General features: G+C 73.2%; 51 protein-coding genes (1 of these 51 running past the window's edge). 31 read left to right on the plus strand and 20 right to left on the minus strand.

All coding sequences use genetic code 11. The features are described 5' to 3' along the window. The 5 genes from ACWERV_RS00975 to ACWERV_RS00995 form a co-directional block, all read left to right on the plus strand. Window positions 1-173, plus strand: the end of a protein-coding gene (locus tag ACWERV_RS00975; RefSeq protein WP_452927069.1) for a cytochrome P450. 7,795 nt of this gene lie to the left of the window's left edge; only the last 173 of its 7,968 coding nucleotides appear in the window; its start codon lies beyond the left edge, outside the window; its stop codon occupies window positions 171-173. Continuing rightward, window positions 170-2,620, plus strand: coding sequence for a KR domain-containing protein (locus ACWERV_RS00980; protein ID WP_452927072.1), 2,451 nt, complete (start codon window positions 170-172; stop codon window positions 2,618-2,620). The genes ACWERV_RS00975 and ACWERV_RS00980 overlap by 4 nt, the downstream gene beginning before the upstream one ends. A gap of 32 nt (window positions 2,621-2,652) precedes the next feature. Further along, window positions 2,653-4,083, plus strand: coding sequence for a flavin-containing monooxygenase (locus ACWERV_RS00985; protein ID WP_452927075.1), 1,431 nt, complete (start codon window positions 2,653-2,655; stop codon window positions 4,081-4,083). After that, window positions 4,083-6,254, plus strand: a complete 2,172-nt coding sequence (locus tag ACWERV_RS00990) for an MMPL family transporter (protein ID WP_452927078.1) — start codon at window positions 4,083-4,085, stop codon at window positions 6,252-6,254. Before ACWERV_RS00985 ends, ACWERV_RS00990 begins: the two co-directional genes overlap by 1 nt. A 114-nt stretch (window positions 6,255-6,368) precedes the next feature. Further along, complete coding sequence (locus ACWERV_RS00995) at window positions 6,369-6,866, plus strand: nuclear transport factor 2 family protein (protein WP_452927080.1); 498 nt, start codon at window positions 6,369-6,371, stop codon at window positions 6,864-6,866. Window positions 6,867-6,935: 69 nt separating this feature from the next. Here ACWERV_RS00995 and ACWERV_RS01000 read toward each other — a convergent pair whose 3' ends face one another. From ACWERV_RS01000 to ACWERV_RS01025, 6 genes are all read right to left on the minus strand, one after another. Then, entirely contained in the window at window positions 6,936-8,102 is a 1,167-nt protein-coding gene (locus tag ACWERV_RS01000) for a DUF3103 family protein (RefSeq protein WP_452927083.1), read from the minus strand. A gap of 208 nt (window positions 8,103-8,310) precedes the next feature. After that, a complete protein-coding gene (locus tag ACWERV_RS01005) occupies window positions 8,311-8,634 on the minus strand; it encodes a helix-turn-helix domain-containing protein (RefSeq protein ID WP_452927086.1) in 324 nt (107 codons plus the stop codon). Next, window positions 8,631-8,978 carry a type II toxin-antitoxin system RelE/ParE family toxin gene (locus tag ACWERV_RS01010; protein WP_452927089.1) on the minus strand — a complete coding sequence of 116 codons (348 nt, stop codon included), beginning with the start codon at window positions 8,976-8,978 and terminating at the stop codon, window positions 8,631-8,633. Before ACWERV_RS01010 ends, ACWERV_RS01005 begins: the two co-directional genes overlap by 4 nt. Before the next feature lie 38 nt (window positions 8,979-9,016). Continuing rightward, window positions 9,017-10,093 carry a rod shape-determining protein gene (locus tag ACWERV_RS01015; RefSeq protein WP_452927091.1) on the minus strand — a complete coding sequence of 359 codons (1,077 nt, stop codon included), beginning with the start codon at window positions 10,091-10,093 and terminating at the stop codon, window positions 9,017-9,019. Beyond that, window positions 10,090-10,557, minus strand: coding sequence for a DUF7144 family membrane protein (locus ACWERV_RS01020; protein ID WP_452927094.1), 468 nt, complete (start codon window positions 10,555-10,557; stop codon window positions 10,090-10,092). Before ACWERV_RS01020 ends, ACWERV_RS01015 begins: the two co-directional genes overlap by 4 nt. A gap of 212 nt (window positions 10,558-10,769) precedes the next feature. Continuing rightward, window positions 10,770-10,985, minus strand: a complete 216-nt coding sequence (locus tag ACWERV_RS01025; protein ID WP_031525150.1) for a dodecin — start codon at window positions 10,983-10,985, stop codon at window positions 10,770-10,772. 109 nt (window positions 10,986-11,094) lie between these two features. Between ACWERV_RS01025 and ACWERV_RS01030 the strand changes: the two genes are divergently transcribed. After that, entirely contained in the window at window positions 11,095-12,186 is a 1,092-nt protein-coding gene (locus ACWERV_RS01030) for a PP2C family protein-serine/threonine phosphatase (protein ID WP_452927098.1), read from the plus strand. Here the strand turns inward: ACWERV_RS01030 and ACWERV_RS01035 are convergent. The 5 genes from ACWERV_RS01035 to ACWERV_RS01055 form a co-directional block, all read right to left on the minus strand. Next, window positions 12,183-12,890, minus strand: coding sequence for a hypothetical protein (locus ACWERV_RS01035; protein ID WP_452927101.1), 708 nt, complete (start codon window positions 12,888-12,890; stop codon window positions 12,183-12,185). The two genes, ACWERV_RS01030 and ACWERV_RS01035, sit on opposite strands and share 4 nt — an antisense overlap. A gap of 83 nt (window positions 12,891-12,973) precedes the next feature. Then, the gene (locus tag ACWERV_RS01040) at window positions 12,974-14,377 is read right to left on the minus strand and encodes a glutamate decarboxylase (protein ID WP_452927103.1); all 1,404 of its coding nucleotides are present in this window, start codon (window positions 14,375-14,377) and stop codon (window positions 12,974-12,976) included. A gap of 114 nt (window positions 14,378-14,491) precedes the next feature. Next, window positions 14,492-16,738 carry a polysaccharide pyruvyl transferase family protein gene (locus tag ACWERV_RS01045; protein WP_452927106.1) on the minus strand — a complete coding sequence of 749 codons (2,247 nt, stop codon included), beginning with the start codon at window positions 16,736-16,738 and terminating at the stop codon, window positions 14,492-14,494. Beyond that, on the minus strand, window positions 16,735-18,015 hold the full coding sequence (locus ACWERV_RS01050; RefSeq protein WP_452927108.1) for a hypothetical protein: 1,281 nt from the start codon (window positions 18,013-18,015) through the stop codon (window positions 16,735-16,737). The genes ACWERV_RS01045 and ACWERV_RS01050 overlap by 4 nt, the downstream gene beginning before the upstream one ends. A 195-nt stretch (window positions 18,016-18,210) precedes the next feature. Beyond that, entirely contained in the window at window positions 18,211-18,810 is a 600-nt protein-coding gene (locus tag ACWERV_RS01055; RefSeq protein WP_452927110.1) for a TetR/AcrR family transcriptional regulator, read from the minus strand. A gap of 105 nt (window positions 18,811-18,915) precedes the next feature. On the opposite strand from ACWERV_RS01055, the gene ACWERV_RS01060 reads away from it, so the two are divergent. Beyond that, window positions 18,916-19,926, plus strand: coding sequence for an NADP-dependent oxidoreductase (locus ACWERV_RS01060; RefSeq protein WP_452927112.1), 1,011 nt, complete (start codon window positions 18,916-18,918; stop codon window positions 19,924-19,926). Here ACWERV_RS01060 and wrbA read toward each other — a convergent pair. The 3 genes from wrbA to ACWERV_RS01075 all read right to left on the minus strand — a co-directional run bounded on the left by wrbA (window position 19,903) and on the right by ACWERV_RS01075 (window position 21,728). Beyond that, window positions 19,903-20,523 carry an NAD(P)H:quinone oxidoreductase gene (gene wrbA / locus ACWERV_RS01065; RefSeq protein WP_452927114.1) on the minus strand — a complete coding sequence of 207 codons (621 nt, stop codon included), beginning with the start codon at window positions 20,521-20,523 and terminating at the stop codon, window positions 19,903-19,905. The genes ACWERV_RS01060 and wrbA overlap by 24 nt on opposite strands. 114 nt (window positions 20,524-20,637) lie before the next feature. Continuing rightward, complete coding sequence (locus ACWERV_RS01070; RefSeq protein ID WP_452927116.1) at window positions 20,638-20,895, minus strand: DUF397 domain-containing protein; 258 nt, start codon at window positions 20,893-20,895, stop codon at window positions 20,638-20,640. Then, window positions 20,895-21,728 carry a Scr1 family TA system antitoxin-like transcriptional regulator gene (locus ACWERV_RS01075; RefSeq protein WP_452927119.1) on the minus strand — a complete coding sequence of 278 codons (834 nt, stop codon included), beginning with the start codon at window positions 21,726-21,728 and terminating at the stop codon, window positions 20,895-20,897. The genes ACWERV_RS01070 and ACWERV_RS01075 overlap by 1 nt, the downstream gene beginning before the upstream one ends. A 113-nt stretch (window positions 21,729-21,841) precedes the next feature. Between ACWERV_RS01075 and ACWERV_RS01080 the strand changes: the two genes are divergently transcribed. After that, window positions 21,842-22,279, plus strand: a complete 438-nt coding sequence (locus ACWERV_RS01080) for an ATP-binding protein (protein ID WP_452927120.1) — start codon at window positions 21,842-21,844, stop codon at window positions 22,277-22,279. Between the two features lie 28 nt (window positions 22,280-22,307). Next, window positions 22,308-22,829 carry a DinB family protein gene (locus ACWERV_RS01085; RefSeq protein WP_452927123.1) on the plus strand — a complete coding sequence of 174 codons (522 nt, stop codon included), beginning with the start codon at window positions 22,308-22,310 and terminating at the stop codon, window positions 22,827-22,829. 57 nt (window positions 22,830-22,886) lie between these two features. On the opposite strand, the gene ACWERV_RS01090 is transcribed toward ACWERV_RS01085, so the two are convergent. Continuing rightward, the gene (locus ACWERV_RS01090; protein WP_452927126.1) at window positions 22,887-24,257 is read right to left on the minus strand and encodes an ABC transporter ATP-binding protein; all 1,371 of its coding nucleotides are present in this window, start codon (window positions 24,255-24,257) and stop codon (window positions 22,887-22,889) included. Window positions 24,258-24,575: 318 nt separating this feature from the next. Between ACWERV_RS01090 and ACWERV_RS01095 the strand changes: the two genes are divergently transcribed. After that, window positions 24,576-25,292: a DedA family protein gene (locus tag ACWERV_RS01095; protein WP_452927129.1), complete on the plus strand. Its 717-nt coding sequence runs from the start codon at window positions 24,576-24,578 to the stop codon at window positions 25,290-25,292. Window positions 25,293-25,299: 7 nt separating this feature from the next. Continuing rightward, the gene (locus ACWERV_RS01100) at window positions 25,300-26,811 is read left to right on the plus strand and encodes a threonine/serine exporter family protein (protein ID WP_398176618.1); all 1,512 of its coding nucleotides are present in this window, start codon (window positions 25,300-25,302) and stop codon (window positions 26,809-26,811) included. A gap of 278 nt (window positions 26,812-27,089) precedes the next feature. On the opposite strand, the gene dacB is transcribed toward ACWERV_RS01100, so the two are convergent. Continuing rightward, the gene (dacB, locus tag ACWERV_RS01105) at window positions 27,090-28,505 is read right to left on the minus strand and encodes a D-alanyl-D-alanine carboxypeptidase/D-alanyl-D-alanine endopeptidase (protein WP_452927131.1); all 1,416 of its coding nucleotides are present in this window, start codon (window positions 28,503-28,505) and stop codon (window positions 27,090-27,092) included. An 87-nt stretch (window positions 28,506-28,592) separates the two neighbouring features. Here dacB and ACWERV_RS01110 point away from each other — a divergent pair, with 87 nt between their 5' ends. From ACWERV_RS01110 to folE, 6 genes are all read left to right on the plus strand, one after another. After that, window positions 28,593-29,087 (plus strand): inorganic diphosphatase, encoded by a 495-nt coding sequence (locus ACWERV_RS01110; RefSeq protein WP_398176622.1) that lies wholly within the window; start codon window positions 28,593-28,595, stop codon window positions 29,085-29,087. Between the two features lie 178 nt (window positions 29,088-29,265). Then, the gene (locus tag ACWERV_RS01115; protein ID WP_452927134.1) at window positions 29,266-30,450 is read left to right on the plus strand and encodes a zinc-dependent metalloprotease; all 1,185 of its coding nucleotides are present in this window, start codon (window positions 29,266-29,268) and stop codon (window positions 30,448-30,450) included. Window positions 30,451-30,687: 237 nt separating this feature from the next. After that, the gene (gene tilS / locus ACWERV_RS01120) at window positions 30,688-31,683 is read left to right on the plus strand and encodes a tRNA lysidine(34) synthetase TilS (protein ID WP_452927137.1); all 996 of its coding nucleotides are present in this window, start codon (window positions 30,688-30,690) and stop codon (window positions 31,681-31,683) included. A 59-nt stretch (window positions 31,684-31,742) separates the two neighbouring features. Beyond that, window positions 31,743-32,297 carry a hypoxanthine phosphoribosyltransferase gene (gene hpt / locus ACWERV_RS01125; RefSeq protein ID WP_398176628.1) on the plus strand — a complete coding sequence of 185 codons (555 nt, stop codon included), beginning with the start codon at window positions 31,743-31,745 and terminating at the stop codon, window positions 32,295-32,297. 247 nt (window positions 32,298-32,544) lie between these two features. Then, window positions 32,545-34,611, plus strand: a complete 2,067-nt coding sequence (gene ftsH / locus ACWERV_RS01130) for an ATP-dependent zinc metalloprotease FtsH (protein WP_452927140.1) — start codon at window positions 32,545-32,547, stop codon at window positions 34,609-34,611. Window positions 34,612-34,785: 174 nt separating this feature from the next. Next, window positions 34,786-35,394: a GTP cyclohydrolase I FolE gene (folE, locus tag ACWERV_RS01135; RefSeq protein ID WP_398176632.1), complete on the plus strand. Its 609-nt coding sequence runs from the start codon at window positions 34,786-34,788 to the stop codon at window positions 35,392-35,394. 20 nt (window positions 35,395-35,414) lie between these two features. On the opposite strand, the gene ACWERV_RS01140 is transcribed toward folE, so the two are convergent. Beyond that, window positions 35,415-36,536: an alpha/beta hydrolase gene (locus ACWERV_RS01140; protein WP_452927143.1), complete on the minus strand. Its 1,122-nt coding sequence runs from the start codon at window positions 36,534-36,536 to the stop codon at window positions 35,415-35,417. A 210-nt stretch (window positions 36,537-36,746) separates the two neighbouring features. Here ACWERV_RS01140 and ACWERV_RS01145 point away from each other — a divergent pair, with 210 nt between their 5' ends. The 9 genes from ACWERV_RS01145 to ACWERV_RS01185 all read left to right on the plus strand — a co-directional run bounded on the left by ACWERV_RS01145 (window position 36,747) and on the right by ACWERV_RS01185 (window position 43,018). Beyond that, window positions 36,747-38,663: a phosphatidylglycerol lysyltransferase domain-containing protein gene (locus ACWERV_RS01145; protein ID WP_452927145.1), complete on the plus strand. Its 1,917-nt coding sequence runs from the start codon at window positions 36,747-36,749 to the stop codon at window positions 38,661-38,663. A 24-nt stretch (window positions 38,664-38,687) separates the two neighbouring features. Then, on the plus strand, window positions 38,688-39,632 hold the full coding sequence (gene folP / locus ACWERV_RS01150) for a dihydropteroate synthase (RefSeq protein ID WP_452927147.1): 945 nt from the start codon (window positions 38,688-38,690) through the stop codon (window positions 39,630-39,632). After that, complete coding sequence (locus ACWERV_RS01155) at window positions 39,629-40,099, plus strand: nuclear transport factor 2 family protein (RefSeq protein WP_398176640.1); 471 nt, start codon at window positions 39,629-39,631, stop codon at window positions 40,097-40,099. Before folP ends, ACWERV_RS01155 begins: the two co-directional genes overlap by 4 nt. A gap of 84 nt (window positions 40,100-40,183) precedes the next feature. After that, the gene (gene folB, locus ACWERV_RS01160) at window positions 40,184-40,543 is read left to right on the plus strand and encodes a dihydroneopterin aldolase (RefSeq protein ID WP_398177594.1); all 360 of its coding nucleotides are present in this window, start codon (window positions 40,184-40,186) and stop codon (window positions 40,541-40,543) included. Continuing rightward, complete coding sequence (gene folK / locus ACWERV_RS01165) at window positions 40,540-41,151, plus strand: 2-amino-4-hydroxy-6-hydroxymethyldihydropteridine diphosphokinase (protein ID WP_452927151.1); 612 nt, start codon at window positions 40,540-40,542, stop codon at window positions 41,149-41,151. The genes folB and folK overlap by 4 nt, the downstream gene beginning before the upstream one ends. A 69-nt stretch (window positions 41,152-41,220) precedes the next feature. Next, window positions 41,221-41,712, plus strand: a complete 492-nt coding sequence (locus tag ACWERV_RS01170) for a DUF3180 domain-containing protein (RefSeq protein ID WP_398176644.1) — start codon at window positions 41,221-41,223, stop codon at window positions 41,710-41,712. A gap of 206 nt (window positions 41,713-41,918) precedes the next feature. After that, on the plus strand, window positions 41,919-42,005 hold the full coding sequence (locus ACWERV_RS01175; RefSeq protein ID WP_398177597.1) for a putative leader peptide: 87 nt from the start codon (window positions 41,919-41,921) through the stop codon (window positions 42,003-42,005). A gap of 66 nt (window positions 42,006-42,071) precedes the next feature. Then, window positions 42,072-42,587, plus strand: coding sequence for a cupin domain-containing protein (locus ACWERV_RS01180; RefSeq protein WP_398176646.1), 516 nt, complete (start codon window positions 42,072-42,074; stop codon window positions 42,585-42,587). Beyond that, entirely contained in the window at window positions 42,587-43,018 is a 432-nt protein-coding gene (locus ACWERV_RS01185; RefSeq protein WP_452927155.1) for a rhodanese-like domain-containing protein, read from the plus strand. The genes ACWERV_RS01180 and ACWERV_RS01185 overlap by 1 nt, the downstream gene beginning before the upstream one ends. A gap of 217 nt (window positions 43,019-43,235) precedes the next feature. Here the strand turns inward: ACWERV_RS01185 and ACWERV_RS01190 are convergent, their stop codons facing one another. Continuing rightward, window positions 43,236-44,360, minus strand: coding sequence for an ABC transporter ATP-binding protein (locus ACWERV_RS01190; RefSeq protein ID WP_452927158.1), 1,125 nt, complete (start codon window positions 44,358-44,360; stop codon window positions 43,236-43,238). Window positions 44,361-44,467: 107 nt separating this feature from the next. On the opposite strand from ACWERV_RS01190, the gene ACWERV_RS01195 reads away from it, so the two are divergent. From ACWERV_RS01195 to ACWERV_RS01210, 4 genes are all read left to right on the plus strand, one after another. Further along, a complete protein-coding gene (locus tag ACWERV_RS01195; RefSeq protein ID WP_452927192.1) occupies window positions 44,468-45,229 on the plus strand; it encodes an ABC transporter permease in 762 nt (253 codons plus the stop codon). Beyond that, on the plus strand, window positions 45,226-45,948 hold the full coding sequence (locus ACWERV_RS01200; protein WP_452927161.1) for an ABC transporter permease: 723 nt from the start codon (window positions 45,226-45,228) through the stop codon (window positions 45,946-45,948). Before ACWERV_RS01195 ends, ACWERV_RS01200 begins: the two co-directional genes overlap by 4 nt. Beyond that, window positions 45,945-46,907: an ABC transporter substrate-binding protein gene (locus ACWERV_RS01205; RefSeq protein ID WP_452927164.1), complete on the plus strand. Its 963-nt coding sequence runs from the start codon at window positions 45,945-45,947 to the stop codon at window positions 46,905-46,907. Before ACWERV_RS01200 ends, ACWERV_RS01205 begins: the two co-directional genes overlap by 4 nt. Window positions 46,908-47,081: 174 nt before the next feature. Beyond that, window positions 47,082-48,026, plus strand: coding sequence for a hypothetical protein (locus ACWERV_RS01210; protein ID WP_398176656.1), 945 nt, complete (start codon window positions 47,082-47,084; stop codon window positions 48,024-48,026). Window positions 48,027-48,044: 18 nt separating this feature from the next. On the opposite strand, the gene ACWERV_RS01215 is transcribed toward ACWERV_RS01210, so the two are convergent. After that, window positions 48,045-48,884 carry a sigma-70 family RNA polymerase sigma factor gene (locus ACWERV_RS01215; protein WP_452927167.1) on the minus strand — a complete coding sequence of 280 codons (840 nt, stop codon included), beginning with the start codon at window positions 48,882-48,884 and terminating at the stop codon, window positions 48,045-48,047. Window positions 48,885-48,953: 69 nt separating this feature from the next. Next, window positions 48,954-50,096 carry an NADH-quinone oxidoreductase subunit D gene (locus ACWERV_RS01220; RefSeq protein ID WP_452927170.1) on the minus strand — a complete coding sequence of 381 codons (1,143 nt, stop codon included), beginning with the start codon at window positions 50,094-50,096 and terminating at the stop codon, window positions 48,954-48,956. 436 nt (window positions 50,097-50,532) lie between these two features. Between ACWERV_RS01220 and ACWERV_RS01225 the strand changes: the two genes are divergently transcribed. Continuing rightward, entirely contained in the window at window positions 50,533-51,510 is a 978-nt protein-coding gene (locus ACWERV_RS01225) for an NAD-dependent epimerase/dehydratase family protein (RefSeq protein ID WP_452927173.1), read from the plus strand. The last annotated feature ends 202 nt before the right edge of the window (window positions 51,511-51,712 follow it).

Raw genomic sequence — 51,712 nt, forward strand, 5'->3', positions numbered from 1 at the left:
GCAAGTGCATCGGCAACCAGATGGCCGTCGTCCAGACGCATCTGACCCTCGCGATGGTCGCCCAGCGCTTCCGCCTGCATCTCGTCCCCGACCACCCCCTCACCCTCGCGACCACCGTGTCCTTCCGCCCGATGGAGGGCATCCGCCTCGCGATCACCCCGAGGCCCCGATGACCCTGCTCACCCCCGCCGCTCCGCCGCCGCCCGCCGTCGCCTATCCGCCGGACGGCTCCGTGCGCCCGGTCGGCCGCTACGTGTGGGAGCCGGTCGAGACCGCGCCGCTGCCCGCCGCCCCGGATCCCGGTCTGCGCGACCGGGTGATCGCGGTGGTCGGCGGGCGGGAGACGGAGGCGTACGCGATCGGCACCCGGCTGAGCGCGGCGGGCGCCCATGTGCACCGCCTCGCCCCGCCCCGCGCGGGCGAGGCGGTGGACGACGACGGTGTGCCGGCCTTCCTCGCCGCGGCGGGCGGCCGCCTCGACGGCATCGTGGACCTCGGCGTGCCCGTCCCCTCCGCGCCCTTCACCGCCGCCGATCCCGGCGCCTGGGAGGGGGCCTTCCGGCAGACCTTCCGGCTGCTCCAGGCCGTCCACGCCGACTGGTCGGCGGAGACGGACGCGACCCGGCTGTTCTACCTCCCGGTGACCCGGCTGGGCGGCCTCATGGGCTTCGGGCCCGCCGACGGGCCGCCGCCCGGCATCGCCCAGCCGCTGGGCGGCCTGTGGGCGGGGCTGGCCAAGGGCCTGCCCCGGGAGATCCCCGCCTGCAACATCCGCGTCCTCGACCTGGGCCCCGAGCAGGCGGCGGAGACGGCGGAGTCGGTGTGCCGCGAGCTGTACCGCTGGGGCCCGTTCGAGATCGGCCACCACCGTGGGCGCCGCTACACCCTGCGGGCCCGTGCCGCGCAGCCCGGACCGCCCCGCGCGTCCCTCTCGCCCGCCGATACGGTCGTCCTGTCCGGCGGCGGACGCGGCATCGGCTTCGCGCTCGCCCGCGCGCTCGCCGCGGACTTCGGCGTCCGCGTGATCGTCAGCGGCCGCAGCCTGCTCCCCGACGAGCGGCGCAGCCCCGAAGTGGCCCTGTCCGACGCGGGCTTCCGCACGTACCGGGACGACCGGCTGCGCGCCGCCGCGGCCGAACGCGGCATCCCCGCCGCCCGCGCCGCCCTCGCCCGGCTCGCCGACGCCCGCGAGCTGTGGCGCAACCTCGCCACGGCCCGCGCCGACGGCCTGCGCATCGAATACGTCCCCTGCGACATCACCGACCCCGAGCAGACCCGCCGGCTCCTCGCCCGCGCGGGCGACCACCTCGCGGGCGTCGTCCACAACGCGGGCGTGGACATCCCGACCCGGCTCCCGCACAAGACCCCGGAGACGCTCGCCACGGTGACCGGCGTCAAGATCCGCGGCCTCCTCAACCTCCTGCAAGCCCTCCCGCCCGGCACGTCCGCCTTCTTCTGCAACGTCGGCTCGCTGACCGGCCGTTGGGGCGGCATGGTCGGCCAGCTCGACTACGGCGCGGCCAACGAGGCACTCAGCCGCCTCGGCCTGTGGGCGGCCGCGGCGCACGGCCTCCCGGTCAGCACGGTCTGCTGGCCGACGTGGGAGCGCCTCGGCATGATCACCAACTACGAGGCGACGCTGCGCTACATGTCCGCCGTGGACGTGGACGAGGCCCTGCACCACTGGCGGCGCGACCTCCTCGCCCGGTCCACCGGCGAGGTCACCTTCATCGGCGACGTGGGCCCGGCCATGCTGCCGTCCGTCCTGCGCGGCTACCAGCAGGATTCCGGCCTGCCCGGCATCGAACGCCTCGCCGCCGCCCGCTCCCTGCTCGGCGAGCCCGTCCGCTACGCCCCCTTCGCCGCGCTCACCACCCACCACGCCCTGCGCCCGGCCGAGTTGCCCGTCTGCGACGACTTCCGCATCGGCGGCGACCCCGCCCTCCCGCTCTCCCTGACCCTCGAACTCCTGCACGCGGCAGGCCCCTGGGTGCAGCCCGAGGGCACCCCGGACCTCCCCCTGCGCGAGGTGCGCGCCCTCACGATCGACCTGCCCGCGCTCCGCCTCCCGCACCCGGAGAGCCGCCTGACGCGTACGGCGACGGGCGCGTGGGCCGCCGACGGCACGTGGCGGGTGACGGTGGAGCTGACGGCGGAGGGCACCCATGTGGCGTCGGCGCAGCTCGCCTACGGGGACGCGCCCCGGCACCCCGAGGCCGCCCGCACGGACACCCCGCCGCTCGTCCCTGGCGCGGGCGCTCCGAGCTGGACCGGCCATGTCGTCCGGCTCGCGCGGTGGCGCTACGCCCCCGACGGCACCCGGCACGCCCTCGCGGAGCCGCACCGCCCGGCGGACTGGCTGCTCAGCTCACCCGCCCCGGCGCCCACCCTCCCGCTCGGCGCGCTGGAGAACGTCTTCCGCGAGGCCTGGTCCGCCCAGCGGGCCCCCGAGGCGCGCAGGCTCACCGTCGCCTCCCTCACGGCGCGGCCCCCGGCGGCCGCGCCCCTCCGCCTGACCGGCACCCCGGACGCCGCCCACTGGACCGCGACCCCGCCCGACACCCCGGACGCCCCCGACCCCGGCCCCGCCCTCCGCATCACAGCCCTGCGCTTTTCCTGAGCCCCCCATCCCCCCACCCCCAGGAGAACCCCGTGAGAACCCTCGACCGGTCGGACGCCTACTGCGTCGTGGGCGCAGGGGCGGGCGGCCTGGCCGCCGCGAAGAACCTCAAGAGCTTCGGCTTCGACGTGGACGTGATCGAGCGCGCCGACGACGTCGGCGGCAACTGGAACGGCGGCAACCCGTTCAGCGCCGCCTACGACTCGATCCACCTGATCACGTCGAAGCCGTACATCCAGTACGACGACTTCCCGATCCCCGCGGACTACCCGACCTACCTCGGCCGCACCCACGCGCACGCGTATCTGCGGGCGTACGCGGCCCACTTCGGCGTCACCGAGCACGTGGAGTGCCACCGCACGGTGGAGTGGATCGACCGCCGTGACGGCTCGCCCGACTGGTACGTGACGCTCGACGGCGGCGAAGTGCGCCGCTACGGCGGTGTCGTGATCGCCCACGGCCACAACTGGGCCCCGCGCTCCCCCGATTACCCCGGCCGCTTCGACGGCACGGTGCTGCACTCGTGCGAATACCGTGACCCGGCCCCCCTGCGCGGCAAGCGGGTGCTGGTCGTCGGCGGCGGCACATCGGGCTGCGACATCGCGGTGGAGTCGGCGCAGAACGCCGCCGCGACCTTCCTCAGCATCCGGCGCGGCTGCTACTACTGGCCGAAGTACCTGTTCGGGGTGCCCACCGACGTCCTCTACGAGAACGTCCTGAGGTGGCGGCTGCCCCGCCCCGTCGTCCGCGCCTTCGGCGGCCTGTTCCTGCGCCTGAACAGCGCGGGCGACCCGGCCGGTTACGGGCTGCCGCAGCCCGCGCACAAGCTGCTCGAAGAGCACTTCGTGATCAACTCCACGCTGCTGTACGCGCTGGGCCACGGCGATGTGGCGGCCCGCCCCGACATCGCCGAACTGCGCGGCGACCGGGTGCTGTTCACCGACGGCCGCGAGGAGCGGATCGACGTCATCGTGAACGCGACGGGCTACCGCATGACGGAGTTCCCGTTCATCGACCGCAAGCACCTCAACTGGACCGGCCGCACGCCCGCGCTGCACCTGAGCGCCTTCCACCCGGCGTACGACAACCTGTTCGTCATCGGCTACTTCCAGACGTCCACCGGCAACTGGCCGATCATGGACTACCAGGCGCAGATCATGGCCCGCTACCTGCACCTGCTGCGGACCGACCCGGGCCGGGCGGTGTGGTTCCGCAAGGCGAAGGCGGAGCCCGTCACGACCGACCGGCTCGGCGGCGGCATCACGTACTACGACTCCGAGCGGCACTGGCTCCAGGTCGATCACTTCTCCTACCGTGCGCGCCTGCGCAAGCTGGTCCGCCGCTTCGGCGTCGAACCCCCGCCCCCTGCGCAGCCACCGGCACCGGCACCGGATCCGGCACCGCCCGTCGCGGCCGCCGTCGCCCTCCCGCAGCAGCCGGAGCACCAGGAGCGCGCCGCGTGATGACCCTGCTCACGCGGCTCGCCACCCGGCACGCCCGCGTCATGCTGCTCGCCGCCCTCGCGGCCGCCGTCCTCGCCGCGGTGATCGGCGCCCCCGTCGCGTCCCGGCTGACCGGCGGGAACCCGGACTTCGTCACGCCCGGCTCCGGCAGTGTCCGCGCGGACGACCGGATCGAGAAGGCGACCGGCATCCACAGCGACGGCGGGGTGATCGCCCTGATCGACACCGGCGCCCCGGTCACCGACCCGCGCACCCGGCGGGAGGCCGCGAAGGTGGCCGCGCTCATGGACGCGGACCGGACCTTCGCCGTCGTCCGCTCCTACGACCGCACGCAGGACCCCGCCCTGGTGTCGAAGGACGGCCGGCAGACCCTCGTCGTCGGCGACTTCAGCGCCCGGCCGGGCGCGGCCGCGCACTACCAGGCGTCGGTCAAGCGGCTGCTGCACGCGACCGCCGGTGACCGTTACGTGAAGCTCGGCGGCAGCGAGGTCGTCGGCAACCAGGTCGTCAAGACCGTCCAGCACGATCTGGAGATCGCCGAACTCGCCGCCTTCCCGGTGCTGTTCGTGCTGTCGCTGTGGATCTTCCGCAGCCTCGTCGCGTCCGCGCTGCCGCTGCTCATCGGCGGGCTCAACGTCGTGCTGACGCTGCTGGGGATGCGGATCGTGGACAGCTTCACCCCGCTGTCGATCTTCTCCCTCAACCTTGTGACGGCGCTGGGCCTCGGCCTCGCGATCGACTACAGCCTGCTCATCGTCTCGCGCTTCCGCACCGAGCTGACCGTCGATCCGGACGTGCCGCGCGCGATCGGGGTGACGCTGCGCACCGCGGGCCGCACGATCGTCTTCAGCTCGCTGACGGTGAGCGCGGCGATGGCGGCGCTGTTCGTCTTCCGGCAGCGCTTCCTGTACTCGATGGCGGTCGGCGGGCTGCTCGTCGCGCTGTCCGCGGTGCTGGTCGCGCTGCTGGTGCTGCCCGCGCTGCTGCGGGTGCTGGGGCGGCACCTGGACTTCCTGGCCCCCGCGCGCTGGCACCGGGCGCTGGAGAAGCCGGAGAGCACCGAGGGCGGGTGGTTCGCGCTCGCGCGTGGGGTGATGCGGCACGCGGGGCTCGTCGCGGTCGGCGCGAGCGCCTTCCTGGTCGTGCTGGCGCTGCCCTTCGCCCGGGTGGCGTTCACCACCGTCGGGCCCGGCTCGCTGCCGTCCACCGCGAGCAGCAGGACCGTGGACGACACGCTGCGGGCCCGCTTTCCGGCCGACCCGCTGGAGGCCGTCACCGTCGTGGTGAGCGCCGGGCCCTCCGCCGGGCCCCAACTGGCCGTACTGCGCGACCGGGTGGCTGCCCTGCCGGGCGCCGCGGCCGTCTCCGCGCCCCAGCGGCTCGACAACGGCACCTGGCTGATCCGGGCCGCCCCGCGCGAGCCGGGCCTGAGCGGCGGATCGCGCCAACTGGTGCAGGACATCCGGGCGTTGCCCGCCCCCGGGGACACGGCGGTCGGCGGCCAGAGCGCGACCTTCGTCGATCTGCGGACGAGCCTGGTCGCCCGTTTGCCCGTGGCCGCCGCGATCGTCCTCCTCACCAGCATGCTCGTGCTGCTGCTCATGACGGGCTCGGTCGTGCTGCCGCTCAAGGCGGTGCTGATGAACCTGCTGACGCTCGGCGCGACCTTCGGCGTCCTCACCGTGATCTTCCAGCACGGCCACGGGGCGGGCCTGTTCGGCACGAGCGGGCAGGGCGCGCTGGACGCGACCCAGCCGGTGCTGCTCTTCGCGATGGTCTTCGGGCTGTCCACGGACTACGGCGTCTTCCTGCTCGCCCGCATCAAAGAGGCGCGGGACGCGGGCGCGGGGGAGCGGGAGGCCGTCGCGCTGGGCCTCGGCCGCACCGGGCGGGTGGTGACGGCGGCGGCGCTGCTGTTCTGCGTCGCGCTCGGGGCGCTCGCGACCTCCCGCATCGTCTTCATCAAGGAGCTGGGCTTCGGTACGGCGCTGGGCGTGCTGCTGGACGCCACGATCGTGCGGGCCCTGCTCGTCCCGTCCCTGATGGCCCTGCTGGGCCGGTGGAACTGGTGGGCCCCGGCACCGCTGCGGTGGATGTACGAGCGGTTCGGGCTGAGCGAGGGCGACATCGCGGCCGAATCGGCACGGTCGGAATACGCGCGCACGGGCTGACGAAGCGTCACCATGGTGGTGCGGAGCGCAAGCGTCGGCCGCCGCCGGAGCCCGTACGGGGGGCGGCGGCCCCCACCACCCCACCCGCCAGCCGACCGACCAGCAGAGGTGACCGTGTACCACGCCATCGTCCGACGCAATCTGCGCAAGTCCTTCGCCGAGGTCAACCGCGGCAACTACCCGGCGATCGTCCGCCAGTTCACGCCCGCGGCCGAGCACTGGTTCTCCGGCTCGCACGCCCTGGGCGGCGGCCGCCACGACAACCGGCGCATCCAGCAGTGGTACGACCGGCTCGCCGCGCTGCTGCCCGACCTGCGGTTCGAGCTGACGAAGGTCTCGGCGAAGGGCTGGCCCTGGGACACCGTGGCCTTCGTCGAGTGGGTCGACCACCTCACCGACCGCGAGGGCAACCACTACTCCAACCAGGGCGTGCACGTCATCCGGATCGCCTGGGGCAAGATCACCGAGCTGCACATCTACTGCGACACCGCGCTGCTCGCGTCCGTCCTGGACACCCTCGCCGCCCAGGGCGTCAGCGAGGCGTCCGCCCCGCCCGTCGGCGACCCGGGCCCCTTCCGCGCGGCAGCGGCCCCGGTGGCCCCCGCGGCCTGACGCCGCCGAGGAAGCCGGGCGGGCCCGCGTGGCGCATCGCGGGCCCGCCCTCCACCGTCGTGCGGGGTGCTACAGCGCGGCGACCCAGTACGGCTCGACGGTCATCCGCCCGTTGCCGCGGGCGCCGTTCAGCACGCCCGACGACGTCGTGCCGAGGGTGTACCAGGAGTCCACGTAGTCGTCGTCGTTGGTGTACCAGGACGACGGCAGCGCGTCGAGGATCGCGTCGACCAGCGGGATGTAGGCGCCCTGGTCGGTGATCGTCAGCAGCGCGTCGGCGAGCGCCTTGGCGAGCGCGGCGTAGTTGGTGTCGCTGTCGGCCTCCATCATCACGACGTCGGCCAGGTTGTACTTGTAGGCGTTCCAGCTGACCAGGATCTGGTTGGGGTAGTACGTGGTGCCGTCGTCGTCGAGGTAGGGCATGTCGACGGTGTCGACGCGCACCTTCCCGTCGAGGCCGAAGCCGGTGACGATCGAGTAGATCTCGGCGTCGCCGAGGGGCCAGGGCTCCTCGTCGTCGTTGAGGTGGACGGAGTCGATCTTCGTTGTCCAGTAGCCGCCCGTGGCCGCCGGAGCGGCGGTGGACGCGGCGGGTGCGGTGGCCGGGGCGGGTGCGGCGGGCGCCGCCGACCGCAGGCCCGCCTTGCCCAGGGCCTTGTCCACCTGGGCGAGCCCGGCGGCGGTCGCCCGGTCCACGTCGAGATCGACGACGTAGACGGCCTGCCGCGGGATCCGGGTGGCGCTGAGGGTGTGGGCGCGGCCCGCGCTGTCGTACGCGGTGACCGTGGCGGCGTGGTCGTCGTCGGCGGCCACGGCGACCAGCGGCACGGCGTCCGGGGTCAGCGCGGCCCGCATCGCGTCGGCGCCCAGCCGCAGCCGCAGCAGCGGCCCGGCGTCCGCGCCCAGCCCCTTGGCGGCGGCGATGCGCTGCTCGGCGCCCGCCACGGCCCCCGCGAGGGCGGCGGGCGCCGCCCGGCCCGCGGTGAGCGAGGCGAGGCCGACGGGTGCGGAGCCGAGCGCGGCGTCCCGCACGCGGGCCCGCCAGTCCGCCGTGCCGAGGGAGGCGGCGAGCGACCGAGCCACGGTGTCCTCGGCGGCCCCGACCTGCGAGCCCTGCCGCGCGGCGGCGGGCGCGTCGGCGTGAGCGGCGGGCAGGCCGAGCCCCTGCGACGCGAGCGCGCAGCCCGCGCCGAGCGCGAGCCCGAGCGCGGCGCGCTTGTAGACGGTGAGGTGCACGGAGGTTCCTCCTGGAGACGTTCCCGCGCCCGCCGCTCCGGGCGGCCGCGGTCGGGGGTGGTTCGAGGCGGAGCCGATCGCTTCGCGCGCGGCGCTCTACGCGAAGAGACCCCGGCCCGACCATCGTGACCGTTGCATGTCAACAAGGACAAGCCGTCTCCCGGCCAACCGGTGAACACCTGGTGCCGCCCGGGGCCGGACCCGCTCCTCAGGCCGCGGCGTCCCCGTGCGGGGCGAGGCCGATCGTGAGTTCGGCGTCGAGGGCCTTGGCCAGGCGCCGCAGCAGCGGGATCGTGGGCACCGTGCCGCCGCCCTCGATCCGCGAGATCTGCGGCTGCTGCATGCCGCACCGCGACGCCAGCTCCGCCTGGGACAGCCCGAGCGCGGTCCGCCGGTCGTAGACCATCTGCCCCAGGTCATGGGCGAGTTCGGCCTCCTCGTAGAGGCGGTCGTACGTCGCGGCGCCCGCGGAGTCGATGTCTTCGCCGAGGAGCGCGCGGTGGCGGCGGGTCTTCCACTCGGCGTGGTTCATCGCAGTTCCTCCTTGATGTCGCGGCTGTAGACGGCGTGCTCGCCGGCCGGTTCGTGCCAGGCCTCACAGGTGGCCTGTGCGACCCGGGCACGCTCCACTTCCGCGGTCTCGCGCATCCGTGTCTTGCGGAAGGTCGTCAGGAGCACGATATGGCGTTCCGGGGCGAGCCAGTAGGTGATGCGCCACGCATGCCCGTCGAGGTCGAAGCGCAGCTCGCGAAGCTTGCCGCCGAGATGGCGGCTGTACGGCTCGCCCAGCGTGGCGGCGTGCTCGGCCAGCCGGTCGACTTTCTGCTCCTGTCCCGGTGTGCGGCGCCCTCGGCCGTGCGGCGGCGGCCACCGCAACCCCGGTGGCCGCCGCCGCGCGTCGCGTCGCGCCCCGCTCAGACCGTCAGCGGGTCCAGGTGCAGGGGCCGGACGCGGCCCTCGATCATCGCGCCGAGGCCCTCCACCGCGACCGTCGCGGGGGAGTCGGCGACCAGCACCGGCATGCCGGTGGCCTGGCGCAGCATCAGGTCGAGGCCGGGCATCAGCGCGCTGCCGCCCGCGAGCATGATGCCGCGGTCGCCGAGGTCGGCGACCAGGTCGGGCGGGCAGTGCCGCAGGACCCCGGTGATCGCGTCGAGGACCGCGGTGAGCGGGGTGCGCATCGCGTGCCGTACGCCCTCGGTCTCGATCGTGACGGTGCGGACCATGCCGCTGACGACGTCCCGGCCGTGCACCTCGGTGGTGAGGGAGCCGCCCTCGCCGGGGGCGCCCAGCATGCGGTGCAGGGGGCGGACGGACTGGCTGGGCAGCATCAGTTCGTGCGCGTTGCGCAGGTGCTGGACGACGGCCCGGTCGATGGCGTCACCGCCGATCGGTACGGTCTCGGCCGCCACGATCGAGCCGAGCGACAGCACCGCGACCTGCGTGGTTCCCGCCCCGCACACCACGATCATGGTGGCCTCGGGGTGTTCGACGGGCAGCCCGCAGCCGACGGCGGCCGCGATGAGGGTGTCCACCAGTTCCACGCGGCGCGCGCCGAGCCCGTACATCGTCTCGACGGCGGCGCGGCGGGCGATGGGCTCGCTGCCGTGCGGGGTGCAGACCGCCGCCCGCAGCATGGGGGCGCGCAGCCGCTTGCGGCCGAGCTTGTCGCCGAGGATGTGCCGCAGCATGCGCTGGGCCATGGCGATGTCGACGACGGCGCCGCCCGCCACGGGCCGGGAGACCCGGATGTGGGCGGGGGTCCGCCCGGCCATCCGTTCGGCGTGGCCGCCGACGGCGATGAGCGCCCCGGTGCGCACGTCGACCGCCGCGACGCTCGGCTCGTCGGCGACCAGGCCGCTGCCGCGCAGGTAGACGCGGGTGCGGGAGGCGCCGAGATCGACGGCGACGTTGCAGCGGCGCAGCTGGTCGAGGGTCGGGTTCTGGGTGATGAGGCTGTTGACGCCGGTCACTCCGGCCAGGCCGATCACCGGTGGTCCCCGGGCCAGCTCGGCGCGGAACGGTAGGTCGCCAGCGACCAGATGACGAAGATGTCGACCGCGATCATGATGATGGACCACACCGGCTGGTAGGGCAGGAACATGAAGTTCGCGATCATGTTGAGCGCGGCGATCCCGATGCCGAGGTACTTCGCCCAGGTCGCGCCGCGCAGGATCAGCAGGGCGACGAACACCGCGACGATCCCGAGGATCAGGTGGATCCAGCCCCACGCGCGCACGCTGAACTTGTAGACGTAGTCACCGCGCGTGACGATGTAGACGGAGTCGTGGCCGATGCCGACGACGCCCTCCAGGATCGCCAGCACACCGCCGACCAGCAGCAGGATGCCCGCGAAGACCGTCCCGGCGGCTGCCCAGGAGTTGCGGTCGTCGTCGTGCCGCCGCCCCGATGGGCCCGGGGGCGGCGGCTGCGGTGCGGGGGTGGCTTGGCTCATGGCGGCTCCCGGGTCCGTGGGCGGACGGCGGGATCGTGCGATCATGCGATATCCGGCCAGAACCGTACAAAACCCGCCTTGATGACCTCATGATCTGACGATCAGTCCGACAATGCGAGGAAGGCTGGGCCGTACGGGGCTGCGCCATGCGGGCGTTTCGCCGCCACGACGGCCCCGGCGGGGGCCGAACGGGGTGGGGGGCCGGTCCGGGGTCAGTCCGCGTCCTCCAGGCGGAAGCCGACCTTCAGGCCCACCTGGTAGTGCTCGATCTCGCCGTTCTCGATGTGCCCGCGGATCTGCGTCACCTCGAACCAGTCGAGGTCGCGCAGCGTCTGCGCGGCGCGCGCGATGCCGTTGCGCACGGCGGCGTCGACGCCGTCCTTCGAGGTGCCGACGATCTCCGTGACGCGGTACGTGTGCTCGGCCATGGCGGAACTGCCCTTCGCTGGGGTTCGCGGTGCCCTTCCACCGTGCCGCACGCCCGTCGGGACCGCACGGCGGCGGAGACCGGGCGGGACAGCGGTGAATCCACATAAAATGGGCATCGTGACGTCGTCGTGGTCGGCCCCCGTCGTGCGCTGGCTCCCCGGAGCGCTGCTGCTCGGCGGGGTGGCCTTCGACGAGGCGACGCCCCCGCAGTACACCGGCGACCCGTTCTTCGCCGCGGCCTGCGTCCTCGTCGGGGCCACCCAGACCCTCCGCGCGACGATCGTCACATGCCTGCTCGCCCTCGCCGCGATCGTCCTGCTGACGATCGGCGAGAGCGAGATCGGCACCCACCGCGGCATCGCGAACATCGCCACCGTCGTCGTCTCCGCCGCCGTCGCCATCGGCGTCAACCGCGCCCTGGAGCGCTACGGCCGCCGGCTGGCCACCGTCCGCGGTGTCTCCGAGGCCGCCCAGCGCGCCCTGCTGCCCGCCCCGCCCACCCGCATCGGCCCGCTCGGCATCGCCGCCCGCTACGACGCCGCCGCCTCCGAGGCGCGCATCGGCGGCGACATCTACGCCGCTCAGGAGACCCCGTACGGCATCCGGCTGCTCATCGGCGACGTCCGCGGCAAGGGCATGGGCGCGGTCGGCGCGGTCGCCGTGCTGCTCGGCGCCTTCCGGGAGGCCGCCGACGACGAGCCCGACCTGCTGCGGCTGGCCGGACGGCTCGACCGCGCGCTCGACCGGCACAAGGCGCTGGCCGGTGACGAGGCCCTGTTCGAGGGCTTCACCACCGGGGTGATCGCCGAGTACGAGACCCCCGGCTGCGGCACCCTGCGCCTGGTCAACCGCGGCCACCCGCCGCCCTACCTCGTCACCGCGGACGGCGCGGTCCGCACCCTGGCGCCCACCACCCCCGACCTGCCCTTCGGCATGCACCACCTGAGCGGCACCCGCTCTGCCCCCGACGAGCTGACCGTCCCGCCCGGCGCGACCCTGCTGCTGGTCACCGACGGCGTGACCGAATCCCGCGACCGCCACGGCACCTTCTACGACCCCGAGACCCGCCTCCCCACCCTCGCCCCCCTCCCCACCCCGCAAGCCCTCGTCGACGCCCTGCGCGAGGACCTGGCCACCTGGACCGCACACAGCCCCAACGACACCGACGACCGCGCGATGCTCGCGGTGCGCCGGGACTAGTCGAGGCGGTCCAGGACCGTCAGCCACTGCACCAGGTGCACCAGCAGGCCGACCAGTACGACCAGGTCGATCAGCACCGCGGTGACGAGGATCCCGCCGCGGCCGCCCACCCGGAGGAGGCGGGTGCCGAGCCGGAGGCCGTATCCGGCCATGGCGATCGAACCGAGCAGGAGCAGGGAGTAGAGCAGCTCCCAGTCGGAGTCGTCCGCGTGCACGAGGACGCTGAAGGCGGTGTAGCACGCGAACGCCTGGGGGAGGCCCAGCAGCAGCACCTTGCGCGTCCCGGCCGGGTTCAGGACGGGCACCGACGCGACGGTCGCCGTGGCGTGCGGGGTGCGCGAGGCGGAAGCCGCGGGACGCGGGGGAGCGGCGGGCCTCGGCGGGGGAACGGCGGGCTTGTGCGCGGGCGGCGGCGGAGGTGCAGGCGGTGCGGGGGCGGATGCCGGGTCGGGGCGGAGGGCCGCGGTCAGCCGGGCTGCGAACGCCGGGTCCGTGCGCAGCTCGTCGGCCAGGACGGACTCCACGATGCCCGCCGCCCCCTCACCCGGCTGCTGGTGGAAGCGGGCCAGCGCCGACGCCCCGAGGGCGCTGCCGCCCAGCCGCGCCCAGACCAGCTCCTGCACGGACGTCCGCTGCTCTTCCGGGACCGGCGAGGCGCCGGTCACCACCCGCAGTGCCGCTGCGGCTAACGACGAGGGCTCCATGCCCTGTTCCTCCCCCTGGCGCGGACCGTTTCGCGCAGGGTAGGACCTGGCGCGGGCCGGTGAACAGTGCGCGGGGCGCCGGGTCAGTGGTGGAAGGCGGTCGCCACCGAGTTGGGGCCGTGCAGGGGGTGCGGCTGCTTGTGGAGGGACGGCATCAGCTGGCGCAGGTCGTCCATCAGCAGGTCGGCGAGGTCCTCGGAGAAGCCGTTGCGGCACACGATCCGCAGCACCGCCAGATCCTCCCGGTCCGCCGGGAAGGTGTACGCGGGCACGAGCCAGCCGTGCTGGCGCAGCCGCCGGGAGATGTCGAAGACGTCGAAGGACGTGACGTCCGGGGCGGTTGTGAACGCGAAGACCGGCAGCTGGTCGCCCCGCGTCACCAGCCGGAACTCCTCCAGCTCGGCGATCCGCGCGGACAGCGAGCCCGCGACGTCCCGGCTGGTCTGCTGCACCGCCCGGTAGCCGTCCCGGCCCAGCCGCAGGAAGGAGTAGTACTGCGCGACCACCTGCGCGCCGGGCCGGGAGAAGTTCAGCGCGAAGGTCGGCATGTCGCCGCCCAGGTAGTTGACGCGGAAGACCAGCTCCTCCGGCAGCGCGTCCGCGTCCCGCCACAGCGCCCAGCCCACCCCCGGGTAGACCAGCCCGTACTTGTGCCCCGAGGTGTTGATCGAGGCGACCCGCGGCAGTCGGAAGTCCCACACCAGGTCCTCGTCGAGGAAGGGCGCGATCATCGCGCCCGAGGCCCCGTCCACGTGCACCGGGATGTGCACGCCGGTCCGCTCCTCGTACGCGTCCAGCGCCGCGCAGATCTCGGCGACCGGCTCGTACGACCCGTCGAACGTCGAGCCCAGGACGGCGACCACGCCGATCGTGTTCTCGTCGCACAGCGCGAGCGCGGAGTCCGCGTCCAGGTGCAGCCGGTCGCCGCTCATGGGCGCCAGGCGCGCCTCCACCTCCCAGAAGTTGCAGAACTTCTCCCAGCACACCTGCACGTTCGCGCCCATCACCAGATTCGGCCGCACCGACCCCGGATAGCCCTTGGTGCGCTTCGTCCACCGCCGCTTCAGCGCCATCCCGGCGAGCATGCACGCCTCCGACGACCCGGTCGTCGAGCACCCCACGGCCTTCCCCGGGTCGGGCGCGTTCCACAGGTCGGCGAGCATCGACACGCAGCGCCGCTCCAGCTCGGCGGTGCGCGGGTACTCGTCCTTGTCGATCATGTTCTTGTCGAAGCATTCGGCCATCAGGACGTCGGCCTGCGGCTCCATCCACGTCGTGACGAACGTCGCGAGGTTCAGCCGCGAGTTGCCGTCGAGCATCAGCTCGTCGTGCACGAGCTGGTAGGCGGCGTGCGGTGACATCGCCCCGTCCGCGAGCCGGTGCTTGGGCGGCGCCGCCGCCATGCTGCCGACGGGGTCGGCGTCCCCGAGGAAGAAGGGGTTCACGGAGACGGGGCGCTCGGAGCCCGAGCCCTTGTGCAGTGACATGTTTGTCACGATACGTGCGACTTTGCGCCTGCGCCGCCGGGCCCTCGTTTGTTCCTTTAGGGCCGCGCAGTTCCCCGCGCCCCTAAAAACGGGTGCCGCCCCCCGGGCGGTGGGTCAGCCCACCAAGGTGTGCAGCTCCTGCGCGTTGGAGCGGGTGGCTTCCCAGAGTGCGAGCTGACGCTCGCGGACGTCCGTCACTGCCGCGTCGTGCGCGGAGAGGACCGCGAGGGACTTCTCCGTGAGCACCGCGCCCAGGCGCGGATGGTGGACGGAGACGCCCCACTCGGGCCGCTCGATGTCCGCCAGGAAGTACGCCATCTTCGGGTGGGAGATGAGGCTGAGGATCGGCGTGCCGCAGCCGAAGGGGATCATCCCGGCGTGCCCGCGCATGCCGATGACCAGCCGGGTACGGGCGTACGCGTCCGTGATCTGCGGGTTGTCGTAGTCGTACATGGGGACGACGGGCAGTGAGATGCCGTGCTCGCGCCGCAGGTCGAAGACGAACCGTTCGTCGGCCTGCGCGTGCGCCACGCACCGCACCTCGGCGTGCTCGCCGATGGCCCGTACGGCGGCGGCCATCTCGGCGAGGAAGTGGCCGTAGTCGTGGCCGAAGCGCAGGCCGGCCCGGTCGTAGGCGGCGTTCAGCAGGACGGTGTCCTCGCGTTCGGCCGGGTCGGTCCAGCCGGGGACGAGGTGTCGGGTCACGGTCGTGGGGCAGGGCTGGAAGCGGACCCGGTCGTGCAGGTGCGCGGGGAGCATGGCCCGTACCTTCTCGATGGAGCCGTGGTTGCGCAGCCCGAAGAACGCCGACTTCTCCACCAGCGTGCGCAGCGCTTCCGCGAAGCGCCGGGCGCGGTAGGACTGGCCGTCGAAGGCGTTGAAGCCGACCGCGTAGACGATGACGGGCACGTCGAGGCGGCGCAGCACGTCGTCGGGGACGTTCCACTGCCAGGCGCTGTTGCCGTTCGGCGCGGTGTCCGGGATGAAGAGCCCGCCGCCGCCGACGATCAGTGCCCGCCGGGAGTTGGCCTCCTTGAGCGCGGCCTCGTCGAAGAGGCGGTGCGCGTGGACGGCGTTCCAGCGGCGCGGCCCGGTGTCGGGCCCGAAGGCGAGCCGTACGGATTCGGGCAGCAGCTTGTCCCCGGCGTTGCCCTGGTGGGGCATGTAGAAGGCGACGTGCGTGAGCTGCCCGCCCGGTTCGGCGGCGCTCTCCGCCGCGGTCGGTACGGTCCGCTGCCGCATCTCCTCGCTGGGCCCGTGCGTGGGGTCCGCGTCGAGACCGGCGAGGGCGTGCCGGTGGGCGGCCGTGTCGTCGCCGAGTACCCAGTCGAGCTGGGCGAGCCGGGCGAAGGCCGGTGCCGCGTGGTCGGGGGCGGCGGTGGCGGCGAGCAGGTGGGTGCGGGCCTCGGCGTAGCGGGACACGCTCATGAGGGCGTGCCCGTACACCTCGTGCGGCCAGGCGTCGCCGAGGCCGAGCCGGACGGAGGCCATCGTGTCGACGGCCTCCTGGTAGTGCCCGGCCCCGATGTGCGCGGCGGCGACCCGCCGCGCGGCCCCCACGTCCCCGGTCCGCCGCACGTACGGCTCCCCGAAGTGCACGAGCAGCTCGGGGTGGGTGACCCCGGGCGCCTTGAGGTACGCCTCCTGCACCTCCTCCACGGAGGGCGCGCTCTCCACCTCACCGACCCGCGCGAGGTTTCCCCCGTCGATCTCCGCGAAGCCCAGCTCCTTGCGCAGGAGGCCCAGCGCCTCCGCGTCGGGGTGCGCGCTGCCCCGCGGGCCGCCGCCTCCGGCGGGCTCACCGCCGTGGTGCACGTCGTCACCGACCGGAAGAGGCAGTTCGGTTCGCTCCGGACCACCGGCCGGTGGGTGGGCGCTCGCGCCGCCGGTGGTTGCCCCCCTGCCGAGCGCCCGAGCTCTCAGCGCCGTCAGGTCCTCCCGTTGGAGGACCACCGCACCGGGCGCGGCGGTCGCCGCCGAGGCGGAGCGCAGGGTGAGCAGCGGGGCCACCGGCCCTGTCACCACGGTGTCCGCGCAGAAGGCCACGACGGTGTCGTAGCCGTCCACCTCAAGGAGGGAGAGCAGCGGATGCGCCCTCGGCGCGGCGGCCCGCGGGTCCACCCGCGGGTGGAGGGCGTGTGCCTCGTCCAGCGCGGCATCCGGCAGTGCCGCGTCCGCGTCGTGGAGGAGGACGAAGTCCTCGCAGACTCCCGGGTTGGTGAGGGCCAGGCTGCGCAGGAGCGCGAGGACCCCGGGCAGCCGCCCGGCGTCGGCGTACGCGGCGAAGGCGATACGCCGTTTGCCGGTGATCGCCGTGGCGGAGTGGACGTCCGCGCGGTCGGCGGAGGAAGGAACGCTCATCGGAGGGAGATCACCGGGCCCCGGACGTGCTGGGCGCGGGCGAGGACCCACTCCCGTTCGCGTGTGTAGTCGGTCGGCGTGGCGGTGGCCGACGCCTCGGTGAGCCGGAAGGGCTCGGTGGTGAAGAAGTCGAAGCCGTAGAGGTCGAGCCGTGGGCTGACGTCGAGGAAGTCGAGCAGCCACACCGCTTCGAAGCCGCAGGTGAGCGCGGCCGGCCAGGCGTCCGCGCCGAGCCCGCCGACGCCCCGCAGCGGCCTGCGCAGCGAGTCGTCGCCGGTGAAGTGCTGCGCTCCGGGCACCATCCGTTCGCGCAGGGCGTGCCGCCAGTCGGCGGGTTTGTCGGCGAGGACGAGCCGGGTGGTGACGGGGACGCGCCAGTTGTGCGGGCTGCGGTGGTCGGTGACGTGGATGTCGGTGCGTTCGCCGGTGGCCTCGGGGTCGAGGCGGAAGGAGGTGAAGCGGACGACCAGGTCGTAGGTGTCGATCTCGGCGCCGAGCGTGGTTTCCGCGAGGGACTGCGAGTTGGCGACGAGGGCGACGGAGCGTCCGGCGACGAGGTTGCGGAATTCGCCGATCCGCAGGCGGGCGGTGCCGCCGAAGAGCGGGTCGGGCAGCGGGGGCCGCAGGTGGGTGCGGCGGCGGTCGGCGTAGAGGGCGACGGCGGGGGCGAGCCGTGCGGTCTCCTCGGGTCCGGCGAGCGGCAGCCGGGTGTCGAGGTGGGCGGTGACGGCGGCTTCGAAGGCGTCGAAGGGGCCGTCCGCGAGGGCGGTGACGTCGCCGGCGCCGGTGCCGTCGAGGGCGCCGAGCATGGCGGAGCGCCAGCGCGCGGCCGACCGGAGGGCGCTGATGCGGGCGGTGGCGTCGGCGGCGCCGGGGGAGTCCGCGGGGGTGTGTTCCAGGTAGCCCTCGAACGCGGTGACGGCGGCGCCGAGGTCACCGGCGGCCTCCAGCGCGCGGCCCCGCAGCTGCCAGGCGCCGCGCGATCCCTTGCGGCGGGCGAGGACCGCGTCGGCGGCGGCGAGGGCGAGGGCGGGCTGTGCGGCGCGGAGGGCGGCGGAGCCGAGGGCGAGCAGGGCGTCGGTGAGGTCGCCGCCCGCGGCCTGCCGGTCCCGTACGGCGGTGACGGCGGCCGCGAGTTCGCCGCCTGCCGCGCCCGTCTCCTCGTAGAGCCGCAGGCACTCGGCCGCGGTGGCGGTGCCGGTGGCGGTGCGCGGACCGGTGCCGCGTCCCGGCAGGGCGAGGCCGAGCAGGCGGCGCCCGAGGGTGGTCTTCGTCATGCTGCTCCAAGCGTCCACAGCCCCGGACGGGCCCGCGGGGTGGCCTGAAACACTAGGAGAGGGGGCGGTAAGGGCCCATGGTCTGGACGTGAACACGTGGTGTCAGGCGGCGGAACATCGTCTTCTGACTACCCGTCGAACGGGCGACGTGTGACGTGCGGGGCGTGCGGTGTCCGCGGCGAGCCGTCGGGGGTGTCACATGCGGCCGGGTGAGGGCAGCGGCAGCGCGTGGGCGCCTTCGGGACGCAGGCCGTCGAAGATGATCGCGAGGTAGCGCCGCCACAGGTCGGGCGGGGCGTCCGGGACGTATCCGGCCACGTAGTTGGGCGCGCACATCAGCAGGATGACGTCGGTGCCGGTGACGTCGGGGCGGACGGCGCCGTGCTCGCGCGCCCGCTCGACGAGGGCGTGGATCGTCGCGAACATGCCGGTGCGGGCGGTGGCGAGTCCGGGGCGGTCGTCGGCGGCTTCCTGGAGGAAGGACAGGTCGAGCTGCTGGCGCTGGTGTGCGGCGGCGGTGAGGAACTCCAGCAGCGCGGCGCCGGGGTCGTCGGCGGTGAGCAGGCGTTCGCCGGTCGTCCGCAGGGACGTGACGCGGTCCAGGACGATGGCGGCGATCAGGTCGTCCTTGGTCGGGAAGTGGCGGAAGACGGTGCCCTTCGCGATGCCCGCGCGGCGGGCGATGGCGGCGACCGAGGCGTCCAGCCCGTGTTCGGCGAACTCGTCGGCGGCCGCGGCCAGCAGGAGCGCGTGGTTGCGGGCGGCGTCGGCGCGCAGGGGACGGGATTCGGTCACGTCCGCAGCCTAACAAGTTGACCGCGCGGTCATCTTCCCGTTAGCGTCGGCCCTGAGCGGAAAATGACCGCTCGGTCAGCTTTCCCCGACCGTCTGGGAGGAACCGTGCACGACCAGCCGACGATGAGGGCCGTCGTCGCCACCGGCTACGGGCCGCCGGAGCACTTCACGGTGGCCGAGGTGCCCGTGCCGCGCCCCGGCCCCGGGCAGATCCAGGTACGGATCGCGGCCGCCGCCGTCAACCCGGGCGATGTGCGGCTGCCCGCCGGGGAGTTCGGCGACGCCGTCTCGCTGGAGTTCCCGCACGTCCCGGGCAACGACTTCGCGGGCACGGTCACCGAGGTGGGCGCGGGCGTCACCGCCTACCGGGTCGGCGACGAGGTCTTCGGCCTGGCGGTGCCCCGGGCGCTGCGCGCGATCGCCGGCAAGCGCCCCTCACTGGGCACCGGCTCGCTCGCCGAGTACGCGGTCGTGGAGGCGGACACCCCGCTCGTCGCCCACCGCCCCGCCGGGCTCCCCGCCGACCGCGCGGCGGCGCTGGCCACCGCCGGGGTGACCGCGCGGGCGGTCACCGCGACCGCCGCCGTGCGGCCGGGCGAGCGGGTGCTCGTCGTCGGGGCGACCGGCGGGGTCGGCACCGCGCTGCTCCCGCTGCTCGCCGCCGCGGGAGCGCACGTGACGGCCACGGCGACCGCGGCCGACGCCGACCTGGTGCACGAGCTGGGCGCCCGCGAGGTCATCGGCTACGGGGAGGCGGAATACCCCGCGGGCGTGGACGTCGCGGTCAACGCGGTGCTGCCCGGCGACCGCCTGTCCGCCCTCGCCGCCGCGCTGCGGCCGGGCGGCCGCCTCGTCACGATCACCTACCCGGTGCCGACGCCCGAGTCCCTCGGCCGCGACGACGTCGAATCGCACTTCGTCCTCGACATGGACGGGGAGCTGGGCGGCATGCGCGAGGTCGGCGAGGCGGCCGTGGACGGCCCGCTGCGGGCCGTGATCGGCCGCCGCTACCCCCTCGACGAGGGCGCGCGGGCCTGCGCCGACTTCCTGCGCCTGCACACCACCGGCAAGGTCGTCGTCCTGGTGCCGGACTCAGGAGCCTTCGGCCAGGCCTGACTTCAGCGCACGCGTGAAGCGGACGACCCGCTCGGCCTGGACGCGCGCGGCGGTGAGCGTCTGCTCGCCGACCGGGAGGTCGCCCTGTCCGGCGACGTGCGACGTCCCGTACGGGTTGCCGTCCACGAACTTCGACGGGTCGGTGTAGCCGGGGGCGACCAGGATCCCGCCGAAGTGGTGGATCGTGTTGTACAGGGCCAGCAGCGTCGACTCCTGGCCCCCGTGCGTGGTCGCGCTGGACGTGAAGCCGCTGTAGACCTTGTCCGCGAGCTTGCCCGCCTGCCACTGCGGCCCGAGCATGTCGAGGAACTGCTTGAGCTGGCTGGTGACGTTGCCGAAGCGGGTCGGGGTCCCGAAGATCACCGCGTCCGCCCACTCCATGTCCGAGGGCTCCGCGACCGGGATCCCCGCGGTGGCCTCGACGTTCGCCCGCCAGGCCGGGTTGGAGTCGATCGCGGCGTCCGGCGCCAGCTCCGTCACGCGGCGCAGCCGCACATCGGCGCCGGACTTCTTCGCGGTCTCCGCGATGGCCTCGGCGATACGCGCGATGGTGCCGGTGGCGGAGTAGTAGATGACGGCGACGTTGACGTCGGTCATGACGGTGCCTCCTGGGGGCGGGGTCGTGTGACGGTAGACGACCCTACGGTCACTGTCCGTCCACGGATACCCGGCGCGCTCAACGCGCCGGGCCCCCGCCCCGGTGGCGGGCGATTACGCGCTCGGTACGTCCTGAGCCGCGGCGAAGGCGGCGAAGGCCGCCCACGCGGCGGGGCTGAACGTGAGGGCGGGGCCCTCGGGGTCCTTGGAGTCCCGTACGTGGATCGCCCCGGGGTGAGCGGCGACCTCGACGCAGTCGCCGCCTTCGCTGGCGCTGTGGCTGGACTTCTGCCAGTTGTAGGCGACCTCGACGCAGGCGCCGCCCTCGCTGCCGCTGTAACTGGACTTGAACCACTTCAAGGACTCGGTCATTACTCTCCTAGCAGCTGGTCCAACAGGCCCTTCGTTTCCTCGATGTTGAGGGCCTGCGTGCGCAGCATCGCATACTTCGCGGCCAGGATGCTGACCTCATCCGCGTCATGCACGAGGTGACTGCCGCGCTGGGTTTCAGCGTAGGCGAGGTGTTCATGTTCCGGTGTTTCCAGGAGGATGAAGGGGCCGTCCAAGGAGGCGTGCGCGGTGAGCCCCAGCGGCAGGATCTGGATCGTGATGCCCGGCATATCCGCGCACTGGCGAAGATGCCGAAGCTGCCCGCGGTGGACCTCGGGGCCACCGAGACGGTCACGTACCGTCGCCTCGGAAAGGACGAAACTCACGATGGGCGGCACCCGACGCTGCAAGATCTCCTGTCGTTCGAGCCGAGCCGCGATCTGGAGTGCGATTTCGTCAGGGTCGAGGATCGGCACTCGGCAGTCGAAAACTGCGCGCATATATGCTTCGGTCTGGAGCAGGCCGGGCAAGACCTGGTTCTCGAACCACGAGATGGCGATGGCGCCCCGTTCGGCGTCCATGAACGGTGCGGCCCACCAAGGGATGACGCTTCCAGGCTCAGGCAGGTGCTCCACGCCCACCTCCAGCACGCCCTGCGTGTGCAGCAGCACGTCAGCTTGCTGCCCCAGTTCCAGCGGCAGTGGACGGCGGCCCTGCTCGATGGACTCCAGCTTCGACGGGCTGATCATCAGGATCTCGGCGAACTGCTCCTGCGTGTAGCCCGCCATGATGCGCGCCTGTGCTAATTGCCTGCCCAGCGTTTCGAACGGAGTGGGGTTCTTTTTGGGCGGTCGCCGCCTCCTTGGTGCTGCCATGGCTCAGGAATACCCCACTTCAACTCTCCGTGTATCGCCGCTAACTCGTACATCGTAAATGTACGGGTTAGCACTCTGGAAGAGGGCGATCACTGTGCGCGACCCTGACGGTCATGAGTGATGAGGCACAAGAGGCCGACGTGCGGGAGCAGTTCTACCGCCGGGAGCGGCGTTCGATTCCCGCCGCGCGGGAGTTCACGCGTGAGGCGCTGAAAGCGTGGGACTGCGTGGTCGGCCGGACCGACGACGTACTCCTGTGTGTCAGCGAGCTGACGACCAACGCGCTGCTGCACGGGGTGCCGCCCGGACGCGGGTTCCTGCTGCACCTGAGCCGCGGGGAGGGCGGGGTGCTGCGGGTGGAGGTGCACGACAGCGGCGATCCGTGGCCCGCCGACGTCCCGACGACGGACCGGCCTCAGGTGGCGCCCGACGACGAGGATGGGCGCGGGCTCGCGCTCGTCGGGGCGCTGGCCGACAAATGGGACGTCGCGGACCGGCATCCGGGCAAGGTCGTGTGGTGCGAGTTCGCCCCGCGCGAGACATCGGGCTGAGGGCGCCCGCCGGGCCTAGGCTCACCCCATGACCTCATGCCAGGAGTGCGGGTTCGTGTACGACCTCGGGACCCCCGGGGAGTTCGCCGGGCAGATCCGGGCCACCGCCGGGGCGTACCCGCGGTTCCTCCTCGTCGCGCCGGAGGAGGCGTTGCGGCGGCGGCCGGAGCCGCAGACGTGGTCGCCGCTCGAATACGCCTGCCACGTACGTGATGTGCTGCTGGTGCAGCGCGAGCGGGTGCTCGCCGCGCGGCGGACGGATGTCCCGGTCGCCGAGCCGATGGGGCGCGACGAGCGGGTGGAGCACGACGGTTACGCCGACCAGCGGCCCGACGATGTGGCGCGGCAACTGCTGGACGCGGCCGGGATGTTCGCCCACTCCCTCGACCGCCTGCGGCCCGGTGACTGGGACCGTGCGCTCGTCTACACCTACCCCGAGCGCGCGGAGCGCCCGCTGCGCTGGCTCGCCGCCCACACGCTGCACGAGCTGCGCCACCACCTGCGGGACGCCGAAGGCCAGCTCCCGGCGGCGGAGTTGGCGGCGGACTGACCGCGCGCGGGTGACGGGCGGGGCCCGGGAGGGGGCCGGGTCCCGCCCGGTGGGGGGCTATTCGAGCCGCGGCGCCCGGGTCGGGGCCGGGCAGATGCGCTGGCCGGTGTTGTCGAAGACATAGAGGTGCGCCAGGTCCACCAGCAGCGGGACGCGGTCGCCGCGGCGCAGCCGGACGTCGGGCCCGGTCCGTACGACGAGGTCGCCGGTCTGCGTCTCGGGCGTCGAGGGGCGGTCGATGACCGAGACCGGGGAGGACCCGGACGCGTGCGCGCCCGTGGACGGCTCGCGGTCCATGACACCGGCCTGGAGCCGCCGGGCCGCCTTCTGGGCGAGCTTGCCGAGCCCCGACCCGGCGGTCACCGACCGGCGGGAGCCGTTCTTCGCGGCCTCCGGGCGCGGTGCCTCCAGCTCCGGCACGATCGCCGGACGCGACCCCGTGTTGAGGTGCACCAGCGATTCGTGGCCCTGGTACTCGACGTGCTCGACGATCCCGGACAGCACGACCTCGCCCGGCTGCGCCTGGCTCGGCTGCGCGATCCGCACCGCCTCCGACCGCAGCCCGACGATGATGTTGCGGCCCTGCTGGATGCGCAGCATCTGGTGGTCGTAGTTCAGCGGCTCGGGCAGGCCCAGGCGCTGGCGCCCGAAGTCGATCCACATCCCGCCGGTGAGCGGGGCGAGCACGGTGGCCTGGAGCAGGTTGATCCGCGGGGTGCCGACGAAGGCGGCGACGAAGACGTTCTCCGGCAGGTGGTAGGCCAGCCGGGGAGTCGAGACCTGCTGGAGCACACCGCTGCGCATGATCGCGACCCGGTCGCCGAGCGACATCGCCTCGGCCTGGTCGTGCGTGACGTAGACGGTGGTGACGCCCATGCCGTGGGTGAGCCGGGCGATCTCCGCACGCAGGTGCGAGCGCAGCTTCGCGTCGAGGTTGGACAGCGGCTCGTCCATCAGGAAGACCGAGGGGTGCCGGGAGATCGCCCGGCCCATCGCGACGCGCTGCCGCTCGCCGCCGGACAGCTGCCCGGGGAAGCGGTCCAGGATCTCCTCGATGCCCAGCGTGCGGGCGGTCTCGTCGATCCGCGGCCCGTGGTCCTCGCCCGGCATCTCGAAGCGCAGCGGGAAGCCGATGTTCTCCCGGCTGGTCATGCTGGGGTAGAGGGCGAAGTTCTGGAAGACCATCGCCATCTTGCGGTCGCCGGGGGCGAGGTCGTTGGAGTATTCGCCGTCCAGCAGCAGCTCACCGGTCGTGATGTCCTCCAGGCCGGCGATCATCCGCAGGACCGTCGACTTGCCGCAGCCCGACGGCCCGAGGAGCACCAGGAACTCGCCCGGGGCGATGTCCAGCGAGAACCGGTCCACGGCTGGCGACGGCTCTTTCGGGTAGTACTTGGAAACTTCGTGCAGGGTGATGGCGCGAGTCATAACGGGAGCCGCCAGGTGGTTCGGACGCGGTGACGGGACACGTGGGGGGGAGGGAGGGAGAGGAGTCGCCTGTGCGGCGCTCGCAGCGTGTGGCGCATGGGAAAAATGTGACGTTCGATGCGTTCGATGCGTGGGATGTGCGTGAGGCCCGGGGTACTGGGAGTGCTTGGCGTGATTGATGCGCTTGTGGCGCATGTGATCCAAGGGGTAAGACTTGCCGGACTTGCGGTGGTGCGGGGGTGACGCTGCGGAGAAGGTAGTCCACCGCACACTGGTTGCGGAACGTTTGTATCAACACTCCATTGATACTTTTGGAGCGTGACGAACCTCGCGCTCGGTCCGAGCTGGCTCTCTCCCGACCACCTGATCAACACATACGGCCTGTGGGGCGTCCTGGTGATCGTGTTCGCGGAGTCCGGCCTGCTGATCGGATTCTTCCTGCCCGGCGACTCGCTGCTGTTCACCACCGGGCTCCTTGTGGCGGGTGGGACCCTCGACAAGCCGCTGGGCCTGGTGGCGGTGCTGATCGCGCTGGCCGCCGTCGTCGGGCAGCAGGTCGGCTACTGGTTCGGGCGCAAGGTGGGGCCCTCGCTCTTCCGGCGGCCCGACTCCCGGCTCTTCAAGATGGAGAACATCGAGAAGGCCCACGGCTTTTTCGAGCAGCACGGCTCGAAAGCCATCGTGATGGCGTGCTTCGTTCCGGTGGTCCGGACCTTTACGCCGATCGTCGCAGGCGTCAGCCGAATGAACTACCGCACCTTCGCCACCTTCAATGTCATCGGCGGCTCCCTGTGGGGCGCCGGCGTGACCCTGCTGGGCTACTGGCTCGGACAGATCGATTTCGTCAAGAACAACATCGAGGCGATCCTCGTCCTCGTCGTGCTCATCTCCGTCATCCCGCTCGGCATCGAATACCTGCGCGCCCGGCGCAAGGGACAGTCAGAGGGCCCGGCCGCCGGCGCGGCCGACTCCGGCGAACTGGCCGGCACCGCCGCCCAGCGCGGCGGCGGGCGCCACCGCGCGCAGAAGGGCTGAGGCAGCCGTGGCGGGCCCGCGCCCCGGGGACGGCTCGTCGGCGTACACGCCGCCCGAGCCGCTCGGCGGTGCGGGCTCGGCCTTCACCCCGCCCGAAGGCATCCCCGTCATCGCCCTGCCGCCCCACGACGCCCGGTGGCAGGACCGCATGCGGACCATGGTCCGGCTCTCCGTCACCGAGCGGCCCGTCCCCGAGGGCCTGCTCGCCCGCCAGGAGTCCGGGCACGCGCTGTCCGTCCCCCGCGTCCTCGACCTCACCCTGCGCATCGGCGAACTGCTCCTCGCGGGCGGCGAGGGCGCGGAGGACGTCGAGGCGGCGATGCTCGGGGTCGCCTACGCGTACGGGCTCGTCCGCGTCGAGCCCAACGTCACCTTCACCCTCCTCGGCATCTCCTACCAGCCCTCCCTCACCGAACCGCCGCTCAGCTCCACCCGCACGGTGCGGCGCCGCGGCACCGACTACACCCGGCTCGCCGCCGTCTACCACCTCGTCGACGACATCACCGCCGGGGACGTCACCCTGGAGGACGCGTACCGGCGGCTCGCCGACATCCGGCGCAACCGGCACCCGTACAGCAGCTGGTTCCTCACCGGCGCCGCCGGGCTGCTCGCGGGCGCCGCCAGCCTCCTCGTCGGCGGCAACCTGATCATCTTCCTCGCCGCCGCGCTCGCCGCGATGGTCGGCGACCGGCTCGCCTGGCTGCTCGCCGGGCGCGGACTGCCCGAGTTCTACCAGTTCGCCGCCGCGGCCATGCCCGCCGCCGCGATGGGCGTGCTCGTCGACCGCGCCCACTGGATCCCCGGGACGGCCGGGGTCCAGTCCTCCGCCGTCATCACCGGCGGGCTCTTCGCGCTGCTGCCCGGCCGCGCACTCGTCGCCGCCGTCCAGGACGGCCTCACCGGCTTCTACATCACCGCGTCCGCCCGCCTGCTCGAAGTCATCTACCTCGTCGTCGGCATCGTCATCGGCGTCACCCTCGTCCTCTACGCGGGCGTCCGCTTCGGCGTCACCCTCAACCCCGACCAGGCGCTCCGCGCGTACGACCAGCCATGGGTCCAGCTCATCGCCGCGATGGTGCTGACGCTGGCCTTCGCGGTACTGCTCCAGTGCGAACGGGGAGTGCTCGTGCTCGCCACCCTCAACGGGGGAGTCGCCTGGACCGTCTACGGCGTCCTGCACTTCCAGGCGGGCGGCAACCAGGTCGCCGCGACGGCCGCGGCCGCGGGGCTCGTCGGGCTCTTCGGCCAGCTCATGGCCCGCTACCGGTACGTGTCCGTACTCCCGTACGTGACCGCGGCGATCGGGCCGCTGCTGCCCGGGTCCGCGACGTACTTCGGGCTGCTCGCGGTGACCCAGGGGCACGCGTCGGCCGGGGCGACCCAGCTCACGCGCGCTGCCGCGCTGGCCCTCGCCCTCGCGATCGGCGTCAACCTCGGCAACGAGGTCGCCCGCCTCGCGCTCCCCACGCCGGGCCCGTCGGCCCCCCGCCTCGCCGCGAAGCGCACGCGCGGCTTCTGACCGGACGCCCCGGGGTGCCCCCGGAGGTGCTTTACGCGACCTTCCCGCCGTCGTGGCTTGTCGCGCAGTTCCCCGCGCCCCTGGTGTGTCGCCCTGCGCGGCATGCGCGAGCCCCTCTCCTTGCGGGCGAGTGCACTCGTTTTCAGGGGCGCGTGGGGGTACCTCCCAGGCGAAGCCCTGGGGGAGAACTGCGCGACAAGCCCCCACCGGGGGAAAGGCGAACGGCTACCGCACGTGGCAACCACCCAGGGGCGCACCGGACGAGGCGGGTGGGGGCGTCATCCCGTGGCCAGCTCGGACGCGAGCGCGTCCAGCGCGGATTCCGCCGCGGACGCGGATGTCGAGCCCTTGGTCATGAACGCGAAGGCGAGTATCCGGCCCGCCGGGGTGACCGTCACCCCGGCGATCGTGTTGACGCCCGTCAGCGTGCCGGTCTTCGCGCGGACCACCCCGGCCCCCGCGGCAGCGGAGAAACGGGAGGCCAGCGTGCCGGTGAACGCGGCGACGGGGAGCCCGTCGAGAACGGGGCGCAGCTCCGGGTGGTCCGGCGACGCGGCGAGGGCGAGGAGCCGGGTGAGCGCCGCGGGCGGCACCGCGTCGTCCCGGTCGAGCCCGCTGCCGTCGGTGAAGACGGCGTCCCCGAGCGGCACCCCGTACGTCCGCAGCGCCTGCGGAAGAGCCTGCGCGACACCGGCGAAGCTGAGCGGCTGCCCGGACGCTCGGGCGACCTGCCGGGCGAGCGCCTCGGCGATGTCGTTGTCGGAGTCCGTGAGCATGCGCTCGACGAGCTGGTCGAGCGGCGCCGAGTGGTGGACGGCGAGCCGCGCCCCACCCGCGCCGCTGGCCTTCTTCGGGCTGCCGGTCACGGTGATGCCGTGGGTTTCGAGGAGGTGCGCGAACTGCTGGGCGGCGGCGCGGGACGGGTCGAGGGAGCGGGTCGCGGGCCCGCTGCTGCCGGGGTCGAGGCGGCCCTCGGCGACCATGAGCGCGGTGACGGGCGCGAGGTTCTCGTTGACGCCGATGGGGTGGAGCGTGGGCCCCGAGTAGTACGAGGTGTCGTACCCGAGGTGCACGGAGGTCGTCCCGCGGGCGCGCAGCGCGGTGGCGGTGTCGGCGGCGAGGCCGTCGAGCGTGAGGGTGGGGTCGCCGCCGCCGACGAGCACGACCCGGTCGTCGTCGGTGGCGACCGTGCTGGTCGTGAGGGTGTACGCGTCGCCGAGCGTCCCGAGCGCGGCGACCGCGGTGGCGAGCTTGGTGGTGGAGGCGGGCGTCGACGCGGTGCCGGACCGGCGGTCGTACAGCACCTGCCCGCTCGCGACGTCGATCACGGACCCGGCGCGTACCGTCCCGAGGCCGGGCGCGGCCATGAGCGGCCGCAGCCGGGCGGTGAGGTCCGCGGCGAGCGAGGCGGGCGCCCGCCCGCTCCCGGCGGCGGCGAACACCGGCCCGGCGGTGGGCGCGTGGGCCCCGACGAGGTCGGTGTCCGCGCACGCCCCGCCGGATCCGCACGGCGTGCCGGGCGCGGCGTGCGGCCCGGCGTGCTTCGTCCCGGGCGAGCGCGATGCGGCCCAGGACCGTTCGGCCGTACGCTGGCCCGCGTCCCACGGTCCCGCCGCGGTCACCGCGACCGCGGCGAGCACCGCGCCCACCGCCGCCGATATCCCCACGACCTGCACCGTTCTGTTGAGCGGCACCCCCGACCAGCCCCTTTCGCGACCACCCACTTGCGTGGGAGACACTTAACCACCCGCACTATGCGCTGATCATGGAGGAGTACGGCCTTGGAGTTCGACGTCACGATCGAGATCCCGAAGGGTTCGCGGAACAAGTACGAGGTGGACCACGAGACCGGTCGTATCCGCCTGGACCGCAGGCTCTTCACCTCGACCAGCTACCCCGCCGACTACGGCTTCATCGAGAACAGCCTCGGCCAGGACGGCGACCCGCTGGACGCCCTGGTGCTGCTGGACGAGCCGACCTTCCCCGGCTGCCTGATCACCTGCCGCGCCATCGGCATGTTCCGTATGACGGACGAGGCCGGCGGCGACGACAAGGTGCTGTGCGTGCCGGCGTCCGACCCGCGGGTGGAGCACCTGCGCGACATCCACCACGTCAGCGAGTTCGACCGGCTGGAGATCCAGCACTTCTTCGAGGTCTACAAGGACCTGGAGCCCGGCAAGTCCGTCGAGGGCGCCGACTGGGTCGGCCGCGCCGAGGCCGAGGCGGAGATCGAGGACTCCTTCCGCCGCCTGAAGGAGCACGGGCCGGGCCACTGAGCGCGTGCGCCGCACCGCCTTCGCCGAGGGGCGGGCCGCGGGGGAGACCCCGTACGGCCCGCCCCTTCCGCGTTCCCGGGGGTTCCGCGGGGCTCCGCGGGCTTCTCCGGGTTCTTTCCGGGTTTCCCGCCCGGCTGCGGGCGCCCCAAAGCACGGACCGGCAACGTACCGTGAAGGCATGACGAGCATCGGTGGAAGCGAGATGGTCGACTGGAACCTCGCCGTGGCCACGGCGACCCGGCTCACCCGGCCGGGCCCGGAGGTGAGCCGGGACGAGGCGCGCGCGATCGTGGCCGAGCTGCGCGGGCACGCGCTCGACTCCGAGGCGCACGTACGCGGCTTCACCCGGATGTACGACGAGGACGCGCCGCCGCACGGCACCCCCGTGCTCGTCGTGGACCGCGCCGGATGGGTGAAGGCCAACGTGGCGGGCTTCCGCGAGGTCCTCAAGCCGCTGCTGGTCAAGATGCAGGAGCGCCGTCCCGGCGGCCCCGGCGGCGCCGTGCTCGGCACGGTCGGCGGCAAGGTCACCGGGGTCGAGGTCGGGATGCTGCTGAGCTTCCTGTCCTCCCGCGTGCTCGGGCAGTACGAGACGTTCGCCCCGCCGAGCCGGGAGATGCCCGCCGGACCGGTCAAGCCCGCCCCGGGGCAGTCGCGGGCCGGACGGCTGCTGCTCGTCGCCCCGAACATCGTGCACGTGGAACGGGAGCTGGACGTCGATCCGCACGACTTCCGGCTGTGGGTGTGCCTGCACGAGGAGACGCACCGCACCCAGTTCTCCGCGGTGCCGTGGCTGCGCGACCACATCGAGGCCGAGATCCAGGCCTTCCTCGGCGAGACCGAGCTGGACGCCTCGACCGTGGTGGAGCGGGTCCGGCAGGCCGTGCAGTCCTTCGGCGGGCAGAACGGCGCCAGGGAGCAGGAGGAGGCCGAGGCCCGCGAGGAGGAGCCGGACGGCGGGCGCAGCCTCGTCGATCTGGTGCAGACCGCCTCGCAGCGGGAGATCCTGGCCCGGCTGACCGGCGTGATGTCGCTGCTGGAGGGCCACGCCGACTACGTGATGGACGGTGTCGGGCCCGAGGTCGTGCCCTCGGTCGCGGAGATCCGGGAGAAGTTCAGCCGCCGCCGGGCCAGCGGCGCCGGACGCCTCGACCAGGCGCTGCGCCGGCTGCTGGGCCTGGACGCGAAACTGCGGCAGTACCGCGACGGCGAGCGCTTCGTGCGGGCGGTCGTCGACGAGGTCGGCATGGACGGCTTCAACAAGGTGTGGACGTCGCCGAACACGCTGCCCACCAAGGCGGAGATCGCCAAGCCCGCGGAGTGGGTCGCCCGGGTCCACGCCCGGCCCGCCGCCGACGGCTGACCGCGGGGCCCGTACGGGGTCGGCGCGCCGCCCGCCGCCCGCGCCCCCGGGCGGGGGCACGCGCCCCTGGTTCACCCGTCCGAGGGACCGTATGCGCAGGGTAGGGCGTGCGATGCTCGGGTAATGCCTGGGCTTCTGTCACCATCTGAATACCCTGCGTCATCAACTCCGGAACTTCACGAGCTTCCCGCGCTCGGCGACGTTCTCGCACCCAGCCTCCTCAGGAGGGAACCGGACATGGGACCCCACCCCACGGTCGCGGCGATACGCCTGGCGGTCCGCCGCGTCCTGCACGACGTCCTCGGCTCGTCCGCCGACCCGCACCCCCTGGTGCTCGCCGCATGCAGCGGCGGCGCCGACTCCATGGCGCTCGCCGCCGCCCTCGCCTTCGAGGGCCCCCGCCTCGGCGTGCGCTCCGGCGCGGTCACCGTCGACCACGGCCTGCAGGACGGCTCCGCCGTGCGCGCGCAGGAAGTGGCCGGACGGCTGCGCGCCCTCGGCCTCGACCCGGTCGACGCCGTCGGCGTGACCGTCGGCCGCCAGGGCGGCCCCGAGGCCGCCGCCCGCGACGCCCGCTACGCCGCCCTCGACGCCGCCGCCGAACGCTTCGGCGCCGCGGCCGTCCTGCTCGGCCACACCCGCGACGACCAGGCAGAAACGGTGCTGCTCGGACTCGCCCGCGGCTCCGGGATCCGGTCGCTGTCCGGCATGGCCGCGGTGTCCGGCGTCGGCGGCCGCTACCGCCGCCCCTTCCTGCTGCTCGACCGCGACACCGTCCGCCAGGGCTGCCTGGCCCAGGGCATCACGGTGTGGGAGGACCCGCACAACCACGACCCCGCCTACACCCGCTCGCGGGTCCGCCACGAGGCGCTGCCGGTGCTGGAGAAGTCGCTCGGCAAAGGCGTCGTCGAGGCCCTGGCCCGTACCGCCCAGCTCTCCCGGGACGACGCCGACGCCCTCGACCAGTGGGCCGCCGACGCCCAGGCCGACGCGGCGGGCGACGACGGCAGCCTCGACGTACGGCGGCTGTCCACGCTGCCCGCCGCGGTGCGCCGCCGGGTGCTGCGCCGTACCGCCATCGCCGCGGGCTCGCCGCCCGGCTTCCTCTTCGCCCGGCACATCGAAGAGGTGGACCGCCTGGTCACCGGCTGGCACGGCCAGAAGGCCCTCAACCTGCCGGGCGGCGTCGCCGTCCTGCGGGCCAGTGGCAGACTGTTCTTCTCGCCGTCGTAGCCATTGGGTGGGCCGACGTGCGCCGACGTGGACCCGAGCAGCTGAGGACGTACCAGGCAGTGAACGAGATCGACATGGGCACGGACCTGGAGAAGGTACTCATCTCCCAGGCCGAGATCGACGCGAAGCTCACCGAGCTGGCGGCGCAGATCGACCAGGACTACGCGGGCCGGGAACTGCTGATCGTGGGCGTCCTCAAGGGCGCGGTCATGGTCATGGCGGACCTGGCCCGTGCCCTGTCCACCCCCGTCACGATGGACTGGATGGCGGTGTCCTCCTACGGGGCGGGCACCAAGTCCTCCGGCGTCGTCCGCATCCTCAAGGACCTGGACACCGACATCGCCGGCCGCCATGTGCTGATCGTCGAGGACATCATCGACTCCGGCCTGACGCTCTCCTGGCTCATCAGCAACCTGGGCTCGCGCGGCCCGGCCTCGCTGGAGGTCTGCACGCTGCTGCGCAAGCCCGAGGCGGCCAAGGTGGAGATCGACGTCAAGTACACGGGCTTCGACATTCCCAATGAATTCGTCGTGGGATACGGCCTGGACTACGCCGAGAAGTACCGGAATCTGCCCTTCGTGGGCACCCTCGCGCCGCACGTCTACGGCGGCTGACCGGCCCTCCCGCCGGCCCCCTCGCGGGCCGGCCGGATCCGCCCGGGAGGCCCCGGGGAACCTGCGCCGATTTCCCGGCGTTGGAGCAGGAAAGCGGGTTGGTTAACAGTCGGCGGCGCCCTCGGGTGACAATGCTGGGGTACCGTCCGAAGGTCGGGTCATTACAACACCGGATGCACAGGCCGCCTGACAGGCGGTGAGGTGCCTCACTGTGGCAGGAGGGACGGGGCGGATACGCCCCGCATGGATGGACGTGAAGCGCTATTTCCGTGGGCCAGTCATGTGGATCGTGCTGGTTGTCCTCGCCGTGGTCGTGTTGATGCAGGTCGTCGGGTCCGGCGGCGGCTACAAGACGGTTGACACCGGCGCGGTCCTGCACGCGATCGACACCAATCAGGCCAAGTCCGCCGAGCTGACGACCGGCGACGACAACTCGATCAAGGTCCAGCTCAAGGACGGCGTCAAGATCGAGGGCAGCTCCAAGGTCCGTGCCAGCTACATCGGCGACCAGGGCGCGGCCATCGCCCAGGACCTCCAGAAGATCGTCGACGGCAAGGTCCCGGGGGTCCAGCTCCCGGACAAGTACACCGTCTCGCAGTCCAAGCAGAACGCCTTCGTCGGCATCCTGCTGTCGCTGCTGCCCTTCGTCCTGATCGTGGTGGTCTTCCTCTTCCTGATGAACCAGATGCAGGGCGGCGGCTCGCGCGTCATGCAGTTCGGGAAGTCCAAGGCCAAGCTGATCACCAAGGACACCCCCAAGACGACGTTCTCCGACGTCGCGGGCTGCGACGAGGCCGTCGAGGAGCTCCAGGAGATCAAGGAGTTCCTCCAGGAACCGGCCAAGTTCCAGGCCGTCGGCGCCAAGATCCCCAAGGGCGTGCTGCTCTACGGCCGCCCCGGTACCGGCAAGACGCTGCTCGCCAGGGCCGTCGCCGGTGAGGCGGGCGTCCCGTTCTACTCGATCTCCGGCTCCGACTTCGTCGAGATGTTCGTCGGTGTCGGCGCCAGCCGGGTGCGCGACCTGTTCGAGCAGGCCAAGGCCAACGCCCCGGCCATCGTCTTCGTCGACGAGATCGACGCCGTCGGCCGGCACCGCGGCGCGGGCCTCGGCGGCGGCCACGACGAGCGTGAGCAGACCCTCAACCAGCTGCTGGTCGAGATGGACGGCTTCGACGTCAAGGGCGGTGTGATCCTCATCGCCGCGACCAACCGGCCCGACATCCTCGACCCGGCGCTGCTGCGTCCGGGCCGCTTCGACCGGCAGATCGCGGTCGACCCGCCGGACCTGATGGGCCGCCTGGAGATCCTCAAGGTCCACCAGAAGGGCAAGCCCATCGCGCCGGACGTCGACATGATGGCCGTCGCCCGCCGCACCCCGGGCTTCACCGGCGCGGACCTCAGCAACGTGCTCAACGAGGCCGCGCTGCTGACCGCCCGCAGCGACAAGAAGCTGATCGACAACTCGGTGCTCGACGAGGCCATCGACCGCGTGGTGGCCGGTCCGCAGAAGCGCACCCGCATCATGTCGGACAAGGAGAAGAAGATCACCGCGTACCACGAGGGCGGTCACGCCCTGGTCGCGGCGGCTTCCCCCAGCTCCGACCCGGTGCACAAGGTCACGATCCTCTCCCGCGGCCGCGCCCTCGGCTACACGATGGTGCTGCCCGACGAGGACAAGTACTCGACCACGCGCAACGAGATGCTCGACCAGCTCGCGTACATGATGGGCGGCCGCGCCGCGGAGGAACTGGTCTTCCACGACCCGACCACCGGCGCGTCCAACGACATCGAGAAGGCCACCGCGACGGCCCGCGCGATGGTCACCCAGTACGGCATGACCGAGCGCCTCGGCGCGATCAAGTTCGGCTCCTCCGACTCCGAGCCCTTCCTCGGCCGTGAGATGGGCCACCAGCGCGACTACTCCGAAGAGGTCGCCGGGCTGGTGGACGAGGAGGTCAAGAAGCTGATCGAGACCGCGCACAACGAGGCCTGGGAGATCCTGGTCGAGAACCGCGACGTGCTCGACAACCTGGTGCTCGCCCTGCTGGAGCGGGAGACGCTGAACAAGGAGGAGATCGCCGAGATCTTCGCCCCGATCGTGAAGCGCCCGCCGCGTCCGGCCTGGACGGGCTCCGCCCGCCGTACGCCGTCCACCCGGCCCCCGGTGCTCTCGCCGAAGGAGCTGGCGCTGACCAACGGCAGCCAGCAGCCCGCCAACGGCAGCGGCCCGGCGGCGGTCACCACCGCCAAGCCCCCGGCCGAGCCCTCCGCCGAGCCGACGGCCCCGCCGGAGGACGGTCAGAGCGACGGCTGACCACCCGCACCCGCGGCGAAGCCGCAGGTCGGGGGGCAGCCCGGAATGAAGGTCGCGGTCCCAGGGTTCTACCCTGGGACCGCGGCCTTTTTCCGCAAGTGGCCGGGCTGTCGCCCCGCCGCCCCGGGCCGCACCGCTCACGGCATTGTCAGCACCGCAGGAACGAGGCACCCCATGACGGACCCCGTGACGCTCGACGGCGAGGGGACCATCGGCGAGTTCGACGAGAAGCGCGCCGCGGCCGCCGTGCGCGAGCTGCTCCTCGCCGTCGGCGAGGACCCGGACCGCGAGGGCCTGCGGGAGACGCCGGCCCGCGTCGCCCGTGCGTACCGCGAGATATTCGCCGGCCTGTGGCAGGAGCCCGAGGACGTCCTGACCACGACCTTCGACCTCGGGCACGACGAGATGGTGCTGGTCAAGGACATCGAGGTGATGTCCTCCTGCGAGCACCACCTGGTGCCCTTCGTGGGCGTCGCCCACGTCGGCTACATCCCCTCGTCGTCCGGCAAGATCACCGGCCTGTCCAAGCTGGCCCGCCTCGTCGACGTCTACGCCCGCCGCCCCCAGGTGCAGGAGCGGCTGACCACGCAGATCGCCGACGCCCTCATGCGCATCCTGGAGCCCCGCGGGGTGATCGTCGTGGTCGAGTGCGAGCACATGTGCATGACCATGCGCGGGGTGCGCAAGCCCGGCGCCAAGACGATCACCTCCGCGGTGCGGGGGCAGCTGCGGGACCCGGCCACCCGGTCCGAGGCGATGAGCCTCATCATCGGGCGCGGCTGAGCCCCGCACGTCCCCGGCGGTCAGGAGGCGGTCCCGCCCAGGCGGGCACTGATCCACTCCATCGCCGCCGGGATCTCGCGGTTCCAGGTGGTGAAGTTGTGGCCGCCGCTCGGCAGGATGATCGACGACACATGGGTCGGGGCCTCGCCCATGGCGATGAAGCGCAGGGTGTTCTTGTAGTTGCGCTCACCCTTGCGGCTGCTGGTCACCAGCAGGCTCACCGGCGGGTGCGGGCGGTGGCCGATCAGCCACATCAGGTCGTTCTCGCGGCGGCGCTCGGCGTCGCCCCCGTAGAGGTCGCCGGTCGTGGCGTCGAGCGCGGCGCCGTAGTCGGGGGACAGGCCCACCGCCACCGAGTAGCTGCCCGGGTCGCGCAGGGCGAGCTTCACGGCGCAGTAGCCTCCGGTCGAGTCGCCGATCACCGCCCAGTTCCGCGCCCCCGCGGCCACCCGGTAGCGGTCGGTGATCAGCGTCGGGACGTCCTTGGCGAAGTACGACTCGACCTGCGGGCCGCCCGGCACGTTCGTGCACTCGGTGTCCCGCGGCGGGGCCACCGTCGGCCGCATCATCACCAGCACCATCGGCCGGGAGCGGTGGTCCTTGACCAGCTGCGCGTTCACCGTCGGATACTTCAGCTTCTTGTAGAGCGACTCCGCCGTGCCCGGGTAGCCGGTGAGCACCAGCACCGCGGGGAAGCGGGCGGTCGGCTCACGGAAGTACTCGGGCGGCAGATAGACGTACGCCGTACTGGTGATGCCCGTCGTGCCGCCCGCCAGGGCCACCTTCTGGATCTGCCCGCCGCGCTTGGGGATCGCCCCGCCCGGCACCCCGGGGCGCACGGTGCCGAGCACCCGCATCCCGCCGTCCTGCGGTGAGCCGAGGCTGTGGTCGACCACCACACCCGGCGTGGTGTTGCGGCCGAAGAGATCGGCCCAGGAGGCGTAGAAGCCGAAGGACGTGTTGAGGGCGAGCCCGATCACGGCCATCAGGGACAGCTGGGTGCCCAGCAGGATCCCCACCCGGCCGAGGACCGGCACAAGGCCGCGGCGGGAGAGCCGTGGCCAGAGCCACACCGTGAGAATGAACAGCGTGAGGGCCAGCAGCGTGGCTGCCAGCAGCACCTTCTTGCTCGTGAGACCCATGTCGGCTGGAGACTTTCTGCGTCGGCGTCCAGTGATACGGTCCGGGACGCAACCCGAGCAGCCAGGTTTCCGTCCTAGAGGGCGCAAAAATTCGTACTGGAGCAGATTGCGGGATGTGCCCGTGATTTCCCGGTGATGCTGTGGTTTGGTGACTCATGTCTGTAGTGCTAGAGGGCGAAAGCCTGAAACAGGTTCCGCGGGCGGTGTGTGATGTCGGCTGACCGTCAGTGCCCAGAGCGCAGGCACCGCTGGCCGGTGCCGTCCCGGGCCGTGCCCAGGATCATCGGCACCGCCACGGCGGTCATCGGGCTGCTCGATGTGATCTCCGCGGTCTTCCCGGCCTTCCGCAACGGCCGGATGCACCACATGGCCGCGGTCTTCCCGGGCACCGTCAGCACCCTGGCCGGTGCGACCGCGATCGTCACCGGCATCCTGCTGCTGATGCTCGCGCACGCCCTCAAACGCGGAAAGGTCCGGGCGTGGTGGGCCACCGTCGCCCTGCTCCCGGTCGGCGCCGCCACCCAGCTGATCTACCGGCACTCGTACTTCGGCGCGTGCGTGTCCCTCGTGCTGCTCGCGGTGCTGGTGCGCAACCGGCGCGAGTTCACCGCGCTGTCCGACCCGCGCACCCGCTGGCGGGCGCTGCTCAACTTCGTCGGGCTCAGCCTCTTCGCCTTCGCCCTCGGCCTCGTCATCACCAGCGCCCACCCCGCCTCCGAACGCGGCAACCCCGGGCTGCTCGACCGCTGCCAGCACGTGCTGCTCGGCCTCTTCGGCGTCGAGGGGCCCGTCGAATACTCCAGCGACCGGGTCAACGACCTCGTCGGCTACTCCCTCGGCGGCCTCGGCCTGCTCATCGCCGCCTCCACCGCCTACCTCGCGCTGCGCCCGGCCCGCCCGGTCGCCGAGCTGAGCGAGGCCGACGAGGACCGGCTGCGCGCGCTGCTGGCCCGGCACGGCGCCCGCGACTCGCTCGGGCACTTCGCGCTGCGCCGCGACAAGTCCGTGGTCTTCTCGCCCAGCGGCAAGGCCGCCGTCTGCTACCGGGTGGTCTCCGGCGTGGCACTGGCCGGCGGCGACCCCATCGGCGACGTCGAGGCGTGGCCCGGCGCGATCGAATGCTTCATGGACCTGGCCCGCGCCCACGCCTGGCTGCCCGCGATCGTCGGGTGCAGCGAGACCGGCGCCGAGGTCTGGACCCGCGAGACCGGCCTGGACGCCCTGGAACTGGGCGACGAGGCCATCGTCGACACCGACCGCTTCACCCTCGAAGGCCGCGCCATGCGCAATGTGCGGCAGATGGTCAAACGCATCGAGCGCGCCGGGTACGTCACCCGGGTACGCCGCGTGCGCGACCTCGGCGAGGACGAGAAGCAGCAGGTCAGGCTGGCCGCCGACGCCTGGCGCGGCACGGACACCGAACGCGGCTTCTCCATGGCGCTGGGCCGCTTCGGGGAGGACGTGGACGGCGACTGCGTCGTCGTCACCGCCCACAAGGAGCCCGAGTCGGGCGCCGCCCACCCCGAGCTGGGCGACCTGCGGGCCGTGCTGCACTTCGTGCCCTGGGGCCGGGACGGGATGTCGCTGGAGATGATGCGCCGCGACCGCAGCGCCGACCCCGGCCTGAACGAGCTGCTGATCGTCGCCGCCCTCCAGCAGGCCCCCGGGCTCGGCGTGGCGCACGTGTCGCTGAACTTCGCGATGTTCCGCTCGGCGCTGGCCCGCGGCGAGCGGATCGGCGCCGGACCGGTGCTGCGCGGCTGGCGCGGGCTGCTGGTCTTCCTGTCCCGCTGGTTCCAGATCGAGTCGCTGTACAAGTTCAACGCGAAGTTCCAGCCCGAGTGGGTGCCGCGCTTCCTGGTCTTCCCCAACTCGCGCGACCTGCCCCGTATCGGCTTCGCGACCATGCAGGCCGAAGGCTTCGTGACGCTGTCGCTGCCGCTGCCCGACGCCGTCCAGCGCTTCCTGCCCGGCCGGGCCCGCCGCCCGCACCGTCAGCGTTCCGGTTACGCCGCCCCGCCCGACCACGCCGCCGCCCGTGCGGCGCGCGAGGCCTGCGAGGGCGCGCAGACCGGCGCGGACGGCGAGGGCCACGAGGGCGCGGACAAGCGGAGTGCGGTCGCCTGACCCGTACCGCCTACGCTGGGACGCATGAGTACCCAGCAGGGTCCCGCCGGACCCGTAGGACTGCCGCAGTGGGACCGCTGCGCGGTCATGGGCGTGGTCAACGTCACGCCGGACTCGTTCTCCGACGGCGGGCGGTGGTTCGACGCCGAGCTGGCCGTCAAGCACGGGCTGGACCTCGTCGCCCAGGGCGCCGACCTGGTCGACGTGGGCGGCGAGTCCACCCGGCCGGGTGCCGCGCGGGTGGACGAGGCCGAGGAGCTGCGCCGGGTGCTCCCGGTGGTGCGCGAGCTGGCCGCCGCCGGGGTGCTCGTGAGCGTGGACACGATGCGGGCGAGCGTCGCCGAGCAGGCCGTCGCCGCGGGCGCCTCGCTGGTCAACGACGTAAGCGGCGGCCAGGCCGACCCGGCGATGATCCCCGTCGTCGCGGCCGCCGGGGTGCCCTTCGTCGTCATGCACTGGCGCGGCCAGAGCATCGACATGAACAACCGGGCCGTCTACGCCGACGTGCTCCGCGAGGTCCTCGACGAACTGCGCGCCGCCCTGGACCGCGCGGTCGCCGGGGGCGTGGACCCCGCCCGAGTCGTCCTCGACCCGGGCCTGGGCTTCGCCAAGGAGACCCCGCACGACCTGGCGCTGCTCGCCCACCTCGGCGAGCTGCGCGCGCTCGGCCGCCCGCTGCTCGTGGCCGCCTCCCGCAAGCGCTTCCTCGGCCGCGTCCTGGCCGGTGACACCTCCGCCCCGCCGCCGCCCGCCCGCGAGCGCGACGCCGCCACCGCGGCCGTCACCGCGATCGCCGCCCGCGAGGGCGCCTGGGCGGTGCGGGTGCACGAGGTGCACGCGAGCGCCGACGCCGTACGCGTCGCCCACGCGATCTCCGCGGCGGCGGGCGGCACGGACCGGGGTGGTACGGACCCGGGGGGTACGGACCCGGACGGCCGGCGGGCCGAGGGCACGGGGGCGGGCGCATGACGGCGAAGACGGCGGAGGCACGCGCGGTCGAGCGGGCCAACCAGGCCTTCTACGACGCGGTGGAGAACTCCGACCTCGACGCCCTGGAGGAGGTCGTCCTCGACGGGCCGCTCGCCGAGACCGTCGCCGTCGTCCACCCCGGCTGGCCCGTGCTGCGCGGGCGCCGCGAGGTCATGCGGTCCTTCGCGCTCATCATGGCCAACACCGACTACATCCAGTTCTTCCTCACCGACGTCGAGATCGGCGTGGACGGCGACGCCGCCGTGGTCACCTGCACCGAGAACATCCTCACCGGCGGCCCCGCCGAGGAGGACGACCCGGCGGGCTCGTCCCTCGTCGGCGGCCTCGTCGTGGCCACCAACGTCTTCCGGCGCACCGCCGACGGCTGGCAGCTCTGGGTCCACCACGGCTCCCCGGTGCTCGCCGAACAGGACGACGAGACCGCAGCGGCCGAGAACGAGGAATGAGCGAGGGTGAGCGCGATGAACACGACGGGCACGGCGGGCACGGGGGACGCGGGGAACACCGGGAACGCGGCGGGCACGGCCGCGCTGGACACCGTCGCACTGCGCGGACTGAAGGTGCTCGGACACCACGGGGTCTTCGAGCACGAGCGGGAGCAGGGCCAGATCTTCGTGATCGACCTGGTCATGCGGCTGGACACCGCCCCGGCGGCAGCCGGTGACGACCTCGCCAGGACCGTGCACTACGGTGTGGTCGCCGAGGAGGTCGCGGCCGTCGTCTCCGGCGAACCCGTCGACCTCATCGAGACTCTTGCCCAGCGCATCGCCGACACCTGCCTGGGGCACGAGGCCGTGCAGGAGGTCGAGGTGACCGTACACAAGCCCGACGCGCCCATCGCCGTGCCCTTCGACGACGTGACCGTGACCATCACCCGGAGGCGCCCGTGACCGCCGAATGGCCGCAGCAGTCCGCAGACCCGACCGTCCAGCCCGTCCCCGCCGCGGTCGTCGCCGCCGTCGACGCGGCCGACAGCACCTTGCAGAACCCGCAGACCGCCGTCATCTCCCTCGGCGGCAACCTCGGCAACCGGCTGGAGAACCTCCAGGGAGCCGTCGACGCGCTGGAGGACACCCCCGGGGTGCGCGTCAAGGCCGTCTCCCCGGTCTACGAGACCGAGCCGTGGGGCGTGCCCGCGGACAGCCAGCCCGGCTACTTCAACGCCGTCGTCCTCATCCGCACCACCCTGCCGCCCGGCTCCCTGCTGGAGCGCGCCCACGCGATCGAGGAGGCCCACTCCCGGGTCCGCGCCGCGCACTGGGGCCCGCGCACCCTCGACGTGGACATCGTCGCCTACCAGGGCGTCCGCTCCGACGACCCCGTCCTCACGCTGCCCCACCCCCGCGCCCACGAGCGCGCCTTCGTCCTCGTACCGTGGTACGACGTCGACCCGGCCGCCGAGTTCCCCGGCCGCGGCCCCGTCGCCGACCTGATCGCCACGGTCGACCGGCACGGTGTCCAGCGCCGCGACGACCTGGAACTTCGGCTGCCCGAGTAGACGTTGCGTGAATGGCCGTGATCGGCCGGAAGTTCGTAGGGGGATGGTTTACATGGAGGCGGGCGCTCGGTGAGCACACTGCGAATCAGGACGCTGGCAGGGCTCTTCGCGGCCGCCCTGGTCGTGGCGTGGGCCGCGGCACGGCTGTGGGACACGCTGGGCACCCTGCCCGGCGTGCCCGTCGCCGCGCCCATCGTCCTGGCGGTGATAGCGGCCGCACTCCTCGCGACCGGCCTCTCCCTGCGCTCCCGGTTGCGGGCCCAGCGCGAACGCCGCCCCGGCGCGAAGGCCGTCGACCCGCTCGCCGCCGCCCGCGCCCTCGTCTTCGCCCAGGCCAGCGCGCTGGTCGCGGCACTCGTCGCGGGGATGTACGGCGGCACGTGCCTCTACCTCATCATGTACAAGCTCGACATGGACCCGCGCCGTCAGCAGGCCGTCTACGCGGGCCTCGCCTTCCTCGCGGGCGTCCTCGTGGTGGCCGCGGCGATCTTCCTGGAGCGCGTGTGCAAACTCCCGGAGGACCAGGACGGTCCGCCGGGAGCCCACCCGACCCGCCGCTGAGCCCCGGGGGGCTCGGGCCTTGGGCGCTCCGGGATGCCTCGCGCGGTGGGCGCCGCGATCTTCCCCCGGTGGGTGGTTGCGCGCGCCGTTCCCCGCGCCCCTGGGGGTGAACTGCGCGACCAGCCGCGAGGTCCCGCGAAGGACGGATGAGGCACCCCGTGGGGTGAGGTTGACCTCGGAGGGGGGTGCGTGGGAAGTTCGGGAACGTGAAGGTACGTACGCCCAAGCTGACCCGGAGGGTCCACCTGGACCTCCTCCGGTACGCGGGCTGCGTGTGTACGGCCGCGCGCTGACCGCACCGCGGTGTTCAGCGCGCCTCCGGGCCCGCCGTCAACCTTCGCATCCCCGGGTGGATACCCATGCTCACCTCACGCCGTAAGACCACCGCCCCCACCGCAGCGGAGCTGCTGGACTTCGCGCGGCGCACCGCCGCCGACACCGCGCTCGTACGCGATCTCCCGCTCGACCCGGACGGCCGCACCTGGGTGCGCCTGGAGGGCCCGGCAGGCTCCGAGGCCTGGCTCATCGGCTGGCCCCCGGGCGCCGAGACCGGCTGGCACGACCACGGCGGCTCGTACGGGGCGTTCGTCACCGCGGCCGGTGAGCTGACGGAACTCTCGCTCGCGGTGCCGCTGCCCGCCGAGGGCTGGCGGGCACTGGAGCTCGCCGACGGGGTGGACCGCAGCCGGGTCCTGCCGGAGGGCCGGGGGCGGGCGTTCGGGCGGCACCATGTGCACCAGGTAGAGAACCGCTCGCCGCGCAGCCACGCGGTGTCCGTGCACGCCTACTACCCGCCGCTGCCGCTCATGCGCCGCTTCAGCCGCAAGGGCGGCACGCTGCGGCTGGAGCTGGTCGAGCGCCCCGAGGAGTGGTGATGGCGCCTTCGCTGGCCGCGCACCTGGCCGCGCTGCGGGCCACCTACCGCAGGCTGGACCCGGCGGAAGCGGCGGCCGCGGCGGAGGCGGGGGCGCTGCTCGTCGACATCCGGTACGCGGCCCTGCGGGACCGGGACGGCACGATCCCGGGCGCGGTGATCGTGGAGCGCAACGAGCTGGAGTGGCGGCTCGACCCGGACGGCTCGCACCGGCTGCCGGAGGTCGGGTCGTACGGGCTGCCGGTGGTGGTCATCTGCAACGAGGGCTACGCCTCGACGCTCGCGGTGGCGTCGTTGCGGGAGCTCGGCCTGACGGCGGCGACGGATCTGGCAGGCGGCTTCCAGGCATGGCGCGCGGCGGGCCTCCCGGTGACCGCACCGGACGGCACCCCGACCCGCCCGTCAGCCTCGATCGCCGGTCCGGGCCACTGACCGTCAGCGGCGCTGACGGTCGGCCGGGCTGAGGGTGCGGGGGACCCGGCGCGTCGGGTGGGCCGATCGTCAGCCGCGCTGACGGTCACGGGGGCTGAGGGGCGCGGGCCCCGGTGCGCCGGCTCGGGTCGGGTCGGGTCGGGGCGACCGATCGTCAGCTCGGCTGCGCATCCGTGCCTGACCGTCAGCCGCGCTGACGGTCAGAACGCGCTGACGGTCAGCTCACCGACTCCACCGGGACGCCCGCGCGGACCGAGCGGCGTAGGGCCTCGTGGAGGCTCGCGGGGGTGAGGACGCCCGCGAAGCGGTCGCCGTCCAGGACGGCGACCCAGCCGGCGTCGTGCTGGAGCATCGTGCTCAGCGCCTGCTTGAGCGGCGCGCCGAGCGCGACACGGGCGGGCATCCGGCGGGTGTGGTCGGCGACGGCCCCACCGCGCGCGAGGTCGGCGGCGGGGACCCAGCCGTGCGGGGCGCCGTCCGCGTCGAGCACGACCGCCCACCGGGCGCCCTGCGCGCGCAGGGCCGCGGCCGCGGGCGACGCGGGCTCGTCGAGGCGCAGCAGCGGCGCCCGGTCGAGGTCGGCGGGGGTGATCGCGGTGACCGACAGCCGCTTGAGGCCGCGGTCGGCGCCGACGAACTCGGCGACGTAGGGGCTCGCCGGGTCGCCGAGCACGGCCGCGGGGGAGTCGTACTGCTCGACGCGGCCCGACCCGTAGACGGCCATGCGGTCGCCGAGGCGTACGGCCTCCTCGATGTCGTGCGTGACGAACAGCACCGTCTTGCGCACCTGCGCCTGGAGGGCCAGGAACTCGCTCTGGAGGCGTTCGCGCACGACCGGATCGACCGCGGCGAAGGGCTCGTCCATGAGCAGCACGGGCGGGTCGGCGGCGAGGGCGCGGGCCACGCCGACGCGCTGCCGCTGGCCGCCGGAGAGCTGGTCGGGGTAGCGGGGGCCGAAGACGGCGGGGTCGAGGCCGACCAGCTCCAGCAGTTCGGCGGCCCGCGCGCGGGCCGCCGCCCGCTTCCAGCCGAGCAGCGCGGGCACGGTCGCGGTGTTGTCGAGCACCGTGCGGTGCGGGAAGAGCCCGCCGTGCTGGATGACGTACCCGATCCCGCGGCGCAGCGCGACCGGCTCCACCGTCGCGATGTCGCGGCCGTCGAGCAGGACGCGCCCGCCGGTGGGCTCGATGAGCCGGTTGACCATCTTCATCGTCGTGGTCTTGCCGCAGCCGGACGGCCCGACGAGCGTGACCAGCTCGCCGTCGCCGACTTCGAGGTCCAGCCCGTCGACGGCGAGTGTGCCGTCGGGGTAGCGCTTGCTGACGTTCTCGAACCTGATCACCGCGCCCGCTCCCGTCCGTCCCGGTTTTCGGCTGTTTACACGTTATCCACAGCTTCCTGAGGGTATATCAGGGATTGTCGGGGCTTGCGGCTAGGCTCGCAGCCATGATGACCACGGATGACTGCCTGGTCGCCAACGACTGGGTGTGCGGGGAGTACCTGCGCGAATACCGCTCCGACCTGACCGCCGCGACGCTCCAGCACCTCTGGATCACCGCCGAGTCGGTGGCGATCGGCCTCGCCGTCGCCCTCCCGCTCGCGCTCGCCGCCCACCGCTGGCGGCGCGTGGCGGCGGCGCCGGTGCTGGTGGTGACGACGGTGCTCTACACCGTGCCGTCGCTGGCGATGTTCTCGCTGCTGCTGCCCGTCTTCGGCATCTCCTCCTGGCTGGTCGTCACGGGCCTGGTGCTCTACTCGCTGACGATCCTGGTGCGCAACGTCCTCGCGGGCCTGGACGCGGTGCCCGCGGAGGTCACCGAGGCCGCGCGCGCGATGGGGTACGGGCGGCTGCGGATACTGGCCGCGGTCGAGCTGCCGCTCGCGCTGCCCGCGATCATGGCGGGGCTGCGGATCGCGACCGTCTCCACGGTCGCGCTGACGACGGTGGGCGCGATCGTCGACTACGGCGGCCTCGGCAATCTCCTGCTGTCCGGCATCGGCAGCAACTTCCGGGCCCAGGTGCTCGCCGCGTCCGTGCTGTGCGTGACCATCGCGGTGCTGGCCGACGTGCTGCTGCTGGGCGTCCAGTGGCTGTTGACCCCCTGGCGGCACGGGCGCGGCGGCCCCGGCCCCGGCCCCGGCGGGCGGCTGCTGCGGCGCAGACGCGGGCGAGGAAGAGCCGGGGGCGTGCGGACGGCGGCGGCGTCGTGAGCGCGGTCGGCGGCGCGTGGCGGTGGCTCACCACGGGCGCGCACTGGTCGGGCGGCGAGGGCGTCGTGCACCGCCTCACCGAGCACCTCTACTTCAGCGGGGTCTCGCTGGCCATCGCCCTGGCCGTGGCCCTGCCGCCCGCGGTGCTGCTGGGCCACCACGGGCGCGGCGGCGCCCTCGCCGTCAACATCTCCAACGTGGGCCGGGCGGTGCCGACCTTCGCCGTCCTGACGCTGCTCCTGCTGCTCATCGGCTCCGGCAGCGACTGGCCGGTGATCGTCGCCCTGGTGCTCTTCGCGGTGCCGCCGCTGGTGACCAACGCCTACGTCGGGATACGCGAGGTGGATCGGGACGTGGTCGAGGCCGCCCGCGGCATGGGGATGACCGGGCGGCAGCTGCTCCTCGGCGTCGAGCTGCCGCTCGCCTTCCCGCTGATCTGGACCGGTGTCAGAAGCGCCGCCGTCCAGGTGATCGCGACCGCCACGCTGGCCGCGATGGCCGGATTCGGCGGCCTGGGGCGGATCATCACCGCGGGCTTCAACCGGCAGATCAACGCCCAGGTGGTCGCCGGCGCGGTGCTCGTGGCCGGGCTCGCGCTGCTGGTCGAGGGGCTGTTCCTGGCGGTGCAGCACGCCCTGGACCCGATACGCCGCCGGTCCGCGCCCGCCGTCCCCGCCCCCGTGTCCGCCCCCGCACCCACTGGAGCCGTCCGCCCATGAACGCCGCCCCCCTGCGCGCCGCCGGTACGGCCGCGGCCGCCGCCCTGCTGCTGGCCGGATGCTCGGCCGGGACGTCCGCCGCCCCGGCGTCCGGCACCGCCGCCGCGACCCCGGCCGCCGCCGACGCGGCGGGCACCGACCTGGTGATCGGCTCGGCGGGCTTCACCGAGAGCGCGATCCTCGCCGAGATGTACGCCAAGGTGCTGTCCAATGCCGGATTCCACACCTCGGTGAAGACGCTGGCCAACCGCGAGCTGTACGAACCGGCGCTGGAGAAGGGCCAGATCGACGTCGTGCCGGAATATGCCGCGACACTCGCGGAGTTCCTCAACACCAAGGCCAATGGGCAGAAGGCCGCGCCGGTCGCCTCCAGTGACGTCACGGCCACGGTGACCGCTCTCGGCAAGCTCGCCGAACCGCGCGGCCTGAAGGTGCTGCCTGCGGGCAAGGCGGTCGACCAGAATGCCTTTGCCGTCAGCCGGGACTTCGCGGGGCAGCACCACCTCAAGACCCTTTCCGATCTTGGTGCGGCCAAGCTCAAGATCACATTGGCGGCGGGTGACGAATGCTCCGACCGCCCCTACTGCGAACCCGGGCTGAAGAAGGTCTACGGCATCGACATCACCGGCGTGGATCCCAAGGGTGTGGGCACCACCCAGTCGAAACAGGCCGTCAAGGACGGCTCCGACCAGCTTGTTCTCACCACGACCACGGACGCCACACTCGAACAGTTCGATCTCGTCCTGCTCACCGACGACAAGCACCTGCAGAACGCGGACAACGTGCTGCCCGTCGTCAATGCGAAGGACGCCGGGGATCCGCGGATCGCCGCCGCCCTCGGCAAGCTCACCGGGGTGCTCACCACCGCCGACCTGACGGAGATGGACAAGAAGGTGGACGCCCAGCGGCACAAGCCCGGGGAAGTGGCCGATCAGTACGTCAAGGCGAAGGGGTTGTGAGCCCGCCGTGAGCCCGGACGGGCATTCGCCATGACGCCGGTCATGCCGCAAAAGGGATGAAACGGACCGTGGTGAATGCCCGTCGTATTCGCACGGCAATTCCATGCCGCAATCGCGCAGAAAAAGTGCGACCCGCCGCCCCACAGCGCGCCCGCGCACGCTAAATTTCTGGCCATGCCCCGTGGACGTCACCGCCATTCCCAGCCCCTGCACCGCATGCTGCCGCCGCTCACCGTCGGCGGCGCGGCGGCCGTCCTCACCGCCGCGTCGTTCGTCGTCGCGGACACCGGCGTGATACGGGTCATCACCGCCGCGACCGCGCTCACCGCCATAGCGGGAGCCGCGCTCGCCCGCACCTGGGACCGCGCCGCCGGGCGCAAGGTCGCCGACCTCGAAGCGAGCCGCGTCCGCGAGGAGTGGCGCACCGAGGAGCGGGTCGCCGAGCTGGAGTCGGACCTGGAGGAGTCGCGGGAGATCCGCGCCCGCCTGGAGAAGAAGCTTCGCGGCAAGCGCGCCGAACTGGCCAGGCTCCGCACCGAGCACGCCGACCTGCTGCGGCGCTACGCCACCGCCGAGGCCGAACGGGCACGGGCGCTGGAGAAGATCCGCGAACTGCGGGTCGGCGACGTCCCGCAGCAGCAGCTCGCCCTCACGGGCGGCTCGCCGGTCGGTCCCGCCGCCTTCCTCAAGGCCGAGCAGGCCCTGCGCGAGCTGTCCCGCAACACCGCCCGCCAGCAGGCGCAGGCCACCGTGGACGCCGCCCGCCGCCGCGAGGCCGCCGCCCCCGAGGAGCCCGAGGGCCGCCACACCGCCGAGGCCCACGCCCGCGCGGGCCTCGCCCCCCGCGAGACCCGCCTCGTCCCCGCGGCGGCCGCGGTGCTCCCCTACCCCCAGGCCGGTGCGCAGTCCGCCGGGCGGGCCGTCGGAGGCTTCGACTTCTTCGGCACCCAGAAGGCGCTGCCCGCCGCCCCGCCGTCGGGCCCCGCGCTCCCGCCCGCCGCCGCCCCGGCAGCCGCCGAGCACGCGCAGGCCGCCGAGGCGTCCGAGGTCATCGACCTCACCGCCCACGACGACACCGAGCAGCTGGACATGACGGGCCTGCGCGCCTCCCAGGCCTGACCGCCGCAGGCCGCGCCCCTACGCCAGGGGCAGGACCTCCATCGTGGGGCTCAGGTGGACGTGGATCTCGCGGATGCCGGTCGGGGCCACCGCGAAGGTCAGGACCCGGTAGTCGGGCGTGCCCTGGGCGTAGACGATGGCGACCTTGCCGTCCACCAGGGCGAGACCGGACTCCCCGGTCAGCGTCGCCGAGACCATCGCGCCCCGCGCCACCTGCTCGGCCCCGCGGCGCACCGGCGAGCCGGGGACGTCCGAGCGGGAGACCACGCCCGGGTCCAGGACCGCGACGAGCGCCTCGAAGTCGCCCAGCCGGGCCGCCGCGAGAAAAGCCCCCACGACCTGCCGCTGGAGCGCGAGATCGGGCTCGGGCGCCGTCACCGGCGCACCCTGCACCCGCCGCCGGGCCCGCGAGGCCAGCTGACGGGCAGCCGCGGGCGTACGGTCCACGATCGGCGCGATCTCGTCGAACGGCACCGCGAACATGTCGTGCAGCACGAAGGCCAGCCGCTCCGCCGGATCCAGCGTCGCCAGCACCACCAGCAGCGCGAGCCCGACCGAATCCGCCAGCAGCGCGTCCTGCTCCGGATCGGCCGCGCCCGGCGCCTGCTCCACCTCGCTCAGCGGCTCCTCACCGCGCCGCCGCCGGGACCGCAGCATGTCCAGGCACACCCGCCCCACGACCGTCGTGAGCCACCCGCCGAGATTGCCCACCCCGCCGTCGCCCGCCCGGCTCAGCCGCAGCCACGCCTCCTGCACCGCGTCCTCCGCCTCCGCGGTGGAGCCCAGCATGCGGTAGGCCACCGCGCGCAGATGCCCCCGGTACGCCTCGAAGCGCTCGGCCAGCAGTTCGTCGCCCATACGTCACGTTCCTCCGTCGCCGTCCCTGCCGACATGACTCCCGGCGGGCGGCGGATGTGACCGGACGGACTACTTGTCGATGTCGCCGACGACGAAGAACATCGAGCCCAGGATCGCGACCATGTCGGCCACCAGCGTCCCCGGCAGCAGCACCGTCAGCGCCTGGATGTTGTTGAACGACGCCGAGCGCAGCTTCAGCCGGTGCGGCGTCTTCTCGCCCTTCGACACCAGGTAGTAGCCGTTGAGCCCGAGCGGATTCTCCGTCCAGGCGTACGTGTGGCCCTCCGGCGCCTTCAGCACCTTGGGCAGCCGCTGGTTCACCGGCCCCGGCGGCAGCTCCGCCATCCGGTCCAGGCACGCGTCCGCCAGGTCCAGCGCCACATGCGTCTGCTCCAGCAGCACCTCGAAACGCGCCAGGCAGTCGCCCTCCTCGCGCGTCACCACCCGCAGCGTGTCCGCCAGCTCCCCGTACGCCAGGTACGGCTCGTCCCGCCGCAGGTCGAAGTCCACGCCCGACGCCCGTGCGATGGGCCCGCTCACCCCGAAGCCGTGCACATCCTGCCGGGACAGCACGCCCACCCCGCGGGTCCGCCCGCGGAAGATCTCGTTGCCCAGCACCAGGTCGTCGATCCGCCCCATCCGCGCCCGCACCCGCGCGACCGACGCCCGCGCCCGCCCCGTCCAGCCGTTCGGCAGATCCTCCTTCAACCCGCCGACCCGGTTGAACATGTAGTGCATCCGCCCGCCGGAGACCTCCTCCATCACATGCTGCAAATCCTCGCGCTCCGTGAACGCGTAGAAGATCGGCGTGATCCCGCCCAGCTCCAGCGGATACGACCCGAGGAACATCAGGTGGTTCAGCACGCGGTTCAGCTCCGCGAGCAGCGTGCGCGTCCACACCGCGCGCTCCGGCACCTCCATGCCGAGCATGCGCTCGACCGCCATCACGACGCCCAGCTCGTTCGAGAACGCGGACAGCCAGTCGTGGCGGTTCGCCAGCATCACGATCTGGCGGTAGTCCCGCGCCTCGAACAACTTCTCCGCGCCACGGTGCATGTACCCGACGATCGGCTCCGCCGACCGGATCCGCTCGCCGTCGAGGACGAGCCGCAGACGGAGCACTCCGTGGGTGGAGGGGTGCTGGGGGCCGATGTTCAGCACCATGTCGGTGCTTTCGGCTGCGCCGCCGATGCCGATGGTGGTCTCCGTCATGAGCTCATCCTCTCAGGACGGTGCGGGCTGGTCCTTTGCGCCTCGGGATGCGTGGTGCGGTTCGCCGCGCGACCCTCTGCCGGTGGGGGGTTGCTCGCGCCGTTCCTCGCGCCCCTTTGCGCCATGAGCTGCCTCTTGCGGTAGGCGTCGCGATCGTCCGCCGGTGGGGGCTTGTCGCGCCGTTCCTCGCGCCCCTGGTTGGTACCCGGCGGGGCATCGCGCCCTGCCCCGGGGGTGGGGTCGGGGGCCGCCACGGGGCACCTCCTCGGAATGCGCGTTCGGCCTCTTACCTGGTTGGTGAGGGACTGGGAGCGCATTCCTGCGGGGGCACCCCGCACCGTCCCCCTCCGGGGCGGTTAGGCGGCTGCCTGCCGGTGGGGGGCAGCTCTGAGCGAAATCGGAGGTGAGGGTGGGGTGGTGGGGGGAGGGTGGGGGCATGGCGACGATGTTGATGTTGGGCGGGACGGGGTTTGTCGGGCGGGCGATGGTGGAGGAGGCGGTCGGGCGCGGGTGGGAGGTGACGGTCTTCCACCGGGGGAGACGGGCGGTGCCGGAAGGGGTCGCGCGGGTGGTGACCGGGGAGCGCGACGGGGATCTCGCCGGGCTCGCGGACGGGGAGTGGGACACCGTCGTGGACACCTGGTCCGGCTCGCCCGGGGTGGTGGGGCGGTCCGCGGCGGCGCTGAAGGGGCGGGTGGGGCGGTACGCGTATGTGTCGAGCCGGTCCGTCTACGCCTATCCGCCGCCTCTCGGCGGAACGGAGGACGCCCCGCTCGTCGAACCCGGAGACGGCGACTACGCGCAGGTCAAGCGGGGAGCGGAGGTCGCCCTGGAGGAGGTCTTCGGGGACGCCGCCCTGCTCATCCGGGCCGGGCTGATCCTCGGACCGTACGAGGACATCGGCCGGCTCCCGTGGTGGCTGGGCCGTGTCGCCCGCGGCGGGCGGGTCCTGGCCCCGGGGCCGCGCGATCTGCCGTTGCAGTTCGTGGACGTGCGTGACCTCGCCGCGTGGACGCTGGACGCTCTCACCGCCGGGCTCGGCGGGCCGTACGACATCGTGAGCGAGCCCGGCCACGCGACGATGGGGTCCTTCCTCGACGCATGTGCCGCGGCGACGGGCGGCGACGCGGAATTCGTCTGGGCCGACCCCGACACGATCACGGACGCGGGCGTCCAGCCCTGGATGGACCTCCCCCTCTGGCTCCCGCCGGGCCCCGAGCACGACGGCATGCACGGCGCGAACCCGGCGAAGGCCCTGCGGGCCGGGCTCCACTGCCGACCCGTCACATCGACCGTCGCTGACACCTGGACCTGGCTCCAGTCCATCGGCGGCACGGCCCCCCAGCGCCCCGACCGCCCCCCGGTCGGCCTCTCCCCGGACACCGAGGCCCGCCTCCTCACCACCCTCCCCTGACCCCCACCGGCAGCCAGCCGCCCGACCGGCCCGGAGGGGGACGGTGCGGGGTGCCCCCGCAGGAATGCGCTCCCAGTCCCTCACCGACCAGGTAAGAGGCCGAACGCGCATTCCGAGGAGGTGCCCCGTGGCGGCCCCCGACCCCACCCGCACGGAGCGCGCGATGCCCCGCCGGGTACCACCCAGGGGCGCGAGGAACTGC

This window comes from Streptomyces sp. NPDC004031, assembly GCF_053604375.1.

Excerpts from the sequence above, each read along its gene's own strand:
- ACWERV_RS01085 (WP_452927123.1), top strand. The coding sequence starts at position 22,308 with ATGACCTCATGCCAGGAGTGCGGGTTCGTGTACGACCTCGGGACCCCC.
- ACWERV_RS01155 (WP_398176640.1), top strand. The coding sequence starts at position 39,629 with ATGACGGCGAAGACGGCGGAGGCACGCGCGGTCGAGCGGGCCAACCAG.
- ACWERV_RS01115 (WP_452927134.1), top strand. The coding sequence starts at position 29,266 with ATGACGAGCATCGGTGGAAGCGAGATGGTCGACTGGAACCTCGCCGTG.
- ACWERV_RS01070 (WP_452927116.1), bottom strand. The coding sequence starts at position 20,895 with ATGACCGAGTCCTTGAAGTGGTTCAAGTCCAGTTACAGCGGCAGCGAG.
- ACWERV_RS01215 (WP_452927167.1), bottom strand. The coding sequence starts at position 48,884 with ATGGGCGACGAACTGCTGGCCGAGCGCTTCGAGGCGTACCGGGGGCAT.
- ACWERV_RS01035 (WP_452927101.1), bottom strand. The coding sequence starts at position 12,890 with ATGGAGCCCTCGTCGTTAGCCGCAGCGGCACTGCGGGTGGTGACCGGC.
- ACWERV_RS01030 (WP_452927098.1), top strand. The coding sequence starts at position 11,095 with ATGGGCATCGTGACGTCGTCGTGGTCGGCCCCCGTCGTGCGCTGGCTC.
- ACWERV_RS00990 (WP_452927078.1), top strand. The coding sequence starts at position 4,083 with ATGACCCTGCTCACGCGGCTCGCCACCCGGCACGCCCGCGTCATGCTG.
- ACWERV_RS01140 (WP_452927143.1), bottom strand. The coding sequence starts at position 36,536 with ATGGGTCTCACGAGCAAGAAGGTGCTGCTGGCAGCCACGCTGCTGGCC.
- ACWERV_RS01040 (WP_452927103.1), bottom strand. The coding sequence starts at position 14,377 with ATGTCACTGCACAAGGGCTCGGGCTCCGAGCGCCCCGTCTCCGTGAAC.
- wrbA (WP_452927114.1), bottom strand. The coding sequence starts at position 20,523 with ATGACCGACGTCAACGTCGCCGTCATCTACTACTCCGCCACCGGCACC.
- folP (WP_452927147.1), top strand. The coding sequence starts at position 38,688 with ATGAGTACCCAGCAGGGTCCCGCCGGACCCGTAGGACTGCCGCAGTGG.
- ftsH (WP_452927140.1), top strand. The coding sequence starts at position 32,545 with ATGGACGTGAAGCGCTATTTCCGTGGGCCAGTCATGTGGATCGTGCTG.
- ACWERV_RS01045 (WP_452927106.1), bottom strand. The coding sequence starts at position 16,738 with ATGAGCGTTCCTTCCTCCGCCGACCGCGCGGACGTCCACTCCGCCACG.
- ACWERV_RS01080 (WP_452927120.1), top strand. The coding sequence starts at position 21,842 with ATGAGTGATGAGGCACAAGAGGCCGACGTGCGGGAGCAGTTCTACCGC.
- ACWERV_RS01180 (WP_398176646.1), top strand. The coding sequence starts at position 42,072 with ATGCTCACCTCACGCCGTAAGACCACCGCCCCCACCGCAGCGGAGCTG.
- ACWERV_RS01050 (WP_452927108.1), bottom strand. The coding sequence starts at position 18,015 with ATGACGAAGACCACCCTCGGGCGCCGCCTGCTCGGCCTCGCCCTGCCG.
- ACWERV_RS01185 (WP_452927155.1), top strand. The coding sequence starts at position 42,587 with ATGGCGCCTTCGCTGGCCGCGCACCTGGCCGCGCTGCGGGCCACCTAC.
- ACWERV_RS01025 (WP_031525150.1), bottom strand. The coding sequence starts at position 10,985 with ATGGCCGAGCACACGTACCGCGTCACGGAGATCGTCGGCACCTCGAAG.
- ACWERV_RS01005 (WP_452927086.1), bottom strand. The coding sequence starts at position 8,634 with ATGAACCACGCCGAGTGGAAGACCCGCCGCCACCGCGCGCTCCTCGGC.
- ACWERV_RS01145 (WP_452927145.1), top strand. The coding sequence starts at position 36,747 with ATGTCGGCTGACCGTCAGTGCCCAGAGCGCAGGCACCGCTGGCCGGTG.
- ACWERV_RS01210 (WP_398176656.1), top strand. The coding sequence starts at position 47,082 with ATGCCCCGTGGACGTCACCGCCATTCCCAGCCCCTGCACCGCATGCTG.
- ACWERV_RS01090 (WP_452927126.1), bottom strand. The coding sequence starts at position 24,257 with ATGACTCGCGCCATCACCCTGCACGAAGTTTCCAAGTACTACCCGAAA.
- ACWERV_RS01020 (WP_452927094.1), bottom strand. The coding sequence starts at position 10,557 with ATGAGCCAAGCCACCCCCGCACCGCAGCCGCCGCCCCCGGGCCCATCG.
- ACWERV_RS01075 (WP_452927119.1), bottom strand. The coding sequence starts at position 21,728 with ATGGCAGCACCAAGGAGGCGGCGACCGCCCAAAAAGAACCCCACTCCG.
- ACWERV_RS01225 (WP_452927173.1), top strand. The coding sequence starts at position 50,533 with ATGGCGACGATGTTGATGTTGGGCGGGACGGGGTTTGTCGGGCGGGCG.
- folE (WP_398176632.1), top strand. The coding sequence starts at position 34,786 with ATGACGGACCCCGTGACGCTCGACGGCGAGGGGACCATCGGCGAGTTC.
- ACWERV_RS01205 (WP_452927164.1), top strand. The coding sequence starts at position 45,945 with ATGAACGCCGCCCCCCTGCGCGCCGCCGGTACGGCCGCGGCCGCCGCC.
- ACWERV_RS01220 (WP_452927170.1), bottom strand. The coding sequence starts at position 50,096 with ATGACGGAGACCACCATCGGCATCGGCGGCGCAGCCGAAAGCACCGAC.
- tilS (WP_452927137.1), top strand. The coding sequence starts at position 30,688 with ATGGGACCCCACCCCACGGTCGCGGCGATACGCCTGGCGGTCCGCCGC.
- ACWERV_RS01195 (WP_452927192.1), top strand. The coding sequence starts at position 44,468 with ATGACCACGGATGACTGCCTGGTCGCCAACGACTGGGTGTGCGGGGAG.
- ACWERV_RS00980 (WP_452927072.1), top strand. The coding sequence starts at position 170 with ATGACCCTGCTCACCCCCGCCGCTCCGCCGCCGCCCGCCGTCGCCTAT.